This window comes from Pyxidicoccus sp. MSG2, assembly GCF_026626705.1.
GTDB lineage: Bacteria > Myxococcota > Myxococcia > Myxococcales > Myxococcaceae > Myxococcus.
In genome coordinates, this window is sequence record NZ_JAPNKC010000001.1 from 9,724,111 (window position 1) to 9,780,822 (window position 56,712).

General features: G+C 69.1%; 51 protein-coding genes (2 of these 51 cut by a window edge). 29 read left to right on the forward strand and 22 right to left on the reverse strand.

Going from position 1 to position 56,712, the window contains the following annotated elements; translation table 11 throughout:
• From OV427_RS38145 to groES, 5 genes are all read right to left on the reverse strand, one after another.
• Positions 1–278 carry the start of a hypothetical protein gene (locus OV427_RS38145; protein WP_267861146.1) on the reverse strand. Its footprint begins 736 nt before the window's first position, so the window shows 278 of its 1,014 coding nt (coding positions 1–278); its start codon is at positions 276–278; the stop codon falls past the left edge of the window.
• A 74-nt stretch (positions 279–352) separates the two neighbouring features.
• Positions 353–754, reverse strand: a complete 402-nt coding sequence (locus tag OV427_RS38150) for a hypothetical protein (protein WP_267861147.1) — start codon at positions 752–754, stop codon at positions 353–355.
• A 94-nt stretch (positions 755–848) separates the two neighbouring features.
• Entirely contained in the window at positions 849–1,106 is a 258-nt protein-coding gene (gene grxC / locus OV427_RS38155; RefSeq protein WP_267861148.1) for a glutaredoxin 3, read from the reverse strand.
• 151 nt (positions 1,107–1,257) lie between these two features.
• Entirely contained in the window at positions 1,258–2,898 is a 1,641-nt protein-coding gene (gene groL / locus OV427_RS38160) for a chaperonin GroEL (RefSeq protein ID WP_267861149.1), read from the reverse strand.
• 39 nt (positions 2,899–2,937) lie between these two features.
• Positions 2,938–3,228, reverse strand: coding sequence for a co-chaperone GroES (gene groES, locus OV427_RS38165; RefSeq protein ID WP_267861150.1), 291 nt, complete (start codon positions 3,226–3,228; stop codon positions 2,938–2,940).
• A gap of 411 nt (positions 3,229–3,639) precedes the next feature.
• On the opposite strand from groES, the gene OV427_RS38170 reads away from it, so the two are divergent.
• The 3 genes from OV427_RS38170 to OV427_RS38180 are packed head-to-tail and all read left to right on the forward strand — an operon-like array spanning position 3,640 to position 5,404.
• Complete coding sequence (locus OV427_RS38170) at positions 3,640–4,227, forward strand: hypothetical protein (protein WP_267861151.1); 588 nt, start codon at positions 3,640–3,642, stop codon at positions 4,225–4,227.
• A 16-nt stretch (positions 4,228–4,243) separates the two neighbouring features.
• On the forward strand, positions 4,244–4,885 hold the full coding sequence (locus OV427_RS38175) for a hypothetical protein (protein ID WP_267861152.1): 642 nt from the start codon (positions 4,244–4,246) through the stop codon (positions 4,883–4,885).
• 36 nt (positions 4,886–4,921) lie between these two features.
• The gene (locus OV427_RS38180) at positions 4,922–5,404 is read left to right on the forward strand and encodes an NUDIX hydrolase (RefSeq protein WP_267861153.1); all 483 of its coding nucleotides are present in this window, start codon (positions 4,922–4,924) and stop codon (positions 5,402–5,404) included.
• Between the two features lie 12 nt (positions 5,405–5,416).
• On the opposite strand, the gene rpoZ is transcribed toward OV427_RS38180, so the two are convergent.
• The gene (rpoZ, locus tag OV427_RS38185) at positions 5,417–5,653 is read right to left on the reverse strand and encodes a DNA-directed RNA polymerase subunit omega (RefSeq protein WP_163998517.1); all 237 of its coding nucleotides are present in this window, start codon (positions 5,651–5,653) and stop codon (positions 5,417–5,419) included.
• A 270-nt stretch (positions 5,654–5,923) separates the two neighbouring features.
• Between rpoZ and OV427_RS38190 the strand changes: the two genes are divergently transcribed.
• A complete protein-coding gene (locus OV427_RS38190) occupies positions 5,924–6,436 on the forward strand; it encodes a hypothetical protein (RefSeq protein ID WP_267861154.1) in 513 nt (170 codons plus the stop codon).
• Positions 6,437–6,452: 16 nt separating this feature from the next.
• On the opposite strand, the gene OV427_RS38195 is transcribed toward OV427_RS38190, so the two are convergent.
• The 8 genes from OV427_RS38195 to OV427_RS38230 form a co-directional block, all read right to left on the reverse strand.
• Positions 6,453–6,812 (reverse strand): DoxX family protein, encoded by a 360-nt coding sequence (locus OV427_RS38195; protein ID WP_267861155.1) that lies wholly within the window; start codon positions 6,810–6,812, stop codon positions 6,453–6,455.
• Positions 6,813–6,878: 66 nt separating this feature from the next.
• Positions 6,879–8,516 (reverse strand): phosphoglucomutase (alpha-D-glucose-1,6-bisphosphate-dependent), encoded by a 1,638-nt coding sequence (gene pgm / locus OV427_RS38200; protein ID WP_267861156.1) that lies wholly within the window; start codon positions 8,514–8,516, stop codon positions 6,879–6,881.
• Between the two features lie 170 nt (positions 8,517–8,686).
• On the reverse strand, positions 8,687–10,324 hold the full coding sequence (locus OV427_RS38205) for an AmpG family muropeptide MFS transporter (protein ID WP_267861157.1): 1,638 nt from the start codon (positions 10,322–10,324) through the stop codon (positions 8,687–8,689).
• A 125-nt stretch (positions 10,325–10,449) separates the two neighbouring features.
• Positions 10,450–11,409: a hypothetical protein gene (locus tag OV427_RS38210; RefSeq protein ID WP_267861158.1), complete on the reverse strand. Its 960-nt coding sequence runs from the start codon at positions 11,407–11,409 to the stop codon at positions 10,450–10,452.
• Between the two features lie 11 nt (positions 11,410–11,420).
• Positions 11,421–13,016, reverse strand: coding sequence for a caspase family protein (locus OV427_RS38215; protein WP_267861159.1), 1,596 nt, complete (start codon positions 13,014–13,016; stop codon positions 11,421–11,423).
• Positions 13,013–13,792, reverse strand: coding sequence for an ACP synthase (locus tag OV427_RS38220; RefSeq protein WP_267861160.1), 780 nt, complete (start codon positions 13,790–13,792; stop codon positions 13,013–13,015). The genes OV427_RS38215 and OV427_RS38220 overlap by 4 nt, the downstream gene beginning before the upstream one ends.
• On the reverse strand, positions 13,789–14,331 hold the full coding sequence (locus tag OV427_RS38225) for an RNA polymerase sigma factor (protein WP_267861161.1): 543 nt from the start codon (positions 14,329–14,331) through the stop codon (positions 13,789–13,791). Before OV427_RS38225 ends, OV427_RS38220 begins: the two co-directional genes overlap by 4 nt.
• Positions 14,332–14,356: 25 nt before the next feature.
• On the reverse strand, positions 14,357–15,331 hold the full coding sequence (locus OV427_RS38230) for a hypothetical protein (RefSeq protein WP_267861162.1): 975 nt from the start codon (positions 15,329–15,331) through the stop codon (positions 14,357–14,359).
• A 241-nt stretch (positions 15,332–15,572) separates the two neighbouring features.
• Between OV427_RS38230 and OV427_RS38235 the strand changes: the two genes are divergently transcribed.
• The 14 genes from OV427_RS38235 (at position 15,573) to OV427_RS38300 (ending at position 31,993) form a co-directional block, all read left to right on the forward strand.
• A complete protein-coding gene (locus OV427_RS38235) occupies positions 15,573–16,397 on the forward strand; it encodes a nucleotidyltransferase (RefSeq protein WP_267863538.1) in 825 nt (274 codons plus the stop codon).
• Positions 16,381–17,085, forward strand: coding sequence for a metallophosphoesterase family protein (locus OV427_RS38240; RefSeq protein ID WP_267861163.1), 705 nt, complete (start codon positions 16,381–16,383; stop codon positions 17,083–17,085). Before OV427_RS38235 ends, OV427_RS38240 begins: the two co-directional genes overlap by 17 nt.
• A 44-nt stretch (positions 17,086–17,129) precedes the next feature.
• A complete protein-coding gene (locus OV427_RS38245) occupies positions 17,130–18,008 on the forward strand; it encodes an ABC transporter ATP-binding protein (protein ID WP_267861164.1) in 879 nt (292 codons plus the stop codon).
• A gap of 9 nt (positions 18,009–18,017) precedes the next feature.
• Positions 18,018–21,611: a M1 family aminopeptidase gene (locus tag OV427_RS38250; protein ID WP_267861165.1), complete on the forward strand. Its 3,594-nt coding sequence runs from the start codon at positions 18,018–18,020 to the stop codon at positions 21,609–21,611.
• A gap of 141 nt (positions 21,612–21,752) precedes the next feature.
• Positions 21,753–22,733 carry an esterase/lipase family protein gene (locus OV427_RS38255; RefSeq protein ID WP_267861166.1) on the forward strand — a complete coding sequence of 327 codons (981 nt, stop codon included), beginning with the start codon at positions 21,753–21,755 and terminating at the stop codon, positions 22,731–22,733.
• On the forward strand, positions 22,730–23,050 hold the full coding sequence (locus OV427_RS38260; protein WP_267861167.1) for a hypothetical protein: 321 nt from the start codon (positions 22,730–22,732) through the stop codon (positions 23,048–23,050). Before OV427_RS38255 ends, OV427_RS38260 begins: the two co-directional genes overlap by 4 nt.
• Before the next feature lie 135 nt (positions 23,051–23,185).
• Complete coding sequence (locus tag OV427_RS38265) at positions 23,186–23,773, forward strand: TetR/AcrR family transcriptional regulator (RefSeq protein WP_267861168.1); 588 nt, start codon at positions 23,186–23,188, stop codon at positions 23,771–23,773.
• 181 nt (positions 23,774–23,954) lie between these two features.
• On the forward strand, positions 23,955–25,631 hold the full coding sequence (locus tag OV427_RS38270) for a bifunctional 3-(3-hydroxy-phenyl)propionate/3-hydroxycinnamic acid hydroxylase (protein ID WP_267861169.1): 1,677 nt from the start codon (positions 23,955–23,957) through the stop codon (positions 25,629–25,631).
• Positions 25,624–26,571 (forward strand): VOC family protein, encoded by a 948-nt coding sequence (locus OV427_RS38275; protein WP_267861170.1) that lies wholly within the window; start codon positions 25,624–25,626, stop codon positions 26,569–26,571. Before OV427_RS38270 ends, OV427_RS38275 begins: the two co-directional genes overlap by 8 nt.
• On the forward strand, positions 26,568–27,404 hold the full coding sequence (locus OV427_RS38280) for an alpha/beta fold hydrolase (RefSeq protein WP_267861171.1): 837 nt from the start codon (positions 26,568–26,570) through the stop codon (positions 27,402–27,404). Before OV427_RS38275 ends, OV427_RS38280 begins: the two co-directional genes overlap by 4 nt.
• Positions 27,401–28,480 (forward strand): amidohydrolase family protein, encoded by a 1,080-nt coding sequence (locus OV427_RS38285; RefSeq protein ID WP_267861172.1) that lies wholly within the window; start codon positions 27,401–27,403, stop codon positions 28,478–28,480. The genes OV427_RS38280 and OV427_RS38285 overlap by 4 nt, the downstream gene beginning before the upstream one ends.
• Positions 28,481–28,590: 110 nt before the next feature.
• Positions 28,591–30,051, forward strand: coding sequence for a DUF2252 domain-containing protein (locus tag OV427_RS38290; protein ID WP_267861173.1), 1,461 nt, complete (start codon positions 28,591–28,593; stop codon positions 30,049–30,051).
• Positions 30,052–30,164: 113 nt separating this feature from the next.
• Entirely contained in the window at positions 30,165–31,466 is a 1,302-nt protein-coding gene (locus OV427_RS38295; protein WP_267861174.1) for a phthiocerol/phthiodiolone dimycocerosyl transferase family protein, read from the forward strand.
• Between the two features lie 134 nt (positions 31,467–31,600).
• A complete protein-coding gene (locus tag OV427_RS38300) occupies positions 31,601–31,993 on the forward strand; it encodes an SET domain-containing protein (RefSeq protein WP_267861175.1) in 393 nt (130 codons plus the stop codon).
• Between the two features lie 42 nt (positions 31,994–32,035).
• On the opposite strand, the gene OV427_RS38305 is transcribed toward OV427_RS38300, so the two are convergent.
• The 4 genes from OV427_RS38305 to OV427_RS38320 are packed head-to-tail and all read right to left on the reverse strand — an operon-like array spanning position 32,036 to position 36,679.
• Positions 32,036–33,550 carry a DUF4340 domain-containing protein gene (locus OV427_RS38305; protein WP_267861176.1) on the reverse strand — a complete coding sequence of 505 codons (1,515 nt, stop codon included), beginning with the start codon at positions 33,548–33,550 and terminating at the stop codon, positions 32,036–32,038.
• Positions 33,547–35,118: a GldG family protein gene (locus OV427_RS38310; RefSeq protein ID WP_267861177.1), complete on the reverse strand. Its 1,572-nt coding sequence runs from the start codon at positions 35,116–35,118 to the stop codon at positions 33,547–33,549. Before OV427_RS38310 ends, OV427_RS38305 begins: the two co-directional genes overlap by 4 nt.
• 6 nt (positions 35,119–35,124) lie before the next feature.
• On the reverse strand, positions 35,125–35,928 hold the full coding sequence (locus OV427_RS38315) for an ABC transporter permease (RefSeq protein ID WP_267861178.1): 804 nt from the start codon (positions 35,926–35,928) through the stop codon (positions 35,125–35,127).
• Positions 35,929–35,956: 28 nt separating this feature from the next.
• The gene (locus OV427_RS38320) at positions 35,957–36,679 is read right to left on the reverse strand and encodes an ABC transporter ATP-binding protein (RefSeq protein ID WP_267863539.1); all 723 of its coding nucleotides are present in this window, start codon (positions 36,677–36,679) and stop codon (positions 35,957–35,959) included.
• Positions 36,680–36,906: 227 nt separating this feature from the next.
• Here OV427_RS38320 and OV427_RS38325 point away from each other — a divergent pair, with 227 nt between their 5' ends.
• The 3 genes from OV427_RS38325 to OV427_RS38335 all read left to right on the forward strand — a co-directional run bounded on the left by OV427_RS38325 (position 36,907) and on the right by OV427_RS38335 (position 42,777).
• Positions 36,907–38,100 carry an aspartate kinase gene (locus OV427_RS38325; protein ID WP_267861179.1) on the forward strand — a complete coding sequence of 398 codons (1,194 nt, stop codon included), beginning with the start codon at positions 36,907–36,909 and terminating at the stop codon, positions 38,098–38,100.
• A gap of 129 nt (positions 38,101–38,229) precedes the next feature.
• Positions 38,230–40,839: a N,N-dimethylformamidase beta subunit family domain-containing protein gene (locus OV427_RS38330; RefSeq protein ID WP_267861180.1), complete on the forward strand. Its 2,610-nt coding sequence runs from the start codon at positions 38,230–38,232 to the stop codon at positions 40,837–40,839.
• Between the two features lie 216 nt (positions 40,840–41,055).
• Positions 41,056–42,777, forward strand: a complete 1,722-nt coding sequence (locus OV427_RS38335) for a sensor histidine kinase (RefSeq protein ID WP_267861181.1) — start codon at positions 41,056–41,058, stop codon at positions 42,775–42,777.
• Positions 42,778–42,797: 20 nt separating this feature from the next.
• On the opposite strand, the gene OV427_RS38340 is transcribed toward OV427_RS38335, so the two are convergent.
• Positions 42,798–43,709 carry a phosphotransferase family protein gene (locus tag OV427_RS38340; protein WP_267861182.1) on the reverse strand — a complete coding sequence of 304 codons (912 nt, stop codon included), beginning with the start codon at positions 43,707–43,709 and terminating at the stop codon, positions 42,798–42,800.
• Positions 43,706–44,032, reverse strand: coding sequence for a divalent-cation tolerance protein CutA (gene cutA, locus OV427_RS38345; protein ID WP_267861183.1), 327 nt, complete (start codon positions 44,030–44,032; stop codon positions 43,706–43,708). Before cutA ends, OV427_RS38340 begins: the two co-directional genes overlap by 4 nt.
• A 153-nt stretch (positions 44,033–44,185) precedes the next feature.
• On the opposite strand from cutA, the gene OV427_RS38350 reads away from it, so the two are divergent.
• The 4 genes from OV427_RS38350 to OV427_RS38365 are packed head-to-tail and all read left to right on the forward strand — an operon-like array spanning position 44,186 to position 47,545.
• A complete protein-coding gene (locus tag OV427_RS38350) occupies positions 44,186–45,364 on the forward strand; it encodes a beta-ketoacyl synthase N-terminal-like domain-containing protein (RefSeq protein ID WP_267861184.1) in 1,179 nt (392 codons plus the stop codon).
• Positions 45,357–46,163 (forward strand): AHH domain-containing protein, encoded by an 807-nt coding sequence (locus OV427_RS38355; protein ID WP_267861185.1) that lies wholly within the window; start codon positions 45,357–45,359, stop codon positions 46,161–46,163. Before OV427_RS38350 ends, OV427_RS38355 begins: the two co-directional genes overlap by 8 nt.
• Positions 46,160–46,747 (forward strand): imm11 family protein, encoded by a 588-nt coding sequence (locus tag OV427_RS38360; protein WP_267861186.1) that lies wholly within the window; start codon positions 46,160–46,162, stop codon positions 46,745–46,747. Before OV427_RS38355 ends, OV427_RS38360 begins: the two co-directional genes overlap by 4 nt.
• Positions 46,748–46,753: 6 nt before the next feature.
• Complete coding sequence (locus OV427_RS38365) at positions 46,754–47,545, forward strand: hypothetical protein (RefSeq protein ID WP_267861187.1); 792 nt, start codon at positions 46,754–46,756, stop codon at positions 47,543–47,545.
• Between the two features lie 13 nt (positions 47,546–47,558).
• On the opposite strand, the gene OV427_RS38370 is transcribed toward OV427_RS38365, so the two are convergent.
• Together OV427_RS38370 and OV427_RS38375 are read right to left on the reverse strand one after the other, a co-directional pair.
• Entirely contained in the window at positions 47,559–48,539 is a 981-nt protein-coding gene (locus OV427_RS38370; RefSeq protein ID WP_267861188.1) for an ATP-binding protein, read from the reverse strand.
• A gap of 58 nt (positions 48,540–48,597) precedes the next feature.
• Positions 48,598–49,251, reverse strand: coding sequence for a hypothetical protein (locus OV427_RS38375; protein ID WP_267861189.1), 654 nt, complete (start codon positions 49,249–49,251; stop codon positions 48,598–48,600).
• 283 nt (positions 49,252–49,534) lie between these two features.
• Between OV427_RS38375 and OV427_RS38380 the strand changes: the two genes are divergently transcribed.
• From OV427_RS38380 to gltG, 4 genes are all read left to right on the forward strand, one after another.
• On the forward strand, positions 49,535–53,089 hold the full coding sequence (locus OV427_RS38380) for a tetratricopeptide repeat protein (RefSeq protein WP_267861190.1): 3,555 nt from the start codon (positions 49,535–49,537) through the stop codon (positions 53,087–53,089).
• Positions 53,089–54,555, forward strand: a complete 1,467-nt coding sequence (gene gltE / locus OV427_RS38385) for an adventurous gliding motility TPR repeat lipoprotein GltE (protein ID WP_267861191.1) — start codon at positions 53,089–53,091, stop codon at positions 54,553–54,555. The genes OV427_RS38380 and gltE overlap by 1 nt, the downstream gene beginning before the upstream one ends.
• Positions 54,556–54,683: 128 nt before the next feature.
• On the forward strand, positions 54,684–54,959 hold the full coding sequence (cglF, locus tag OV427_RS38390; RefSeq protein ID WP_163998542.1) for an adventurous gliding motility protein CglF: 276 nt from the start codon (positions 54,684–54,686) through the stop codon (positions 54,957–54,959).
• A gap of 78 nt (positions 54,960–55,037) precedes the next feature.
• Positions 55,038–56,712, forward strand: partial view of an adventurous gliding motility protein GltG gene (gene gltG / locus OV427_RS38395; RefSeq protein ID WP_267861192.1) — the 5' portion only. It continues 269 nt past the right edge of the window; only the first 1,675 of its 1,944 coding nucleotides appear in the window; the start codon lies at positions 55,038–55,040; its stop codon lies beyond the right edge, outside the window.

Sequence of the window (56,712 nt, forward strand, 5' to 3'; positions counted from 1 at the left end):
GGCCGGTACACCCGCACCTCCGTGGGGCCGAAGAAGAGGGCCTGCTCGCCGGCCTCGGCCAGTGCCACGTCCACCAGGCGCTGGGACAGCTCCACCGCGCGGTACGCGGGTGCCTCCCAGCGGAAGCCGAAGGGGTAGACCACCACCGCGGACGCCCGGAGGTCCTCGGGCACGGTGCGCTGCACCTGGACGGCGGGGCCCCGGCAGGCCAGGGCGCCTCCGAGGACCACCAGCAGCAGGACGCCGCGCGCGAGGAGTGACGGGCCGGTGTGCTTCACGACCCGTCATCCAAGACGAACGGCCCCGCGGAATCCAGAAACCTGTGCGGCCCCGGGGCTTCCGGGCTCGGGGCTCAGTAGCGCGCGGGCGCGTCGCTGGCGGGGAAGGACTCCTTGGACTCCTCGTCCACGATGTCGTCCTTCGCGTTGCCGCCGGAATTGACGCTCGCGTTGCTCTGCGTCTTCAGCGCTCGGGTGGGGACGCTCTTGGAGGCGCCTGCCCTGGACTTCCGGCCGGTGCCGGCCTTCTCACCGCCGAGCATCCGGCCTCCGAGGAGATTCTTCGCGCGCTCGGCGAGGTTGCGCTGCTCGTCCTGCAAGTCCCTGAAGAACTGGGCGAGCTCCTGGTCTCCGGACTCCTCGGCGTCGGCGATGTACTGCCCGGCCGTCGAGGCGCCCTTGAGGAGGTGGTACAGGGCGCTGACGAGGTTGTAGTGCTCGTCACGGGTGCCCGTCTGCGCTTCTTCGCCTGCCATTGTCGCCTCCCGCGAAAGGTGGGTGTGCCACGGGAGGGAAGGTATGCATGGCGCCCCGGGCAGCCGGAGCGGGGCGCCCGCCTGCCTGGTTGGCTCAGGCCTGGAGCATCGGGTCCAGCTTGCCCTCGGTGTCCAGCCGGGACAGGTCCGAGTAGCCCCCCACGTGCGTGTCGCCGATGAAGATCTGCGGCACGGTGCGCTGGCCGCCGCTCATCTCCACCAGCTGCGAGCGCATGGAGTCGTTTCCGGTGACGTCCACCTCTTCGTAGTCGACACCCTTGCGCTTGAGCAGGTCCTTCGCGCGGACGCAGTACCCACAGTAGGTCGTCGTGTAGATCTTCACGGGCTTCACGGGCAGCTCCTCCTTCTTCCCACCAAACTAAGGGCCGCGCGCCCCCGCCGCCACCTTGCCCGCCAAAACACAACGGCCCCCGACTCCCGCGAGGGAACCGGAGGCCGCTGTCAGGACGTCACCCCGGCATGGGAGCCGGGGTGGGGGGCGACTACATGCCCATGCCGCCCATACCGCCCATGCCGCCCATGCCACCGCCGGCCGGGGCCTCCTTCTCCTCCTTCGGGCGCTCCGCCACCATGGCCTCGGTGGTGAGCATGAGGGAGGCCACGGACGCCGCGTTCTGCAGCGCGCTGCGGCTCACCTTGGCCGGGTCGATGACGCCCGCGGCCAGCAGGTCCTCGTAGGCGCCGGTGGCGGCGTTGAAGCCGAACGCACCCGAGCCCTCCTTGACCTTGTTCACCACCACGCTGCCCTCGAGGCCGCCGTTGCCGACAATCTGGCGCAGGGGCTCCTCGACCGAGCGGCGGATGATGTCCACGCCGAACTTCTCGCCGACGGTGAACTCATGGCCGTCCAGCGCCTTGAGGCACCGGATGAAGGCCACGCCGCCGCCGGGCACCACGCCCTCCTCGACGGCCGCGCGAGTCGCATTGAGCGCGTCCTCCACGCGGGCCTTCTTCTCCTTCATCTCCGTCTCGGTGGCCGCACCGACGTTGATGACGGCCACGCCGCCCACCAGCTTCGCCAGCCGCTCCTGCAGCTTCTCGCGGTCGTAGTCGCTCGTGGTGTTCTCGATGGTGGCGCGGATCTGCTTCACGCGCGCCTCGATCTCCTGCTGGCTGCCGGCACCGTCGACGATGGTGGTGTTGTCCTTGTCCACCGTGATGCGCTTGGCGCGGCCCAGGTCCTGGAGCGTCAGCGTGTCCAGCTTGATGCCCAGGTCCTCGGCGATCATCTTGCCGCCCGTCAGGGTGGCGATGTCCTCGAGCATGGCCTTGCGGCGGTCACCGAAGCCCGGAGCCTTCACCGCGCACACGTTCAGCACGCCGCGGATCTTGTTCACCACCAGGGTGGCCAGGGCCTCGCCCTCGACCTCCTCGGCGATGATGAGCAGCGGCTTCCCGGCGCGAGCCACCTGCTCCAGGATGGGCAGCAGGTCCTTCATCGACGAGATCTTCTTCTCGTGGATGAGGATGAGGACGTCGTTCAGCACGGCCTCCATGCGCTCCGGGTCCGTCACGAAGTACGGGGAGAGGTAGCCGCGGTCGAACTGCATGCCCTCGACCACGTCCAGGGTGGTCTCCAGGCCCTTGGCCTCCTCCACCGTGATGACGCCCTCCTTGCCGACCTTCTCCATCGCGTCCGCGATGATCTGGCCGATGGTGGCATCGCCGTTGGCGGAGATGGTGCCGACCTGGGCCACTTCCTTCTGACCCTTGGTGGGCTTCGCCAGCTTCTTCAGCTCGCCGACGATGATGGCCACGGCCTTGTCGATGCCGCGCTTGATCTCCATCGGGTTGTGGCCCGCGGCGACCAGCTTCGCGCCCTCGCGGAAGATGGCCTGCGCCAGCACGGTGGCCGTGGTGGTGCCGTCACCGGCGACGTCAGACGTCTTGGAGGCGACCTCCTTGACCATCTGCGCGCCCATGTTCTCGAACTTGTTCTCCAGCTCGATTTCCTTGGCGACCGTCACACCGTCCTTGGTGATGGTGGGCGAGCCAAAGCTCTTCTCGATGACGACGTTGCGGCCCTTGGGGCCGAGGGTGACCTTGACCGCGTCGGCCAGGATGTTGACGCCACGGAGGATGGCCTCGCGGGCGCGCACGTCGAACAGAATGTCCTTCGCCATTTGGATGGTTCCTTGAAGGAAAGGGGTGGGAAGGGACGACTACTTCTCGAGGACGCCGAGCACATCCTCCTCGCGGAGGATCAGGTGCTCCTCGCCGTCGAGCTTGATCTCGGTCCCGGCGTACTTGCTGAACAGGATGGTGTCACCGGCCTTGATGTCCATGGGCCGGACCTTGCCGTCCTCGAGCACCTTGCCGTTGCCCACGGCGATGACCTTGCCCTCGAGGGGCTTCTCCTTCGCCGTGTCGGGGATGAAGAGCCCGCCCTTGGTCTTGGACTCCTCGGCGACGCGCTTCACGATGAGCCGATCCTGCAGGGGACGAATCTTCATGGCCTGCTCCTTTACGTAGCGCCCGGTCCTGGGATGACTGTGGCCGGGACGCCTCTTGGGGGTAATTGGGTCGTGACGACCCGCGGCATTTAGCACTCGCACCTCACGAGTGCTAACGCCTAGGCGCGGCGGATAATAACCAGGGAAGTCGACCCGTCAAGCGATGCCGGACCGGCGTCGCATGGGCTGCCAACTGCGCGGCATTCCTATGTTTTTCGTATTCCCGGCCGCCGTGCCGGGACGGTGCCCGGCCGCGCGACGGGCAGGCCCGGATTGGCACTCGGGAGGGGAGAGTGCCAATGCAAGTGCCCGGAATCACTGGGAGTCACCTTTGCCGTACCCGGGCGTCATTGGTACCTTTCCCGTGTCCCCCGGGAGCTGGAATCGCCCCTGGGACTGACGGAGGTGTCGATGAGTGAACTGGTGGCGTCCCTGTCGCTGAAGGAGTTCTTCAAGTCGCTCCTGGACGAGGTGATGGGCCGGCAGCGGGTACGGATTACCGAGGTGACGGAGTTCTACCTGGTCAATCTGCTCTCGGAGTTCGCGGTCACCGACAAGCTGTTCACCCGCGAGGAGGACGGCCGGAAGGACCACGAGCCGCTGGCGCTGCTCTACCACCAGGCGCTGCAACAGGAGCGCAACGAGCGCATCCGCACGCTGCGGCGGCTGGGGGACGTCTCGCTGTACACGGCGGGCTTCTTCTCCGGCGCGCTCCAGTCCGGCGTGGTGGGCCCGGACTACTACATCCAGATGGGCGGCACGGCGTACGGGCAGGTGGCGGAGCTGTCCCCGGCGGCGCAGGTGTACCGCGAGCTGTGCGACCAGTTCCGCACGCTGGTGGAGGTGCTGGAGGAGATTGCCGCGCGCGGCATGGTGAAGGCGGGCCCCAGCGGCGCGCTCAAGGTCTACGAGTCCTGGGCGCGCTCCGGCAGTGACAGGCTGGAGCGGGTGCTGGTGGACGCGGGCATGGTGCCTCCGCCCAAGGGGCTTCCCAACTAGCGGGCGGGTGGCGGCGATGATTGGACGGGTGCAGGACCACCTGGAGGCCATCTACGGCTTCACGTGCGAGGCGCGGGCGGAAGTCTTCGTCGTGGACACCGAGGCCGCGGTGCAGCTGGGCGGCACCGGGCGCTCCGAGGAGGAGCTGCTGGTCCACGAGGACGGGGACGACCTGGAGCTGGCGCTGTACCTGTCCCCCGCGCTGCTGGACAGGCTGAAGCCCTACGCGTCCGGCCCGCTGGGGTACCTGCTCGACGGAGACCTGGACGGCTACTGCCAGGTGGCCGAGGGCGTCAGCCACTTCCTCTACGTGGCGCACACCGCGGCGCACGGGCGGACGGTGTCGCTGCTGGAGCTGGAGGCCCAGGCCGAGGTGGACAAGTTCGCCGTGTGCCTCCTGCACCGCTGGGGCGAGGGCGTGGGCGCCTGGGCGCAGGAGCTGCTCGGGCGCCTGTTCCAGCGGGTCTCCTACCGCGAGCGCCTGTCACCCCAGGAGCGGTGGCGCTACGAGGAGGCGAACCGGCTGTCGCGCCGCTTCTGCTCCCGGCTGATGGGGCACGTCACCGGGCGGCGGTTGGATCGGCTCCTGGGGGACCTGCGCTACGCCTACCGGCTGGGGGCGGAGGCGAAGCTGCGTCATTTCGCGCACGGTGGATGAGCACCCGCCCGCCCGCTTCGGATAGGGTGGGTGGGTATGCCACGCGAGGCGTCCGCAGGAGGGGTCGTCATCCGGGAGAGTGCCGGCACCTGGGAGGTGGCCGTCATTCGTCCCCACGGGCGCCCGTTGTGGGCGCTGCCCAAGGGGCACGTGGACCCGGGGGAGAGCCCGGAGCAGACGGCGACCCGTGAGGTGCACGAGGAGACGGGGCTCACCGTGACGCTCATCGCGCCGCTGGGGGAGATCCGCTACGTCTACCAGTTCCGGGGGCAGCGCATCTTCAAGCGCGTCCACTTCTTCCTCTTCCGCTACCAGGCGGGCGCGCTGGGGCCGCTGCCGGGGCCGCGCGTGGAGGTGGACGAGGTGCGCTGGGTGCCGGTGACGCAGCTGGTGCCGCTGCTCGGCTACAAGGGAGAGAAGGCCGTGGCGTCGCGCGCGGTGCGGTGGCTGCGCTCACAGGGCCTGCTCCCGGAGGCCGCCCCCGCTCCGGTCAGGATACCGGAGCCCGAGGGCGGCTGAGCGTCGGGAGGCTCAGGGCTTCTCGGCGGGGGTGTACTTGCCGGACAGCGCCTCGCGCACGTCCCGGTCGAACTTCACGCGGCCGGTGGCCACCTCGCGCAGGGACAGCACGGGGGGCTTGTTCTTGGACGTCTCGATGATGGGACGCGCACCCGCCATCAGCTGACGCGCGCGCTTCGCCGCGAGCAGCACCAGCGCGAACCGGTTGTCGACGAGGGGGAGGCAGTCTTCGACTGTTACGCGAGCCATGGAACGTCCTTCGGATTTCGGTGGAGCTACAGGAAGCGTCGAAACCTAAAGAGCACCTCCCGTCGAGTCAAGGAAGGACGCACGGGCAGGGCCGCCGGGCGGACAGGCGCCCCCACCCCGGGTGGGCGCTTCCGGGGATAACCCGGGTTGGGGCGGACACGGGCTCCGACCCCTGCCCGCCCATCCACCTCCGCGCACACCGCGTAGTCCCTTTTGAAACACAGACACGCTCCGCATGTCGCGGGCGGTGACACGAAAAGGGACACGACGATGAGCAGCCATCACGACGAATACGCGGGCAGGGAGTCGGGCGGGGACATGGACATGCGCGACGAGTCACGGGCGGAGCAGCGGAGCTTCGCGCCGTTCGACGACGACCTGGAGGAGGCGAAGATCACCTGCCGCACGGGCAGCGCGCTGTCGGCCGAGCCCGACCTCGTCAGCAGCAAGATCCTCACGGTGCAGGGCACGCGGACCGCGCTGATCGACCTGCGGCTGGGCTCGAGGGTGACCTTCAACCCGGGCGCGGCCCCGCAGCTGTGCTCCATCAGCCCGGACGACGCCCAGCTCCTGCCGGGGCGCTACGTGAACCTGGCCAACGCCACCCGCGTGGCGCAGTTCCCCGGGCGGCTCCTGTTCCAACTGGACTTCCAGGACGGGCAGCGGCCCGGCACGCTGGCCTTCCGGCTCAAGTTCGAGGAGCAGCGCATCCAGCCCAAGCGCGCCGTCATCCTGGCGACGGTCGACCTGATTGCCCGCACGGTGATGCTGGCCCGCGGCTGAGCGCGGGCCCGTCGCCTCAGGTGTACCACCACGCCCAGAGGATGAGGACGCCCTGCAACGGCAGCCGCAGCCAGAGCAGCGCGCGGGAGATCTTCTTGAACCGCTCCGGGTTCATCGTCATGTAGAGGTTGGCGGGGAAGACGGCCACGAAGAGCGCGACGAGCCCCCACGCGGCGAGCTGGCGCGTCTGCGGCACCGCGAGCCCCACGCCCAGCAGCACCTCCGCCACGCCACTCAGGAACACGAGCGGCCCGTGCCACGGGAGGTACGGCGGCATCATGCGCAGGTAGAAGCGAGGGTTGCGGAAGTGGTTCACCCCCGCGGCCACCATGAACAGGGCGAGCAGGTACATCAGGACGAGCTTCACGGTTTCCATGCGGGGCGGGGACTCCTCCGGCGCCATGCAAGCGCGCGGAGGAGCCCGGGTCCAGCATTGCCTTCGCTACTTCCCGGCGAAGGCCGCGTCGACGATGGTCCTCGCCTCCTGGACGATGGACTGGAGGTGGGCGTCGCCGCGGAAGCTCTCCGCGTAGATCTTGTACACGTCCTCGGTGCCGGAGGGCCGGGCGGCGAACCAGCCGTTCTCCGTCACCACCTTCAGCCCGCCGATGTCCGCGTTGTTGCCGGGCGCGCGCGTGAGGCGCTGGAGGATGGGCTCGCCCGCGAGCGTGTCCGCCTTCACCGACTCCGGCGACAGCTTCTTGAGCGCCGCCTTCTGCGCGGGCGTGGCCGGCTGGTCGATGCGCGTGTAGTGCGGTGCGCCGAACCTGGCGGCCTGGGCCAGGTAGTGCTCGCCCGGGTCCTTGCCGGTGCACGCGAGAATCTCCACGGCCAGCAGGTCCATGATGATGCCGTCCTTGTCCGTGGTCCACACGCTGCCGTCGCGGCGGAGGAAGGACGCACCGGCGCTCTCCTCGCCGCCGAAGCCGAGCGAGCCGTCCAACAGCCCGTCCACGAACCACTTGAAGCCCACCGGCACCTCGACGACGCGGAGGCCCCGCTCCTTTGCCACGCGGTCGATGAGGGCGCTGCTCACCAGCGTCTTGCCCACCGCGATGCCGGGCTTCCATTCGGGCCGTCTCTGGAAGAGGTAGGCGATGGCCACCGCGAGGTAATGGTTGGGGTTCATCAACCCCATGCTGCGCGTGACGATGCCGTGCCGGTCCGAGTCCGCGTCGTTGCCGAAGGCGATGTCGTACTGGTCCTTCAGCCGCACCAGGTTCGCCATGGCGTACGGCGACGAGCAGTCCATGCGGATCTTCCCGTCATGGTCCAGCGGCATGAAGCGGAACGTCGGGTCCACCGTGGGGTTGACCACGTGCAGGTTCAGCCCGTACCGCGTGGCGATGGGCTCCCAGTAGGCCACGTTGGAGCCGCCAAGCGGGTCCGCGCCAATGTGCAGCTTCGCGCCGCGCAGGGCCTCCATGTCCACGACGCTGCCCAGGTCCTCCACGTACGGGGTGATGAAGTCGTGCGGCTTCACCGTGGGCGCGGTGCGCGCCCGCTCGTACGGGGTGCGCTGCACGCCCGCGTTGCCGGCGGCCAGCAATTCATTGGCGCGGCGCTCGACGCCGGCGGTGACATTCGTGTCCGCGGGGCCGCCGTTGGGCGGGTTGTATTTGATGCCGCCGTCCTCGGGCGGGTTGTGGGACGGGGTGATGACGATGCCGTCCGCGAGCCCGCTGGTGCGGCCCTTGTTGAACGTGAGGATGGCGTGGGAGATGACGGGCGTGGGCGTGGCGAGGTCACTGAAGCGCACCTGCACGCCGTTGGCGGCGAGCACCTCCAGTGCCGTGGCCTGTGCCGGGTCGGAGAGGGCGTGCGTGTCCTTGCCCAGGTACAGCGGCCCGTCGATGCCCTGCTGCTTGCGGTACTCGCAGACGGCCTGCGTCACCGCGATGATGTGGGCCTCGTTGAAGCTGCGGCGCGCGGAGGAGCCGCGGTGGCCGGAGGTGCCGAAGGCGACGCGCTGCTCCGGCACATTCACGTCCGGGCGCTCCGCGTAGTACGCGGCGCGCAGCTTCTCGGGGTCGATGAGGAGTTCTACCGGTGGGGGCTTGCCAGCGAGAGGGTGGGCCATAGCGGCGCCACCATAGGCAGGCCGCACGCCGGATGGATCCCCCATGTTGCGGTACCTGTACGCCGGTACACCGTGGCGGGGGCCTTCAGGGCCGTGTCACACGCCACCCACGCCGTCGGGGCGCGGGAGGTGTGGACTCGCGAGCAGAAGCCAGACTCCGGAACGGGCCGTCAGCGCGCCTCGGCCGCACCGCTGGCTGTCGGCGGGGCTTCCTGGTCGGGGATGTAGAAGGCGCCGGAGCGCGCGGCGAGCGTGGCCGCGGTGATCAGGCCCACCACCACCCCGAAGATGACGATGCCGGCCAGTGTCACCCAGTCGGAGACGGACGCGGGCTGGAGCATCGTGGACAGGGCCGCGCCGAAGTCGAAGCCCCCGGCGGGATTCGTGCGCACGGCCTGCATCGCGCCGAGCAGCGCTGTCGTCAGCCCACCCAGCACGATGCCCGCCACGCCCGACAGCACGGCCGTCGTCGTCAGGGCCCCACGGCTCATCGCCCGGGCGGCCGGACGGACCTGCGTCTCCACGTCGAAGTTGGGGTCCTTCACGCCGAGCGGCACGAAGCGCGAGAGCAGCAGCAGGCCGGGGATGCCCGCCACCATGGTGAGCCAGAAGAAGTTCTCCCAGCCCATGGCGTAGACGGCGAAGCCACTGATGGGCCCGGCCACCACGCGAGGGATGGAGAAGAGGCTGGAGAGCAGCGCGAACTGGGTGGCGGAGAAGCGCTTCTGCGTGAGCCGCAGCAGCAGCACGGAGAAGGCGCCGGTGCCCAGGCCCTGCGTCACCTGCTCGAAGCCGATGGCGGAGTACATGAGCACTTCATTGGGTGCCCCGGCGCGCGCCACGAGGACGTAGCCGATGTTGGAGACAATCTGCACCACGCCGAACAGCCACAGCGCCCGGCCCAGGCCCAGCACCGTGGTCCACGCGCCGCCAATCAGCGTGCCGGCGATGGTGCCGAACAGGCCGATGGTGCCCAGTGCCACGCCGCGGTCGGTGGCGCTGTAGCCCATGTCCACCAGGAAGGGGCGCAGCAGCGAGCCGCCCAGGTTGTCCGCCAGTTTGTACGCGAAGACGAACGCCAGGATTTCCAGCGCCCGGTGCCGCTGCAGGAAGCCCACGAAGGGGTACCAGACGGCATCCTTGAGCGAGCGCGGCGGGGGGACGTGCTCCTCGGGCTCCGGGGCGAAGCGGGTGACGAACAGCAGCGGCACGTAGAGCAGCGCCAGTCCGATGACGACGATGCTCCACGAAATCCGTCCCGCCAGGGTGATGGCCGCGGAGCCGGCGATGAACATGGCCGCGCGGTACAGCGCCACGCGCGCGCCCACCGCCACGCCCTGCTCCTCCTTGCGCAGCACCTCCACCGAGTACGCGTCGATGGCGATGTCCTGCGTGGCCGCGGAGAACGCCACCGCCATGGCCAGCGCACCCACCACCCACGCAGCCTCTGGGTGACCGCCCACGCCCGCCAGCGCCAGCGTGGTGATGAAGAGGGCCACCTGCGCCAGCGCCATCCAGCCCCGCCGCCGTCCCCAGAAGGGCGGCACGTAGCGGTCCATGAGGGGCGACCAGAGGAACTTGAAGGACCAGGGCGCCTGCGCGAGCGTGACGAGCCCCACCACGCGGATGTCCACGCCGGCGCTGCGCAGCCAGTCGGGAATCGCAATCCAGACGAGGCCCAGGGGCAGACCCGAGGAGAACGAGAGCAGCGTCACCGCGGCCGTCCGCCAGGACGCCATCGCCAGGGCCAGGCTCTTCAGTGTCCCCGGACGCTGTGCGCGCTGCTCTGTCTTCTGCCCATCACTCATGGCGCGCACTATACCGAGTCGCCTCTGGCGCGAAGGGTTTCGTGTTCACCCTCGGCTGACGGGCTGCCAGCCTTCCAACATGCCCGGTCGCCGGAGCGGGGGAGCGGTCGGCCGGGCGCGCTCGGCTACTCGTCCAGCGCGGTGAAGTCCGGGCACGTCGTGCGCTCACCATCCGTCGGATTGAAGAAGTCCCAGCTGCGCGCGATGAAGGTGACGCGGCCCAGGGCGTTCCAGCACTCGGTGTACTTCGCGCCCTGGATGTCCCCGGCGAGCACCAGCAGCACGCCCATGCCCCGGCCGTCCGGCGCCCAGCGCGTGGTCAGCTCCACGTCCTCCAGCTTGCCCCCGACGACGAGGTCCGTGGAGGGGAGCCGGAACTTCATCTCCCCCAGGCCCCCCTCCGCCTCGCGGTAGGTGTAGCGCACGGCCTCCGTCAGGCCGCCCCGAGGGGTGAACTTCATCTCCACCCGGGTGGGCAGGGCCTTCGTCTGATAGTCGATGTCCAGCCGGTCCAGCGTGACGAGCCCTCCCGCCGCGAAGTCCTCCTGCGCGGCCCGCTTCACGTCCAGGGACAGCGTGCCCACGCCCTTGCGGATGCCCGCGTCCGCCTGGAAGGCGCCCGTCAGGAAGGCCCACCACGCGGTGTCACCGGCGCCGGTGCGGCGGTACTCCAGCCGATAGTCGAAGCGCAGCTCCGCACGCTCCATCACGAAGCGCACGTCGAAGCCCGGGTGGTCCCTGTCCTTGAACGGGCCCCACACCCGGCGGTCCGGCTCGCGCGTGGTGGGTGACGTGGCGCGGATGTTCTCCAGCAGCGTCAGGAGTCCGTCCACCGCGGTGTTGAAGTCGCGCCCCGTGTCGTCCGTGTCCGAGGCGAGCTGGGACACCTCGCCCAGGTTCGCCACCAGTCCGTCCTTGTGCGTCGTCAGGCCGCCGCCCGAGCGCCCCTGGCTGCTCGCGGGCAGCTTCGCGGCCAGGTCCTCACGCTTGGGCAGCGCGTTGAGGAACTCGAGGTCGTCGTTGGAGAAGTCGCCGCCGCACGCGGCCGCCGCCAGGCACAGACAGGCCATCGCCAGGTGTCGCATCGCGTGCTCCTTCATGGCTGGTAGGTGAGGAGCGCGCCCAGCTCCCAGTAGCCCAGCGAGCGCTGCTCATCGACGGTGTATTGCAGGTAGTGGAGTCGGGCCTGGCCGGTGACGTACAGGCGCGGCAGCGGCTTCCAGCGCACCCCACCCACCACGCCCGGGGAGAACATGGCGAACTTCTGGTCCGGGAAGGCCTCGTCCTCGAAGTCGCGCCGCAGCATGAGGTACGCCAGCCGCCCGCCCACGAAGGGCGTCACGCTCGCGTGGGGCCACTCGGCGGTGAGCGTGGTGCCCAGGCTCGTCACCGAGTAGCGGTAGGCCGGCCCCGCCAGCGTGGGCAGCGCCAGCACCGCCTGCTTGCCGCCCACCGCCACGTCCACACCCCACACCCAGTCGCGCCGGAAGTAGTCGTGCAGTTGCGCCTCCGCGCCCAGCAGGCCCACGGAGAGGAACAGCGTGTCGCGCGTGGGCGCGTCCAGGAAGGACTGCACCCCGCCGGAGAATCCCACCGTCCACCACGCGCCGCCGTCCCGCGCCGCGCCCTTCACCGGGTCGTCGGAGAAGGGCGCGTCGCGCAGCCGCGTCTCCTCCAGCACCGCCGCCCGCCCGCGCGGCACCTCCACCTCGCCGATGCGCAGGCGGTCCGGAAGGCGGCGCTTCACGCGGTACGTGCCCGGCGCCAGCGCCACGCGGCGCTCCACGTCCGCTGTCTTGTCCAGCTCCGCCACCACCATGCCGCCCGGGTCCACGAAGTAGTACGTGCCCGCGGGCGCGCCGCCCGGCACCAGCAGCCCCTCGCCGCTGGCGCGCAGGTCCGTCAGCACCAGGTCCCCGTTGCCGGCCAGGTCGTAGCTGAAGGTGGGGTGCTGCGGGCCCGCGGTGCTGGCCGCCGTGTCCGCCACCGTGCGCGCGTACGCATGCGAGTACGCCTCGAACAGCGTCACCCGTCCGTCGCCGCTGCGGTCCGCGTCGCCCAGGAGGCCACTGGCCAGGTGGTGCGAGAAGTAGCTGCCGCGCAGCGCGTCCGACTCCTGCGAGTCCTCGTCCGCCGAGCTGGAGGTGAGGATGACCAGGCCGCGCGCATCCCTCGCCGCGCCGGACTCGATTTCGAAGGCGGGCGCCCGCCGCGCGCCCTTGGTGCGCGTCAGCGCGCCGGAGCGGCACGAGTCCAGGATGGCGATGCGGATGTCCACCGGGGCGTCCGCCAGCCGTCGCTTCAAATCCTCATAGGCCAGCCGCGAGTCGCCCAGCCGCAGCGAGCCGTCCTTCGCATGGCCCGAGTAGTAGACCATCAGCGCCGTACGCTCGCCCCGGGCCCGCGCCTCGCGCGCGCGTCCCTCCAGCTCCGTCAGCGCGGCGAGGAAGTCCCGCGAGTCCTCGTTGAGCAGCAGCTTCGCGTCCCCGGGCGCCACGCCGCCCAGCCGCTGCAGGAGCGCGTGCATCTTCCGCGCGTCGTCTCGGGCGAACTGCAGGGGGCGCGTTTCGCCGCCGCCCTCGTCGTTGCCGGCCACCAGCGCGAAGCGGTGCAGCACGTCCGCATGCGCGGCCGTGGCCACCAGGGCCAGCGACAGGGCCAGGGCACGAAGAGAGGAGGGCAGGGCGCTCATGGCTTGAGCAGCACCCAGTGCGTCTGTTCACCCGGCACGTCGAGCAGCGCCATGTGCTCCACGTTGCCGTCCGCCGCCAGGAAGGCCCGCCGCGCCGCGTCCACCAGCGCGTCCACCGACACGGGCGCGTCCGTCAGCACCAGCACCACGCGCTCGGCGCCGGAGCCCGTCAGCTCCCAGCTGTCCGGCAGCCAGTGCATGTCCGCGCCGGGCTCCACCGGAAGGCTCTCGCCCGACTCCGGGTGGAGCGGCGTCACCTCGCCGATGGCGTCCACCGACACCGCCGCCACGTACCGGTGCTCGTGGGCCTGGTAGCCCAGCCTCACCCGCTCGCCGTAGTCCAACGCCTCGGGCGCGTCCGTACGGGCCTCTCGCTGCGGGCCCGAGCCACCGCCGATGCGCAACTCCGCCACCGCGCCGCCCTTGATGCCATTGAGTCCCGGGGTGTGTCCCGCGTTGTTGCTCAGCAGGGGCCGGGCCAGCAGCACCACCAGCACCGAGGCGGCCATCGCCACCGTCGTCGCCACCCAGCGGCGGGGCGGCGTGCGGAAGGACTCGCTGCGCCGCTGCCGCTGCACCGCGCGCTCCACGCCGGCCTCGAAGTGCTCGAAGGGAACCGCCGCCTCGAAGCGGGCCTGGTCGTGCTCGAGCCCCCGCAGGGTGGCGCCACAGGCCGCGCAGGCGGCCGCGTGGGCGCGGGCACGGGCGGCCTCGGCGGCGGCCAGTTCCCCGGCGCTCAGGCGGCGCAATGTCCACTCCGACTCGTGCGCGCTCATCGGACCCTCAGCTCCTCTCCACCCAGCTCGGCGAAACGCTCCAGCCTCTTGCGGATGGTGGGGACCGAGCGCCCCAGCACCGCCGCCACCTCTTCCAGCGTCATCCCGTCCACGTGGTAGTGCACCACCGCCGCCTGCGTCTCCACGTCCACCTTCGCCAGCAGCCGGCGCACCAGGTCTCGCGTCTCCAGCTCACCCGCGCCGCCGTGCGCTTCCGTGCGCGCCGCCGCGTCCCGCTCGAACCACTGCCGCCAGCCCGCCCGCTCCGAGCGGAGCTGGTTGAGGCAGTGGTTGGTGGCAATCTTCATCAACCACGTCAGCGGCGACGCCTCCGAACGGAAGTCGTCGCCGTGGGTGAGGGCGCGAGCGAACACGTCGTGCATCGCGTCCTCTGCCTTCGTCGCGTCCTTCAGGAGGTAGCGGCAGCGGCCCATCACGCTGCCGCCGTACTTCGTGTACAGCTCGCGCATGAGGGCCCGCCGGTCCTGGTGGTGGCCACCTTGAATCACCTTGAGGACCGGCTGGCTCGTTCCCGTCACGCGCGGCAGCCTACCGCGAGCTGCGTCACGGCGTGACAGGCGTGGTGAAGTTGCCGCAGGCGCTGACCGTTCCGTATCCAACGGCCGGGTTGAAGCTGACCGCGAAGTAGGCGCTGAGGAAGTTGCTGTCCCAGCACTCGCTCACCGTCGCCTTGCCGAACAGGTCCCCGCCCGACAGCTCGATGTCCGAGCGGCCAGCCCCGGTGGCCTCCCAGCGGCTCTTGATGGAGAGGTCCTCCCGCTTCGTGCGCGCGGGGTCCGTGTCGATGTTCTTCTTCAGGACGAAGTCCAGCTCGCCGCCCGCGCCGGGGGCCTGCTTGAAGCTGTAGTTCGCGTCCACGCGGCCGCCCTGCACCTCCTCGTCACGGACCTGGTGGAACTGCGCCACCACCGACGCCACTGCCTTCGCGTCCGTGCGCGAGTACTGGATCTCCGCGGTGCCCATGTCGTTCTGGTTCTGGTTGGGCAGGGTGCGCATCTTCTCCCAGTCGATGAGGAACTCGCCGGAGCCGTAGCCCTTCACGCGCTCGCCATCCGCGTCCACCGCGGCCGTGTGCGAGCCGGACAGGAATGCCACGAAGGCCGAGTCCTCCGCGTTCTTCGCCTTGCCCTCCAGCACCCACGAGTAGGTGTCGTCGTCCGTGCGCGTGACGGTCAGCTTCCAGGTGCTGGGGCTGAGCGCGTCCGTGTGCGGACCCCACACCGCCACGTCACCCTCGATGGAGGTCGGCGTGTGCTTGACGATTTCCTCGATGAGGTTGAGCACCGCCAGCGTGCCGCCATTCACCGTCACCGCGGCGCCCACGGTGAGCTGGTAGTACTCCGCCGTCTGCCCCTGTCCGTAGAACGCCGAGGTCAGCCCCTGGCCGTTCTTCTTCGGCGCCTTCATCTCCACCATGTCCTTGGAGGGAAGGCCCTCGCGGAACGACTCCTCGTCGTTCTTCGCGGAGTCACAGCCAGCGACCAGCAGGGCGGCACACAGCAGGCTCTTGCGCAGCATGGTTCTTCTTCCTTTCGGCCGGCCCCCGGCGGGCCGTGCGGCAACGTGTTCGCCCCAATGGACACAGCCCCGCCGGAAAACAGAAAAGGCGCCTGTCTGGCCGGGAAAAGTTTCGAAAAATCAACGGTTTGGCGGTTGGTTGTCCGCTCCCCAGGCATTTTCACCCGGCCTTCGCACGGCGGAATTCCTCCATCCCTACCTTTCGCGCATGGAAATGAGACACCCCAACCATCCCGGGGAGATGGGCACGGACGCCACGCTGGCCGAGCGCGACCGCGCTCCGGACGAGATCAACGCCCGCGCCCGGGCGATTGGGCTCCTGGTCGATGCGGGAGTGCCCTTCGTGGTGGGCGGTGCGTACGCGTACGCGACCTACACCGGCATCTACCGGGACACGAAGGATTTGGACCTCTTCCCGCGCAAGCGTGACGCGCTGCGGGCGCTCGAGGTGCTGGAGGCGGACGGCTGGCGCACCGAGCGCGCGGACGAGGTGTGGATCTACAAGGCCTACAAGGGCGACTACTTCGTCGACTTCATCTTCTCGTCGGGCAACGGCGTGGCGGTGGTGGATGACGAGTGGTTCAGCAACGCCAAGACGTGCACCATCTTCGGGCACGAGTGTCTGGTGGCGCCCGCCGAGGAGATGATCTGGTCCAAGGCCTTCGTGAACGAGCGCGAGCGGTATGACGGCTCGGACGTGAACCACCTCATCCTGAAGGCGGGGCGGAGCATGGACTGGGGGCGGCTGATGCGCCGCTTCGACCGGTACTGGGAGGTGCTGCTCAGCCACCTGATGATGTACCGGTTCGCCTATCCGTCCGAGCGGGACATGGTCCCCGACTGGGTGATGGCGGAACTGATGAGCCGCACGCTCCACACCATCCGCGAGGGGTGCTGGGAGGACAAGCTGTGCCGCGGGAACCTCATCTCGCGGGTGAACTATCACGTCGACATCCACCACTGGGGCTTCCGCGACGGGAGGGCCTGGGACGAGAACGAACGACAGCAGGGAGACGAGCGTGGCGCGCGATCCGAGCTCGAAAATTCGGTTGGCGGCAGTCGGTGACCTTCACTGCCGCGAGGACCAACACGGACGCTTCCGACAGCTCGTCAAACAGGTGAACGCCACGGCGGACCTGCTCGTGCTGTGCGGGGACCTCACCGACAGGGGGATGCTTGAGGAGGGCAAGGTGCTCGCGGAGGAGCTGTCCGCGCTGCGCGTGCCGTGTGCGGCGGTGCTGGGCAACCACGACTACGAGCACAACCAGGTCAAGGAGATCTGCAGCGAGCTGTCGAAGGTGGGCGTCCACCTGCTCGACGGGGACCACTTCATCTTCGAGAAGGTGCTGGGCGTGGCGGGCGTGAAGGGCTTCGGCGGCGGCTTCGGCAACGCCACCCTGCAGGCCTTCGGCGAGGGGCAGACGAAGGCCTTCGTGCAGGAGGCGGTGCACGAGTCGCTCAAGCTGGAGGCCGCGCTGAGCCACCTCGACACTGCGAAGAAGGTGGTCATCATGCACTACTCCCCGGTGCCGGAGACGCTGGACGGGGAGAACAGCGAAATCCGCCCGTTCCTCGGGACGAGCCGGCTGTCGATGCCGATTGACCACTACGGCGCCGAGGCCGTCTTCCACGGACACGCACACCATGGCACGCGCAACGGGAAGACCAAGAGCGGCATCCCCGTCTACAACGTGGCCATGCCCCTGCTGGCGAAGCACACGCCGGACCAACGGTACGTGCTGCTGGAAGTGTAGGGGCGCGTGCAATGGGGAGCGGGGTGGCCCGTACACGCGAGGCCATGCTGCACATACGCGCCGTGTCGAAGACCTATCCGAATGGGGTGCGCGCGCTCCAAGGCATCGACCTGACGATTCAGCGGGGCCTGTTCGGGCTCCTCGGGCCGAATGGAGCCGGGAAGTCCACCCTGATGCGCATCCTGGCCACGCTCCAGCCGCCGGACGCGGGGCAGCTCACCTTCGACGGCGCTGATGTGCTCGCGGACCCGCGCGCTCACCGACGACACCTCGGCTATCTGCCGCAGGACTTCGGTGTGTACCCCGGCGTGTCCGCCAGCGAATTGCTGGACCACCTGGGCGTGCTCAAGGGCCTGACGGACCGGCGCGCGCGCCGCGAGCAGGTGGACGCGTTGCTGCAGCAGACGAACCTGTATGAGCACCGCAAGAAGGCCGTCAGCGGCTTCTCGGGAGGCATGCGGCAGCGCTTCGGGATTGCGCAGGCCCTGCTGGGCGACCCGCGGATGCTCATCGTCGACGAGCCCACCGCGGGGTTGGACCCCGAAGAGCGGAACCGATTCCACAACCTCCTGAGCGAAGTGGGCGAGAACGTCGTGGTGCTGCTGTCGACGCACATCGTCGAGGACGTGCGCCAGCTCTGTCCCCGGATGGCCATCCTGTCCGGAGGCCGGGTGCTGCGGGAGGGGGCGCCCGAGACGCTCGTCGCGGAGCTGGCCGGTCGCGTGTGGCGCAAGACGGTGGAGAAGCACGAGGTCGCCGGCCACCGCGCGTCCCGCTCCGTGCTGTCCACGCAGCTCTCCGGAGGGAAGACGGTGCTGCGCGTGCTGGCGGACGCGTCGCCGGGGCCAGGGTTCGAGTCCGTGCCCGCGGACCTGGAAGACGTCTACTTCTCCGCCCTGTCGTCCGGGCCGCGCGCGGTCTGAGAGGACGACATGCTCGGCGAGGTGCTTCGCTTCGAGTGGCGCTACCAGACGCGCCAGCTTGCCTTCTTCGTGGCCGTCGCGGCCTTCGTGGGAATGGCCTTCGTGTTCGTCGGCACGGGCTACGGCCCGGACAACGTCCACGTGAACTCGCCACACTCCGTCATGCAGTCGATGGGGCTCTTGTCGCTGTTCTCCATCTTCGTGCTCAGCTTCTTCTGCGCGAATGCGGCGCTGCGTGACAGCGAGCACAAGATGGAGGAGCTCGTCTATGCGACGTCCATCCACAAGCTCACGTACCTGTCCGCGCGGTTCGCCGGAGCGCTGCTGGCGGCGCTCGCGGTGTTCACGGTGGCCGCGCTGGGGCTGATGCTGGCGCCTCGGGTGCTGGCCGTGGACGCGGAGCGGCTCGGGGACACGGAGGTGCTTCGCTACGTGTGGGCGCTCGCGGTGATGGTGCTGCCCAATCTGGTCTTCGCGGCGTCACTGCTGTTCGCCATCTCCGCGCTGACGCGCAGCGCGCTGGCCAGCTACATCGGGGCCGTCTTCCTCTACGCGCTCTACTTCGTGGGCTCCATGCTGGGGGACTCACCGCTGATGGCGGGGGCCGCGCCGCAGACGCCCGAGGCCATGGCGCGCGCAGCGCTGCTGGACCCATTCGGCCTGTCCGCCTTCTTCACGCAGACGCGGTACTGGACCGAGCATGAGCGGAACACCCGCCTGCTCTCACTGGAGGGCCCCTTCCTGCTGAACCGCCTGCTGTGGCTGGGCGTCTCGGCGTGCGTGTTGGGGTTCGTCTACCAGCGCTTTGCCTTCCGCGTGTCGGCCGGGTCGAAGACGGGCAGGGGAGCGACGACTGAAGAGGCGCCTCCAGGGGCCGCGTACCGGCCGGTGGCGAGCCGGGGTGGTAACGGTGCCCTTGCCTGGGCCGCGCTGAGGTCCGCGGTTCGGCTGGAGTCGCGGTACGTGTTGAAGAGCGGGGCCTTCCTGTCACTGCTCGCGCTGTGGGTCGTCGTGGTGGGCATGGAGGTCGTCGCGGGCTCCACCCGCACGGAGTACGGCACGCACCTGCTGCCCACGACGGCGGTGCTGCTCCCGAACCTCCAGCAGACGTTGTCCCTCATCGGCACCCTCACGCTGGTCTACTTCGGCGCGGAGTTGGTCTGGCGCGAGCGCGTCGTCCGCATGAGCGAGTTGCTCGATTCGACGCCGGTGTCCAGCGCCGTGCTCTACCTGTCCAAGCTGGCGGTGCTGGCGGTGCTGGTTGTCGTGCTGGCCGCCTCGGCGGTGGGCATCGCGGTGCTGTTCCAGCTCTCGCGCGGCTATGTCCACCTGGAGCCGGGGCTTTACCTGTCGCTCCTGTACTTCACGGGGCTGCCGCTGCTGTTGTTCGCGGTGGCGGTGCTGTGGCTCCAGACGCTGAGCCCGAACCGGTACGTGGGCATGTTCCTGGCCCTGCTCCTGGCACTGGTCCTCCGCCAGGGTGGAGTGGTGGGACTGGAGCACGGCCTGCTGCGCTACGCGGGTGGGCCTCCGGTGCGGTACTCGGACATGAACGGCTTCGGCGCGGCCGCCGCGTCCTTCTCCGCGTTCATGGTGTATTGGGGCGCGTTCGCGGGCCTGCTGGGGCTCGTCACGTGTGGCCTGTGGCGGCGTGGAGTCAGTCCTCCGCTGTGGGCGCGTTGCGCGGCGCTGCCTCGCGTGTGGGGGCGGAGCGGCAGGGTGGGCGCGGCGGCCTGCCTGGGCGTGTTCATCGTGGCGGGGGGCTTCATCTTCCACGGCACGAATGTGCTGAACCGCTACGAGACGCGCTCGCAGCGCGCCGACTGGAAGGCGGACTACGAGAAGGCCTACCAGCGCTACGAGATGCTGGCACAGCCGAGCATCGTCGCGGTGAAGTCGCACGTCGACCTCTTCCCAAAGGACGCGCGCTACCAGGCGGCCGGCACGTACCAGTTGGAGAACCGGACCTCGGAGTCCATCCAGACAATCTGGGTCTCCGTGCAGCGCGACGTGAGCCTGTCCGCGCTGAAGCTGGCGGGCGCGCGGCTGCACTCCCACGACGCCCGCTTCGGGATGTATGAGTTCCGGCTGGAGCGCCCCATGCCGCCCGGTGCGCGCGTCGAACTGGTCTTCGACGTCGATGTGGTGCGACAGGGCCTCGATGTCTCGGACCCCGAGGCCTCCATCGTCGAGAACGGCTCGTTCATCGCCAACGTGGAGGCGTTTCCCACCATCGGCTACCGGAAGGGCTACGAGCTCAAGGACGCGCGCGAGCGACGCAAGCGCGGCCTTCCCGAGACACCGGCGGTCGAAGCCATCGACGAGGGAGACCTGGGGCTCTCGGAGGAGGGAGGCCGCCAACGCGCGTGGACCACCGTGGAGACGACGCTGTCGACGTCGGAGGACCAGCTCGCGGTGGCTCCGGGTGTGCTGCATAGGGAGTGGCGGGACGGTGGCCGGCACTACTTCCACTACGTCATGGACCGCCCCACGGTGAACTGGTTCGCCTTCGTTTCCGCTCGCTACGCGGTGGCGAAGGTGAAGCACCAGGGCGTCGACGTGGAGGTGTATTACCACCCCGAGCATGCGTCCAACGTGGCCCGGATGATGACCGCGGCGACGCGCTCGCTGGACGTCTTTGGCGAGCAGTTCGGCCCCTATCCGCACGCGCAGCTTCGCATCGTGGAGGTGCCCTCGTACTGGGGCTTCGGCGCGCTCGCGCTGTCGAACACCATCTACTATCCGGAGCATCGGGGCTTCCTGGCGGACCTACGCGGCGCGGAGGGCGTGGACCTCATCACCCGCCGCATCGCGCACGAGGTGGCCCACCAGTGGTGGGGGCACCAGGTGGACCCGGCGAATGGCCCGGGGGCGTCCACCATCACCGAGTCGCTGGCGAAGTACTCCGAGCAACTCGTGCTGAAGGCCACGTACGGCGAGCCGCACGTGCGCGGGGTGCTGGCCTTCGACCTGGACCGCTACTTGAGGGGCCGGGCCGCCGAGGACGCCGAGGAGCCGCCGCTCACCGGGGTGAAGGACCAGTCGTATCTCTATTACGGAAAGGGCGCGGTGGTGATGAACGCGCTGAGCGACCTGTTGGGCGAGGCAGCGGTGAACCGGGCACTGCGAAGGCTCGTGAGTGAGCGCGCCTGGCCGAACGCGCAGCCGACGGCAACGGACCTGGTGGCCGTGCTGCGCGCCGAGGCGTCCGAGGCCCAACGTCCGCTCATCGACCAGTGGATGACGGAGGTCGTGCTCTATGACCTCAAGGTGGAGTCCGCGACGTACGAGCCGCTGGCGGATGGCCGCTACCGAGTCACCGCGCGGATTGCCGCGGCGAAGACGGCCCACCGTGGAGGCGAGGACGTCCCGCTGGAGCTGGATGAAGCGCTGGACGTCGGCGTGTTCGCCCAGCACCCGGACGGCGATGCGCCCGCGCTCTACTCCGCGAAGCATCGCTTCACCGGTGCCTCGACGGAGGTGTCCGTCATCGTGAAGGAACGCCCCGTCTACGTCGGCGTGGACCCGTTCCTGCGGCGCGTGGAGCTGGAGCGCTCGGACAACCTCCTGAAGCCCGTCATTGCTACAGGCCCGGCCCGGTGAAGGCGAACGCGGTCGAGCACGGCACGGACGAGCGGGACCAGGGCTTCATCGCCATCTGGTAGCAGGGGCAGGCGGACGACGCTCGGGAAGCTGAGTGGTGATTCATGTTGCAGTGTGTCAAGGTCGAGCCACGAGGCTGCCATGACCCCACTCGACGCGATGGATGTCCCGGCCTCCATGCCGGAAACCCCGGTGGTTCCTCCAGCGCGTGCGGGCGGTGGCGGGGTGGAGTTCGCCATTGGCGTCCTCAACGGTGTGGTGGGGGACTACCTGCACCGGAGCGACAACGGGCTGGCCACGCCGATGGAGCTCTTTCACGACGGGCACCCGCTGGCGCTCGACCGCGAATCGCTTCGTCGCGCATATCCCCACTCGCGGGGGCGGCTGGCGCTCTGGGTCCACGGGCTCGCCGTCACCGAGGCCGTGTGGTCCTACCCTGAGGATCCGGCGACGACGTACGGCGCGCAGCTGGAGTGCGACCACGGCTTCACGCCGCTCTACCTCCGCTACAACACGGGTCTGCACATCTCCGACAACGGTGAGTCCCTGGCGCGGCTGCTGGAGGAACTCGTCGCCGCGTTCCCGGTGCCCGTCGAGGAGCTCGTCCTGGTGGGCTACAGCATGGGCGGGCTCGTGGTGCGCAGTGCGTGCCACGTGGCCGCCGAGGCGGGCCAGGCGTGGCTGTCCCGGGTCCGTCGCGCCGTCTATATCGGCGTGCCGCATCTGGGCAGTCCGGTGGAGCGAGTGGGCCGCGCCGTCTCGTGGGTGCTGCGCAACATTCCGAATGCGTACACGCAGCTCATCGCGGATGTGGCGGACCTGCGCAGCGGCGGCGTAAAGGACCTGGGCGCGCCCCTGTCCGTCCCGCTGCTCCCGGGCATCTCACACCACCTGCTCGTAGGCGCGCTGGCCGCGAGAGAGCGGCACTTCGTCTGCCTGCTGTTCGGAGACGGCGTCGTCCCGCTGACGAGCGCCGCGGGCAGGGCAGGGGACGCGGAGCACGACCTCCTCGTCACGCCGGAGAACGTGCGCGTCATCCCGGGCGTGCACCATGTCGCGCTGGCGCACGACGCACGCGTCTACGCGCAGCTCCAGTCCTGGTTCGAGGAGGCGTCCCCATGAAGCGCTGGCGCGGGCTGAAGTCCCTGGTGCAGGACGTGGTGGACAAGGGCGCGACGGCCATCGAGGGCGTCCACCGGCGCACCGCTGCGGTGCCCTTCCGGTTGCTGCGCCGGATTCGGCCGCTGGATGCGCCCGTCCGCCGCATCCACGAGCTGCATGACCTGGCCGTGTCCACCTCGTACGCGATGGTGCGCCTGGTGAACCGCGTGGCCGGCAAGACGGTGGATGTCGCGCTCGACGTGGTGGAGAAGCGCTCGGCTCGCGTTCGCATTCGCGAGGTGCCGCCTCCGCCGTCGTTGCCTCCGTCCTCGCACTGAGGGGCGCGACGGTAGGCCGATGGCATGGATCAGGAGGGCGGGGCTTCCGTGATATGAGCCGCGCCCATGCCGCGAAAGCCCGCAGCCCCTTCGCCGCGCCCACGCGGTCGTCCCGGAACGAGTCGGCCGGCCCTGTTGGAGGGCGCCATCCGTGAGTTCGCGGAGAAGGGATACGAAGGGGCGACGACGGCGGGTATCGCGAGGCGGGCCCGGTCGAACCAGCCGCTGGTCCACCATCACTTCGGCAGCAAGGAAAAGCTCTTCCGGCTCGTGCTGGATTCCCTGTTCGAGCAGCTTCAGGAGCGCGTCCTCGCCCCGGAGAAGGACTCTCTCGACGTCCGAGCGCTGCTCCGGCGCTTCGTCCTGTTCACGGCCGAGCGCCCGGAGCTCGCTCGCATCTGGGTCATCGAGAGCGCCCGTGGAGGGCGGCACGTCAACTACATGCTCGAGAAGCACATCGGCCCGCTGTCCGAGCATGTGAGGCCGCTTCTGGCCCAGGCCATGCGCGAGGGCCTGATTCCAGAGGGCGACCCGCGGCTGCTGCTCTATGCAATCCAGGGACTTGCGAGCTATCCGTTCCTGGTCCCCGAGCAGGTCCGACAGTTGTCGGGTGGCGACCCATGCAGTGCGGAGTTCGCCAATGCCTATGCCGACATGGTGCTCGCATTGATGCTGAGTCCGAAGGCAGGCGCCAGGCGGTCGAAGAAGCCGGCGGCGGACTGACGGCCTCGTAACACCGGCCGGGCACGCGGCGGCGCTCCCCAGGGTTGGAGCGGGCACTCGTCCGGAGTGTCTGCCTGGCCGTGCGGCAGCGCACCGGGAGCCCCACTGCATGACGTGTCGGGCCACGGCACGGGAGCCGCGTCTCTTTACATAATTTATTGATCAATCTATAAATAACTCCATGCGAGAGGCCCCTCACTCCGAGCTCGTGCGCGTCTCCGGAGACGGTGGGGGCGGCGGAGTCGACGCACCGTACGAAGTCGCCATCATCGGGTATGGCCCGACGGGGGAGACCGCGGCGAACCTCCTGGGACAGCTGGGCGTGCGCACCCTTGTCCTGGAGCGGGACTCCGCCGCCTACCCGCTCCAGCGTGCGATTGCCACGGACGACGAGGTCCTGCGCATCTGGCAGTCCATTGGACTCGTCGACGCGCTCCTCGAAGACATGCTCACGGACATGGCGGGGGAGGGCGTCGACGCGGCGGGCAGGGTGTTCGCCCGGTTGGAGCCGGAGAAGACCGCCAACGGCTTCACGCGGCTCGCGTTCCTCCACCAGCCCTCGGTCGACCGGGTGCTGCGCGCCGGCGCCGGGCGCTTCCCCGAGGACGTCACCGTCCGGCTCGCCGAAGAAGTCACCTCGTTGGAGGTGACGCCTTCGTATGTGGAGCTCGAGACCTGCTCGCCGTCCCGAGGGGCGCGGCGGGTGCGCGCCCGCTACGTCCTGGCCTGCGACGGCGGCAGGAGCCCCACCCGCGAGCGCCTGGGCATCCCCTTCAGTGGACGCACCTGGGAGGACCCCTGGCTCGTCGTGGACGCCAGGGTCAAGAAGCCCTGGGCCGCGCACAGGAACTTCCGCTACGTCTGCGACCCCCGGTGTCTCGCGGTGGATACGCCCCTGCCGCTGGGGCATCACCGGTGGGAATTCCCCCTCGCGTCGGCGCACGGTCTGCGCTCGGGAGATTCGGCGCTCGAGCGGGCGTGGGAGTTGCTGCGCGCCCGCGGGGTGTCCGAAGAGCACATCGAGCTACAGCGCGCGGTGGTCTACGTGCACCACGTACGAACCGCGGCGCGGTGGCGTCAGGGCAACGTCTTCCTGTGCGGTGACGCGGCCCACGTGATGCCGCCATGGGCGGGGCAGGGGATGTCCTCGGGCGTGCGCGACGTGGGCAACCTCGCGTGGAAGCTCGCCGCCGTCCTGCGGGGACAGGCGCCTGACGCGCTCCTGGATACCTACCAGGAGGAGCGCATGCCGCACGTGCAGGCGATGCAGCGGCTCGCCGTCGGCATTGGCCAGGTCTTCACCCTGCGGCCCTGGTGGGCGCGCACGCTCCGGGATGCGGCCTTTCGGGCCGTGATGGCCACTCCAGGGCTGAATGCCCTGCTGAAGCGCGGCGACTTCAAGCCCCAGCCGCCATGCCACGGCGCGGCCGTGTTGCGGAGCCGTCGCGGCGGCCCGGAGGGAACCCTGTTTCCCCAGTCCCTGGTTGCCGACCGCGACGGACGTCCTCGCAGGCTGGACGACGTGCTGCCGCCGGGCTTCGTCATCCTGGGCGACGAGTGCGACCCCCGGGCGGTGCTGCCCGCGGGCGCCACCGCGGGGTGGGCGGCCCTCGGCACGCGCTTCCTCACGGTGCGCCGCGCGGTGTCCACGGGGGCGGGCGACGAGCTCGCCGACCTGCAGGGCGGGCTCGCCCGGTTCTTCGACAACCATGGCGCTCGCGTCGTCGTCCTGCGTCCTGACCGTGTCGTGCTCGGACTGGACGGACGCGGGTACGAGCTCCACTGCCCTGAAGTCCTCCGGGCCCCCCGGCGGACGACCGGAGGCCTGACACCGGAACTGGAGGCCTCGCATGCGTAGCAACTGCGCGCTCGCCTATCTCGGCATCGAGGCCCGCTCGCCCGATGACTGGCACGTCTTCCTGGAGGATGGGCTGGGCCTCGACGTGTCGTGGCGGGAGTCGTACCTCGTCGGGCGGCTGGACGAGCGCGCTTGCCGACTCCTCATCCACCAGGGCCCCCGCGATGACCTGACGCTCGTGGGTTGGGAGTGTGGGTCGGAGCGCGATGCCGAGGCGAGGGTTGCCGGCTTCCGCGACCGGGGCGCCGCCGTCACGCGCGGTACCTCGCTGGAAGCGAAGCTGCGGGGCATGGAGGGCTTCTTCAGCCTCCGCGAGCGCAACGGCCTCGTCTTCGAGCTGGCGTGGGGCGCGCACGCGGAGGCTCCCGTGCGGCTGCCGCTCGTGCCTCACGGCTTCGTGGCCCAGGACGGCGGGCTCGGCCACGTCGCGCTGTTGACGGACGACCTGGAGGCGAGCACCCGGGACTACGCCGAGCTGCTGTCGGCGCGCTTGAGCGACCACATCGTCGACCGGGAGCTGGGCCTCGTGCCAATGCGGGTGCGCTTCCTGCGTACCAACCCGCGGCACCACTCCCTTGCGCTCGTGCGGGCCTCGCTCCCGTTCAATCCGCTCCCCCGCGGCATCCACCACATGATGTTGCAGATGGCCTCGCCCGACGACGTCCAGGACGCCTTCGCGCGCTTGCGGCGTCACGGGTTCATCATCTCGCGCACGATGGGGAAGCATCCCAACGACCGTGTCACCTCGTTCTACGTGCGCTCCCCCTCGATGTTCGACGTGGAGGTGGGCTCGGGCGCCATCACCGTCGACGACGAGGACACGTGGGCGCCGCGCGAATACCAGGGCATCAGCCTCTGGGGGCATTCGCTCCGGAGCATGCCCGTCGGTGAGATGGTCCGCGTCGGCCTCGGCCGGCTCTTCAAGAAGGGACACAGATGAACGCCGTTGCGCCCCAGGGGTCCTTCGTCGAATGCGCGGATGGGCTGCGCGTCCACTACCACGAGCGCGGCACGGGCTCTCCGGTCGTCTTCATCCATGGAGGCGGCCCGGGCGCGACCGGGTACAGCAACTTCGACGCGAACATGCGCGCGCTCGAGAAGCACGGCTACCGCGCCATCGCGGTCGACCTCCTGGGCTTCGGCGACTCGAGCCAGCCGGACATCCGCTACTCGTACAAGGTGTACGCCAACACCCTCGAGCGGCTCGCTGACGGATTGGGACTCGAGAAGATGGTCCTCGTCGGCAACTCGCTCGGCGGAGGGACGGCCCTGCAGTACACGCTCGACCACCCGGAGCGGGTGGAGAAGCTGGTGCTCATGGCCCCGGGCGGGCTCGCGTCCAGGGTCCGGTACGCGATGATGCCCGGCATCCGCGCGATGTTCTGGGCCATGCTCGCCCCCGGGGGGCCCAACGAGGAGCGCATCCGCGACGTCATCCAGAAGCAGGTCTGGGATTCATCGCTCGTCACGGACGCGCTCGTGCGCCAGCGTCTGGGGTCCGCGCTCAAGCAGAGCAAGGCGGCGTTCCGGGGGCCGAGGCTCGCCGACTTCAGCTCGCGCCTCTCGGAGATTCGCGTCCCGACGCTCGTCCTCTGGGGGACCGTGGACCGCTTCTGCCCGTTCGAGCATGCCTCGAAGCTTGTCTCGAACATCCCGGTGTGCCGCCTCGTCGCGCTCAGCCAGTGCGGGCACTGGGTGCAGGTCGAGCGGTCCGACGTGTTCGACCGGGAGCTGGCCTCGTTCCTCCTGGAAGGCCGGGCGGCTTCCGCATGAGCACCGCGCAGGTACCGGCGGGGCGCATCGACGTCCACCACCACCTGTTGCCACCGTTCTACGTCGAGGCGCTCGCCCGTCACGGGCAGCGGAGGGTCGCCGGGGCGGCTGTGCCAGCCTGGACGCCGGAGCGCTCGTTGTCCCTCATGGACCTGCACGGCATCCGCACGGCGCTCGTGTCCATCTCGGCGCCGGGAGTGCACTTCGGCGACGACGCCGAAGCGGCTCGGCTCGCCCGCGCATGCAACGAGTACGCGGCGGAGCTCGGCGCGGACCACCCCGGCCGGTTCGGCTCGTTCGCGGTGCTTCCGATGCCCTGCGCCGGCCTGGCGGCGGCCGAGGCCGTCCATGCGCTCGACACGCTCGGGGCGGATGGGGTGGTGCTCCTCGGAAGCAGCCGGGGCGTGTTCCTCGGGCACCCGGACCTCGACGAGCTGATGGCGGAGTTGGACAGGCGCTCGGCCACGGTCTTCGTGCACCCGAACCTGCACGCGACGAGCGAGACGCTGGGGTTGGAGTTGCCCGGCTTCCTCCTCGAGTTCCTCTGCGACACGACCCGCGCGGCGACGAACCTCATCATCTCTGGGACACTCGAGAGGTACCCGCGCATCCGCTGGATTCTGGCGCACGCTGGCGGCTTCCTGCCCTACATCGCGTGGCGGCTGTCGCTCGCAAACTTCATGCCCGAGCTGAGTGAGCGCGCGCCCGCGGGCATCCTCGACTCCATCCGTCGGTTCTACTTCGACACGGCGCTCTCCCCGTCGCCCTATGCGATGGCCGCGCTGGAGCGGCTCGTCGACCCGACCCACATCCTGTTCGGCAGTGACTTCCCCTTCGCGCCCGAGCCCGTCACCGCGGCCCAGATGCATGAGCTGGGCAGGATGCCCGGATGGGACGACACGATGCGCGACGGGGTCGCCCGCCGGCATGCGCTGGCACTGTTCCCCCGGCTCGCGGCGGTGGGTGAAAACGTCCCCGCTGCGCCCGAGGCGCCTCGTGTCACACTCGGCATCCGCGCGAAGCGCGCCATGCTCAAACCCGTGGTCCGGGTGCTCAGCCGGCTGCGGGAGCGTTAGTCCACCACCCGACGACGCGGTGGGAGCGGGCAGGCAGGCAGCGCTCCCCAGGTTGGGTGCTTCCAGTCCCGCTGCGCCAGCCCCACCTTCCTCGAAGGGGAGCGAGCGCCATGGATTCGGAGGACCCATCCACCGAGCTGGGGGCTGCAAAGGTTCCGCTGGTATCCGCCGAGAGGCAGCAGAAGGTTCGCCGTACACCGCGAGGCAAGAAGCCCTCGGTGCTGGCGCGGGGTGACTTCCGGAGTGTCGATGAGCGCATGGCCGCGGGCCGGGCCCTGCGCAAGCGCTGTCCCCGGAGTGTCCATGCCCTGTGGAAGCCCTTCCGGGGGCGGGAGCCGCTGGAGCAGCTCCGCCTCTCCGATGCGACGCGGCTGCCGTGGCTCGTCCCCGTGCGCCACGAGCGCATGGCGGAGTCGAGCTTCGCCTTCCTCCGGGGCACGCCCTTCGTCATGGCGAGAGACCTGGCGCGCACACCGGTGAGCGGCCTGCGCAGTCAGCTCTGCGGAGACGCGCACCTGGCCAACTTCGGCCTCTTCGGCACGCCGGAGCGCCGCCTCATCTTCGACCTCAATGACTTCGACGAGACGCTGCCCGGCCCCTTCGAGTGGGACGTGAAGCGACTGGCGGCGAGCTGCGTGGTGGCGGCGAGGCAGAACGGGCTCGGCGGTGGGAAGAAGGCGGCCCGGCACGCGGTGAGGGCCTACCGGCGGATGATGCGCGAGCTCGCCCCGCAGGGGCTGCTGGAGGTCTGGTCCCGGGGCGTGGATGCGGAGCAGCTCATGCGCGACTGCTCCAGTCCGGATGGACTCGCGCAGCAGGCCGTGGAGAAGGCCCTGCGCCGCACCAGCGCCCACGCGGTGGAGAAGCTCACCGAGGAACGCGACGGTCAGCGGCACCTCGCGTACCAGCCTCCGCTGCTCTTCCCGCTCGCCTCGGTGAAGATGGGCATCTCCGCGGCGGAGCTGCGCCGACGGATGAAGCGACTGGCGCTGGGCTACCTGGCCTCGCTGGACGGCGCCATGAGGGACCTCTGCCTGCGGTACCAGCAGCGCGAGTGGGGCTTCAAGGTGGTGGGCGTGGGCAGCGTGGGGCTCCAGGCCTACGTGGTGCTGTGCGAGGGCAACGGCGGCAATGACCCGCTGGTGCTCCAGGTGAAGGAGGCACAGGCCTCCGTGCTGGAGCCCCACCTGGGCCCGAGCGGCTTCCGGAGCCACGGCGAGCGCGTGGTGGTGGGGCAGAAGCGGATGCAGGCCTTCTCGGACCTGTTCCTCGGGTGGACGGAGATAGAGGGGATGGGGACCTTCTACGTCCGGCAGCTGCGCGACATGAAGGGCTCGCTGGACGTGGAGAAGATGGAGCCGGACGTATTCCTCGAGTACGCGGAGTCCTGCGGCGCCACGCTGGCCCGTGCCCACGCGCGCACGGGAGATGCCGCCGCCATCGCCGGCTACCTGGGCAGCAGCACCTGTTTCGATGAAGCCGTGGCCGACTTCGCCTGCGCCTACGCGGACCAGGTGGATGAGGACTACGGGCGCTTCATCGACACGCCGGAGACGGGGAAGTTGCACTGACTCACCACTCCCGGGAGGTTGTCGCGACCTCCGCGCCCCACCTGGTGGTTGTTCTTTCGCTCCGCCTGTGACGGGATTCCGGCGCACGTCGTAGCGCCCCTGGAGACCCGAACATGGCCGTGGCCCGCGCGCTGAGCCCCAACGAAGCGGAGTTCGAGTTCTACAACCGTCGGCTGAGCGGCGCGCTGCAGATGCAGCTCTGCCTGCGGATGAGCGGGCCCCTCTCGTTCGACATCGTCCAGCGCGCGCTGCGGTTGCTCCAGCAGGAGCACACGCTGCTCCAGGCCCGCATCGCCGGCCCCGAGGGTGGCCTGCACTACGAGGTGGACCCGGCCCTGCGCCTTCCCGCCCGACAGGTGCCCCGCACCGGGGCCGACCAGTGGCGCGAGGTGATTCGCGAGGAACTCAACGCGTCCCTGGACTCCTCCGAGGGGCTGATGCGGGTCAGCTACGTTCCCGCCGGAGCGGGGACGGACCTGCACGACCTCGTCATCAAGTCGCACCACGGCATCATGGACGCGGCGGCGATGATGCGCGTCTACGGTCGGCTGATGGAGCTGTGCGGCGAGCTGGCCACGGGGAAGGAGCCCACGCCGATGGCGCCGCGTCCCGTCTCGCCGCCGACGACGGAGTTGCTGCCGCTCAAGGGGCTGTCGCTGGGCCTGAAGAAGGCCCGCTTCATGGCGTACATGCTGCGGACGATGATGACGAAGAAGCCTCGGCCGATGCCGATTGTCGACTTCGCGCCCGTCGGCCAGCAGCAGTCCAGCTTCGAGCACCTGCGGGTGCCGGCGGACGTCCTCGCGCCCCTGGTGGAGCGGGCGCGCGAGGAGCGCAGCTCCATCACCGCTGCGCTCGCGGCGGCGATGCTGCTCACCATCCGCAAGGGCCTGCCGGGCGAGGGGCCCCTGAATCTCGCGTGGCTCTCACCGCTCAGCTACCGGAACGCCATCAAGTCTGAGTTCGCCGACCCGTCGAACCTGGCCTTCGCCTTTGGCACGGGCATGTTCGTCAACAGCGTGGACGCGCGCAGCGGCACGTTCTGGGACCTGGCCCGCGCGACGAAGGCCAACATCGAGGACGCGGTGAAGAGCCAGCTGCACTACACCACTCCGCACATGGCGAAGATGCGGCTGAGCTTCTTCGAGAAGGAGCAGCCGCCCGCCATGGTGCTGTCCTTCTCCAACATGGGCACCTTCCAGGTGGCGGACACCTTCGGTCCGCTGACGCTCCGGGAGGTGCAGTTCACCCCCGCCATCCGCGGCTACGGGCCGCTGTGGGTCGTGCACGCGTACACGTATCGCGAGGAGCTATACATCCACCTGGGCTTTGCCCAGCCCCTGCTGCGTCCCGAGGCAGCGCGCGCCTGGTTGGACTCCGTTGTCGGCTACCTGAAGGACTCGCTGGCAAGGTAGTCGACCACCCACCGGGGCGGGGCGCGGCGGGATTGGCCTTCATCCCTGGGCCTGCGTGAATACCTTGTGGATCGAGACGCGGACCGGACGATGCGGGGGCATCGGAGCACCGCGGCTCGAGGACACACAGCCCCATGCTCCGTGTGAAGACGTACATCGCACAGTCAGGCATCCATGGGGTCGGTCTGTTCGCGGGTGCTCCCATCGCCGGGGGCACTGTCATCTGGGGGTTCGACCCGCCGGTGGACCAGCGCTTCACGCCGGACGACGTGAAGCAGATGCCGCCGATGATGAAGACCTTCCTGTCCCGCTACGCGTACAGCGACCGGGGCACGCTGGTGCTGTGCGGTGACCACGCGCGCTTCATGAACCACTCGCCCCAGCCGAACTGTGGCAATGACCCGACCCGCCAGTACACGCTGGCGCTCCGGGACATCGCCCAGGGCGAGGAACTGACCGACAACTACGTCACCATGGAGGACAGCTGGGAGCCGTTCGCCGGCATCATCGAGCCCGAGCGGATGTGAGCTTCGGGCGCGTGCGGCCTCACGCGCCCCTTCGCGTGACGCTCAAGGCGTAGGCGAGACCGTCGCGTCGGGCCCGCCGTCAGCGGGGGAGGGCGGGGCCTCCAGCAAGTCCTCCGGCTTCGTGGGCAACTCCACCCACGTCGCGGACACCTCCAGCACGTCCGGCCCGGAGCCTCGCGCATACACCGTGCCGGGCTTGTCCTTCACCTCGTTGCCCAGCCACAGCCGCGCCAGTTCCTTCCCGTCCGCGCCCTGGAGCACCGCGCCCCTCGACGCGTCGGAGATGCCGAACTTGGCCCAGCTCTTCGGCTTCGCCTCGCTGAAGGCCGACGCCTTGAAGGTGTCCAGCGAGCCCAGCACCGACGCCACCTTGAAGTGCTGCGCCTTGCCCTTCTTCGGAGACTCCACCTCCCACACCCCGGCGCCACCGTCCGCGCCCGTCACGCGCGCCACTGCAATCGGCTCCGCGCCACCGCCCGGGTGGAAGACCAGGCGCTTCACGTCCTCGCGGCGGAAGGCGAGCACCCGCTTGTCCTTCAACTCCGGCACGCCCATGTCCAGCACGGCCAGCGCGCTCTCCGGCACCTCGCCCAGCAGCGCCTGCGGGCCCTGCTCGCGCAGCGCGTACACCTTCGTCTCCCCACCCTCCGTCACCTGGGACAGGCGCAGGCGCACCGGCTCACCCGTGGCCGGCGTGAAGCGCGCGTCCACCACCGGCGCCTCCAGGCCCAGCTTCTGGCGCGCCTCCGCCGAGTCCACCGGGAAGGACAGCGCCCGCTGCTCCTTCAGCGCCGTCAGCAGGTCCGCCACCTTCACCTCGTCCGCGCGCTCCGCCACCGGCTTCACCAGCCGCCACCCCGTCCCGCCCGTGTCGCGCGCCAGCAGGTACGCGTTCGCCTTCGCCTTCACCTCGATGCTCTGGAGCGAGGGCTCCTCCAGCGGCCCGAGGAACTCCTTCGAGCGCAGCGCGAAGCTGTCCCTGTCCAGCGACCAGCGCACCGCACCCGGCGCGGCATACACCTTCGGGTCTCCCTCGCGGCGCACGTAGACGGAGCCGTCGAAGGTGTTCTCGATGCCACCGTGCAGCGTCACGGTGCGCTCCTGCGCCGGGCTGCCCATGGACGCCGTCGCCGTCACGGAGAAGACGGGCGTCTTCAGCCCGTACTTCTCCAGGTCCGCGTCGGTGGGCGCCTCGTCCACGGTGGCGGTGAACTTCGACGAGGCCAGCGTGCTCGTCATCGCCTCCACCGCCGCCATCTCCGCGCGGGCGGACACGGGGGACGTGACTCGCCACGTGCCGTCCTTCTCGCGCACCAACTCAGTGGTGCCGCTGCTCGCCTTCACCGTGAGCTTCGTGAAGACGGGCGCGGGGGAAGCCCCGCCGGCCTCTCCCTTCGCGCCGGCCTCTTGGGCGGCGAAGAGCTGCTCTGACACTTCCTTGCGCTCGGCCTCGCGCGCGTCGGGCTCCTTCACGCCGTACCACGCGTAGAGGCCCAGGCCCGCCGCGGCGGCGGTGAGGGCGAGCAGCGTCACCAGGTTCTTCTGTGTCTGCCTCACTTGTTGCGCCTCGAGAGCCAGATGGCCAGCCCCATGCCCAGGAGCGACAGGGGCAGCAGGTCCGTGGAGACGAATCGGATGCCGTCCATCGACGCCTCGTCCAGCTCCAGCGTGGACACTTCGCGGTCCGGCGGGCGGATGGTGATGCGCTGAATCTGGTTGGACGCCCAGCCCAGTGCGTTCATCACCAGGTTGCGGTTGGGCTCGTGCCCCCAGTTCGGGTCCAGGAGGAGCTCCGAGTCACCCACCACCACCAGCCGCGCCTGGTCGAAGCGCTTGTCCTGCGCGTCCTTCGTGTCGCGCGTGGCGGCCACCGCCAGCGTGAGCTGGCCCGTCTTCTCGCCGTCGGAGGGCATGGCGTTCTCCTCCGGCTTCGTCTCCACCCAGCCGTACTGAGAGGTGAGCACCAGCGGATCCACCTTCACGCCCGGGACCAGTCCGAAGCGCAGCGCGGACAGGCTGCGCGGGGTGGGGAACTCGATGTTCAGCCCGCGCGCCTTCAGCGGCTTGACGATGTCGTGCTCGCTGTAGAAGGCCGACAGCACCACGTACGGGTTGCCGCTGTTGTACTGCGCGTCCGCGGCGACGCCGTCATCCACCTGCACGCCGTACTCGGCCAGCAGCGCGTCCAGGCCGTCCTGCAGCCCCGCGTCCGCGAAGTAGAGCAGCCGCCCGCCGGTGGCGAGGTACTTCTGGAGCGCTTCCATCTCCGGCTTCGCGTACGGCGTGCGCGCCCCCGCGATGATGAGCACCGCGGCGTCCCTCGGCACCTCCGTCTTCCCCAAGAGGTTGAGCGCCTCCGGGGTGTAGCCCTCCTGCCGGAGTTGCCGCGTCAGCTCGGACAGGCTGGCGCCCGGGTCCGTGGACGGCGCCTGCTCCTTCACCAGCGGCCACTCGCCGTGGCCGGTGACGAGGTAGACCTTCTGCGTCCCCACTGCGGCCAGCTTGATGAGGGCGTTGGTCAGCTCCTGCTCGGACAGGGTGTTGAGCGTGGTGTGCGACTCGTTGGCACCCTCGCCGCGCACCAGCACCACCGTCGTCTGGCCCTCCTTGAGCTGGTACTTCGCGGCCAGGTCCGGGCTGCGGCGCGGGTCCTTGAAGGCGTACTCGAACTTCTCCGGCGCCTGCGCGTGGTAGCGCTGGAACAGCTCGTCGAGCAGGCCGTAGTTCGGGTGCGAGGGCGGGATGAAGCCGAGCGCCCGCACCTTGTCCGGCAGTCCGGCCAGGGTGGCCGTCGTCTGCGGCGCCAGCGTGTAGATCTTCTCCTTCGTCAAATCCCAGGTCTGGTTCTTCTTGTGGGCGATGTAGTTCACCGCGACCAGGCCGGCCAACGCCACCAGCGCGGTGAGCACCGTGGTGGCGAAGAAGAAGCTCGACTTGCGCGAGGCGAACTGGCCGAACTGCTGGAAGTTGGTGGCGGTGTACGCGCCAAGCAGCAACAGCCCGAGGCCCGCCTTCACGCCGGCGGCCAGGAGGCTGCCCGAGGTGACGAACAGCGTGAAGGGGCTCGACAGCAGGAGCAGGAGTCCGAAGGCCCCCATCACCTTTCCGACGTGGGTCGCTTTCATGGCGGTTCAGGCCCAGCGCTGCGCTTCCACCGTGCGGTGGGTGAGCAGCAGAGAGAAGACGATGACCGAGGCGAAGAACACGAGCGACTGCACGTCCATCACCCCCTTGAGCATGTTCTGGAGCTGCGCGTCGAAGGACAGGTACGTCAGCACCGAGCGCAGCGGCTCGTCCACCGACTGGGCCACGCCGGACAGCAGCATCCACGGCAGCAGCACCGTGAAGGTGAGGAAGGCCGCCAGCATCTGGCTCTCCGTCAGCGCGGAGATGAACAGCCCCACCGCCATGCAGGTGGCGCCCCACACCAGCAGCCCGCCGTAGCCCAGCAGCACCGTGGACCACTCCAGCGCGGTGCCGGACTCCGCCTTGCCGAACGCGGACAGCAGCAGCGGGAAGACGATGGTGAGCCCCAGCGTGGCGGAGATGACGCCCAGGCCGCCGAGGTACTTGCCCACCACGATTTCGATGGGCCGCACCGGCGCCGTCATCAGCAATTCGAAGGTTTTATTGCGCTTCTCCTCGGCGAACAGCCGCATGGAGAGGAAGGGCGCCACGAAGAGGGTGATGATGAGGACGGTGCCCCACAACTGCACCACCACGCCGTCGGTGAGGTTGCGGTAGACGCCGAAGTCCGGGGGCATCTGCTCCCAGCTCATCAGCCGCGCCATGTCCTGCACCTGCTTGAACTTCTGCAGCAGGTCCACGAAGAAGAACGAAGAGAGCGCCACCATCGCCGTGAAGACCGCGTAGGCCCACGGCGTCGTGAAGTAGATGGACAGCTCCTTGCGGGCAATCGCCAGGGCGGTGCGCATGGGTGATTTCCTTGAAGGCGGGCGCCGCTCAGGCGGCGGTCAGCTTGATGAAGACTTCTTCCAGCGACGCGCTGTCCGCCTGGCCGTGGAGGCTGGCCAGCTTGCGAATCTCGTCGTAGGCGACAATCTTCCCCTGGTTGATGATGAGGGCCTTCTCGCACGTCATCGTCACCTCCGGGAGGATGTGCGTGGAGAGGATGACGGTGTGCTTGCCGGCCAGCCCCTTGATGAGGGCACGGACCTCGGCGCGCTGCGCGGGGTCCAGTCCCTCGGTGGGCTCGTCGAGGATGAGCACCGGCGGCGAGCCGAGCAGCGCCTGGGCGATTCCGACGCGCTGCTTGTATCCCTTGGAGAGGTTCTGGATGACGCGGTCCAGGACGTGCATCACGCCGGTGAGGCCGGCCACCCGCTCCACCTCCACCTTGAGGCCGCGCCCGGGCAGCCCCTTCAGGGACGCCACGAACTTGAGGTACCCGCGCACCGTCATCTCCGGGTAGAGCGGCGGCGTCTCCGGCAGGTAGCCGATGCGCCGCTTCACCTCCAGGGGCTGCTCGAAGACGTCGAAGCCTCCCACCCGGGCGGTGCCCGCCGACGGCGGCAGGAAGCCGGTGAGAATCTTCATGGTGGTGGACTTGCCGGCGCCGTTGGGGCCGAGGAAGCCGAGAATCTCACCCTCTTCGACACTGAAGGTGAGGTCCTCCACCGCCACCCGGTCGCGGTAGCGCTTGGTGAGGTGCTGCACCTCGATCATCGGCATGGGAAGGCTCACGTGAAGAGGCGATCCACCCAGGGCCGCGGGCCGTTGAGCGGATTCGCCTGACGGTCTCGCAAAAGGCGCGCGAATATAAAAGCCGACTTTCGCCCGTCAAGGCGAGTTCCCGTACTCTGGGAGCGGGCTTGCCCTGCTGGCCGGACTCCTGCATCAGGGGTCTCCGGTGCGGTTTTCCGGACACGCCGAACAGGGGTAGTGAGGCGTCTATGCCAATCGTGGTGCAGAAGTACGGCGGCTCCTCGGTCGCCGACGTGGAGAAGATTCGCAAGGTGGCCGGGCGCGTGAGGGACAAGCGCGACTCGGGCTACCAGGTGGTGGTGGTGGTGAGCGCCATGGGCGACACCACGGACGAATTGCTGGCCCTGGCCAAGGGCGTGTCCGAGGACCCGCCCCGGCGCGAGCTGGACATGCTGCTGACGTGCGGAGAGCGCATCTCCATGGCGCTGTTGTCCATGGCCCTCCAGGAGATGGGGGTGCCGGCCATCAGCTTCACGGGCAGTCAGAGCGGCATCATCACCAACGACGCGCACGCGCAGGCCCGCATCATGGAGGTGCGGCCCTACCGCATCCACGACGAGCTGGCGCGGGGCAAGGTGGTCATCGTCGCGGGCTACCAGGGCGTGTCCTACAAGAAGGAAGTGACGACGCTGGGGCGTGGCGGCTCGGACACGACGGCGGTGGCGCTGGCGGCCGCGCTGGACGCGGAGGCGTGTGAAATCTTCTCCGACGTGGATGGCGTCTTCAGCGCGGACCCGCGCGTGGTGCCGGACGCACGCAAGCTGGAGTCGCTGAGCTACGACGAGATGCAGGAGCTGGCGAGCGCGGGCGCCAAGGTGCTCAACGCGCAGGCGGTGGAGTGGGCCAAGGCGCGCGGCATCGCCATCCTCGCGCGCACGGCGCACGGGCAGGGGACGGGCACGGTGGTGCAGGAGCTGTCCGTCCCCGCCGACAACCGGGTGAAGGGCGTCACGGCCGAGCCGGAGATGGCGGTGCTGTCCGCCAGCGAACAGGTGCGGCTGGAGGAGCTGCTGGAGTTCCTGGATGCGCGCGGCGTGCGAGGCCGGACGCTCGGCTTCGACGGGCCCACGGGCGGCGCGAAGCACACCGCCATCGCAGTGCCGCTGGCGGACATCCACGGGACGGACGCGCTGCGCAAGGACCTGGCCACGCGCTTCGGCGAGTCCGTGTCCTGGCGGGAGGACCTGGGCACCGTCACCTGCGTCGGGGTGGGGCTGAACGCGGACTGGGTGCCGCTGCGGCGGGCGCTGGCGGCGGCGGAAGAATTGGGAGCGCGGGTGTACGCCGTCCACACCTCGCCGCTGCAGCTGACGTTGCTGGTGGACAAGGCGCACCTGAAGGGGCTGACGGCCCGGGTGCACCGGGAGCTCCTCGGCGGGTAGGCGGCTTCCCACACAGGGGCACGCCGGAGGTGGATTGTTGATCCACGCGCCTCCGGCGTGGCACCCCGCTTCCCTCCGGGGGGTTCGTGCCTACCCTCGCGTCCTGAACACCGTGAGGTGGAGGACGGGATGGCACGGGGAAGCCGGTGGTGGATGGTGGCGGGCGGACTGGCCCTCCTGTGCGCCTGGGGCGGCTGCCAGGAGCAGCCCGCGCCCGAGCGGCCGGATGTGGGCGACCGCCATGACGAGCCTCCCCTGGAGGACGGACACGACGGTGGCGACGGCGGCTTCCACCCCGGCATCATCGACGCCGGCAGTGACGGCGGAGAGGGCGAGCCCGACGGAGGCGTGGAGGAGCCGGACGCCGGCCCGCTCCCGGAGCCGCCGCCGCGAGACGCGGACGCGGTGCGCAAGGAGAACCAGCGCCCCGGGACGACGGCGTGGCGCATCAACCGCGACTCGGGCGACCGGGTGGCCAACTCCCGCGAAATCGAGGGCTACGCGCTCGAGACCACGGTGAAGCCGGGCGACACGTTGCGCGTGGCGGTGTCCCTCTCCACGGCGAAGAACTACCGCTGGGTCGTGTACCGGTTGGGCCACTACGGTGGGGCAGGGGGCCGCGAGGTGGCGCGCGGTGGCCCGCTGCAGGGCGTGAAGCAGGCCGAGTGCCCGACGGACCCGGACACCGGGATGACTGCATGCACCTGGGCGCCCTCGCTGGAGATTCCCATCGGTGGTGACTGGGTGCGCGGCGTGTACGTGGTGAAGCTGATTCGCGACGACCGCTACCAGCGCTACGTGCCCTTCTTCGTGCGGGACGCGAATCCGCGCGCGGAGGTGGCGGTGCTGATTCCCACCGCGACGTGGGCCGCCTACAACACGTGGGGCGGCACCAGCCTCTATGACGACAAGTTCCAGGTGATGAAGCCGCACGGCGTCAGCCGCGCCTTCCGCTCGTCGTACGACAGGCCCTACCACCGGGGGCAGGGCACCGGACACCTGCTGACGGACGACATCAGCCTCGTGCAGTGGCTGGAGGCGCAGGGGCTGGACGTGGGCTACTTCACCGACGAGGACCTGGACGCCAGCTACGACTTCGTGGCGGGTGCGAAGGCCTTCCTCCTCTCCGGGCACGACGAGTACTGGTCCTCGCGGGACAGGGACCATGCGGACCGGGCGCTGGCGGAAGGACGCTCGCTGCTCAACCTGGGCGCGAACAACGCGTACTGGCAGGTGCGGCTGGAGCCGGCGGCGGACGGGCGGCCGCGCCGCATCGTCACCTGCTACAAGGGCCACGAGGACGACCCGTTCAAGGACTCGCGCCGCACGGCGAAGTTCAGGGATTTGCCGCAGAAGCGTCCGGAGAACGCGCTGCTCGGCGTGCAGTTCGCCGCCCGCTGGCACCAGTTCGGCTTCCCCGCCGTCATCACCGCGCCCAATCACTGGGCGCTGGCGGGCACGGGATTGAAGGCCGGTGACACGCTGTGGATGGCCAACGGCTACGAGCTGGACCAGCTCGTGGACAACGGCGTCACGCCGCAGGGCGTGGACGTGCTGGCGGAGTCCCCGGCGCTGTCGCTCCAGGGGGCCTTCGGGTTCAGTCACATGGTGGTGCGCCAGCAGGGGAGTGCGTACGTCTTCTCCGCGGGCGGCATCGACTTCGTGCGCACGCTGGCCGCGGAGGACATGGCGGACCCGCGCGCCGCGCGCATCGTCGCCAACGTCCTCTACAAGGCGCTGGGCCGGCCGGTGCCGGAGGGGCTGGTGGAGTTCCAGCGGAAGAACGCCGGCCATTCCGAGGGCCCCTTCTCTCCGTCCGTCCAGACGGTGGCGGGGCAGCCCGGGAAGCGTCCGCGCGCGGGGGCGCCGGTGGCTTCGGACGCGCTCGGCGCGCCGGTGGCGGTGACGGTGCTGCCGGACGGTGGGTGGGCGGTGGCCGACGCGCAGGCCAACGCGGTGAAGCGCGTGTCGCCGGATGGCACCATCCGCACGGTGCTCACGGGGCTGAACGGGCCCATGGGCATCGCCGCGGACGCAGTGGGCAACATCTACGTCGCGGACTCGGATGCGCATGTCATCCGCCGCATCCCGGCGGACGGAGGGAAGGCGGAGGTGTTCGCCGGGACGACGCCGGGCATGCAGGACGGGCCCGCGATGGGGGCGGCCTTCAACCAGCCCTCGGGGCTGGCGCTCACGCCGGATGGCACCGCGCTGCTGGTGGCGGACCTGAACAACGGCGTGATTCGCCGCATCGACCTGGTGGCGTTGGGCAATCCGGTGACGACGCTGCAGGGCGAGTGGATGTACCGGCCGTCCGCGGTGGCGGTGTCGGCGGATGGCAACACCCTGTACGTGGTGGAGACGGGCATGGCGCGCGTGCTGCGCATTCGCGGGGGAGTCACCTCGGTGGTGGCCGGCACCACGCCGGGCTTCAAGGACGGGAAGCCGGAGACGGCGCAGTTCCTGCCGTACCTGGGTGTCGCGGTGCTGCCGGACGGCTCGCTGGCGGTGTCGGACCCGGGCAACTACCGCGTGCGGCGCATCCTCTTCGAGGGGGACGGCTCGCCGCGCGAGGTGACGACGATGGCGGGCAGCGGACGCTACGGGAATGCCGATGGGCCGGGGGAGCGCGCGAGCTTCGTGCTCCCGGCGGGCCTGGCGGTGGGGGCGGATGGGCGCCTCTACGTGGCGGACTCCGGCAACGGGCTGGTGCGCGCGATTGCGCCGTGTGCGCGGTAGCCCACGGACGCGGTGAAGGCCCGGGGGCTCCAGCCTCCGGGTCCGCTTTGACTGCGGGCGGTATGGCGTCCAGGCCTCTCCGGGCCCTTCAGGGTACCTTCCGGGCCCTTCAGGGTACCTGTATTGTTATAAAGTCATCATTGGTGGTCTGCTGGGAGGGCGAACGGCGGCCCTCGGCGTGGCGCTGACCCCGTGAGGGGTTGGCGGAGACAGCCCATGATGATGCGAGCAAAGTTCCTGCTGTTTGCTACAGCCGCGGTCGGGCTCGTGGTGTTGATGGGAGGCGCGCTCGTCCTGGGCTCCTTCCAGGGGCGGCGCTCGCAGGACCGGGCCCTCGCCGCCGATGAGCAGGGGATGATGCTCGGCGACCTGCGCCTGGAGTCCATCCGCTACGTGCAAGCGGTGCGGGACGCCATCGAGACCCGGCAGGCCATGGACGGCGCCCGGGACGAGGCCTTGCGGCGAGTGGACGCCTCCTTCGAACGGATGCGGCGGCTGGCGGACCGGGAGGAGGAAGCGGGAGGCGTGTCTTCCGACGCCGAGAACGCGCGGCTGGAGCGCCTGCATGAGGCCCTGCGCCGCTGGCTGGTGGATACGACGGAGCGCGCGCGCGAGGTGCAGCCCGAGGCGGAGGTGCGATTCCTCAACGAGGCCCGCGGTGCGTACCTGCGCGACGTGGAGCCGCTGCTGTCGCAGGCGCTGCAGGGCGAAGCGGCGGAGAGGGCCGACCTCCTGCTCGAGACGGGACAGACGTTCCGGGCCGCGGAGGTGCTGGGCGTGGGACTTCCCCTTGTCGCGCTGCTGGTCATGGGCGGGTTGGCGTGGACGATGCTCGTGCCGCTCCAGCGCACCCTGCGGGACTTCCTCGCGAGCGCGGAGCGCGTGGGCCAGGGCGACTTCGAGCAGCTGCTGCCCGAGGAACGCGAGGATGAGTATGGCCTGCTCGCGCGGGCCTTCAACCGCATGGCGCGCCAGCTGCGCGAGCTCATCGAGGAGCGGCAGCGCCGGGCGCGCGAGGACGCGGAGGCCTCCGAGCGGGAGACGCGCCGCAACAACATGCTGCTGGAGGCGACGGTCCGTGAGCGGACGGCGGAGCTGGAGCATGCGAACACGCGGCTGACGGAGAGCCTGCGGGAGCTCCAGGCCACGCAGGCGCAGTTGTTGTTCGCGGACCGGTTGGCCTCGGTGGGGCAGCTCGCGGCCGGCATCGGGCACGAAATCAACAACCCCCTGGCCTTCATCATCAGCAACCTGGAGTACGTGCAGGAGGAGCTGCGCCTGCAGGACGGGGGCGTGGAGCGCTCGCGCACGGAGGTGCGGCTGGCATTGTCGGAGGCGAGGGAAGGGGCGGAGCGGGTGCGCCTCATCGTCCGCGAGCTGCGGAACCTGGCGCGTCCGGACAGCCTGGAGTCCGGGCCGGTGGACCTGAAGGCGGTGGTGCGCAGCGCGGAGAAGATGGCCATCCACCTCATCCGCACGCGCGCGAGGCTCGTGCTGGACGTGGACGACGCGCCGCCCGTGCATGGCAACGGGGCTCGGCTGTGCCAGGTGGTGCTCAACCTGTTGCTCAATGCGGCGCATGCCATCGAGCCGGGCGGAGGGCAGCGCCACACCATTCGCGTGAGCGCGCGGGCGCAGGAAGCGCAGACGGTGCTGGTGGAGGTGGAGGACACCGGCTGCGGGATTCCGCCGGAGAACCTCGGCCGCATCTTCGACCCGTTCTTCTCCACGCGGCCGGTGGGGACGGGGACGGGGCTCGGGTTGGCGGTGTGCCACGGCATCGTCGCGTCCCATGGCGGGGAAATCTCCGTGGAGAGCGAGGTGGGGAAGGGCACCACGGTTCGCGTGAAGCTGCCGGTGTTCGTCGAGGGCGAGCGCGCGGCTCCTCTGGAACGGGAGTCACAGGCCCCCGCGCTGCTCGAGCGGCAGGCGTCCTAGGGCGTCGCGAGGCGCCCCCGTCAGTCGCCGTCCGGTCCGCCGAGCGTCGTCAGGATGCGTCGCCGCACGTCCACGGCCCGCTTCGAGCCCGGTGCCGCGCGCGCCAGCAGGCCGACGAGGTTGAAGAGGTCGAGCACCTCCGCCTGACGCCGCCAGTCCTCGGGCAGGTGTCCCCCGTGTTCCTGGTAGCTGGCGGCGAAGGCCTCCACGAAGGGCTCGGGTGGCGCCCAGCGCAGCAGTTGGCCCACGTCCAGGAGCGCGGGCCCGGCGTAGGCGAACTCCCAGTCGAGGACCAGGGGAAGGCCCGTCTTCGTGTCATGGAGGTTGGAGGCCTTGAAGTCGCCATGCAGCAACACGGCGCCACCGGCCCACGCACGCAGCGACTCCGCATGCCGCTCGATGAAGCCGGAGAGCGGCGTGTACAGCTCCGAGCGGAGCGTGGGCTCCAGCGCGTCGAGCTGCGAGCGCAGGTGGTCATGGAACGCGGCGAACACGTCATGGAACGGCGTCACCACGTCCAGCGTGGGCCCCAGGAGTCCGGCCTCGGAGAACCCACGTGCATGCACTTCCGCGAGCGCGAGTCCCAGTGCCTCACCATGCGCGGCAGAGCCCTGCAATGGAGCGTGGGGGACATACTCCAGCAGGAGGAAGTCCTCGCCTGACGCGAGCACCGCGGGCACCCGGAACGACTTCCACCCGAGGCCGAGCAGTGCCTGCTCCTTGCGGAGCGTCCCCGTGTCCCGCCGGTAGACGCGCAGTACGCGCCCGGTGCCGATGCGCATGTTGACGTTGGCGTGGCCGCCGCTCAGCAACTCGCACGGCTCGTCGGTGGGACCGATGCGCTGGAGAATCTCTTCGCGGTCGAGCGCGCGAAGCTCCGCCTTCCGCTCCCAGTCACGCTCGGGATTGGGTAACGGCTCCGGCGCACTCACGGAGAGAAGCGGGCGTTGTCACGCACCCACGCCAGGTAGGGGCCGTGGCCGTCGGTGATGTCGAGGCGGAGCACCTCGGGTACTTCATAGGGATGCAGTGCGACGACGCGGGCGCGGAGCGCCTCGAAGAGGACGTCCTTCGTCTTGAGGATGATCAGCACTTCCTGCTCGTCGTGGACCTTGTCCTCCCAACGGTAGATGGAGCGCAGGCCGGGGACGATGTTGCCGCACGCGGCGAGCTGCTCCTCCACCAGCGTGCGCGCCAGCTCGGCGGCCTTGTCGGTGGAGGGCGCGGTGACGAGGACGAGGATGACGTCGGTCATGTCAGAAGTGGAATGGAGGCGGTGGGCCCCATGCCCAAGCGCTCACGCATGTCCCTGGAATGTCCAGCGGGTCCATTGTCAGCGTACCTGTCCGCTGTCATCGTGGCGAACCGTACAGGTCCGCGGCACCGATTGCTTCAGGGAGCTGCCTGAATGGACTCGTCGCAGGGAGCCATCGCAATCACCGGTCTCGGCATGGTGTCAGCGCTGGGCCATGGGGCCATCCCATCTTGCGCTGCTGCGCGGGCGGGAATCGTGAGGGCGGCCCCACTTCCCGACTCCCATGTTCATGACGGGGCTTCTCACGAGCCTGCGGCTCTCGTCGGGCATCCCGTTCCCGGCGCAGAGGGCTTCGAGGGCATTGGAAAACTGGCGGTACTGGGATGGGAAGCACTCACGGACCTGCTGACGTCGGCAGGGCCCGGCGTTCCATCTGGCGCGGGAACCGGCCTGCTGCTTGCCCTCAACGATGGTTATTTCATCGAGAGCCTGCTGGCGCGACGGGCGCGGGCCGCTGCGAAGAGCGAGGTCCGCTCCGAGCAGCGGATGGAACATGAAGCGAAGCGCCAACGGGTAGAGGCAATGCTCCTCCCCCGGCTCCGTGAGCTGTCTGGCGTGGCCTTCCACCCAGGCGTTCAGCGGCTTTATTTCGAGGGACACGGTGGTTTCATCCTCGCGGTCGCGGATGCCGTCAAGATGCTGCGCCAGAGAGAGGTGGGGGCCTGTATTGTTGGTGGGGTGGACTCGCTGCTCGAACCCGAGGTGTTGAAGGTCCTGCTCGAACTCCGGGTGTTGAAGACGCCAGAGCGGCCTGTCGGTTTCATGCCAGGAGAAGGCGCTGCATTCATTCGCCTGGAGCGGGCAGAAGAGGCGGCAAGGAGAGAAGGAAGCACCCTGGCACTCCTGGAGGCCCCGCATTTCGTCCGTGAGCCTCAGCATCGTTTTTCTTCCGAGCCTTCATCTGGAGTCGCGCTGGCGGAAGCCATCGCCCGCACGTTGCGGAGTGCGGCCGCTGATTCCCGTGAGGTGGGGAAGATCATGGGAAACCTCAACGGCGATGAGTGGCGGGCACGAGAGTGGGGAATGGTGATGATTCGCGAACGAGCGCACGTGGCGCAGGCCGCGATGTGGAGCCCCGCGGAGTCATTTGGCGAGTTGGGCGCGGCCACGGCGGCCTTCTCTCTCTGCGCAGCGGTCAGGGCATTTCAGCGAGGCTACTCCCGGGGGCGGAGAATCCTCGTCTGGGCGTCCAGCGAGAGCGGCCTCAAGGGCGCAGTACTCGTTCGTACCAGCGCGAAGCGGTCCAGTCAGGAGGACGAACCACGTGGATGACAAACACGTCGAACGGCTCACCACGAACTCGGAATACCACAAGTCCAAGAAGGCCTGCATCGTCCGCCACAAGAGCGCGGAGGAGGCCCAGTGCAAGTACGCGCGCAATGGCTACGATGTGACGCAAGGGCGTAAGAAGTATTACAACGCGCCTCGCTATGACCCGGCCAAGGTCGCGAACCTCGAGCAGCAGCGGTTGGTGTTGAAGAGTCAGGGCAACAGGGTGGTCTTCACGCCGAGACAGCAGGTGGCGGGGGCCCCTGTCGTCCAGGACATCTGGGATGTAGACAAGCACGGGAACTTCGTCCCTGCCTACGACGGGGGAGACGGGGGCCATCATCCGTACAAGCACAATTGGCATCACATGATTGCCAATGAAATGCTCTTCCAGGAACTCTACGACGACAGCCTTCCAGACCCCTATCAGTTGCTGGAGTTGCTGATGGCAGGAGGGTACAACCTGAACAGCGGGCGGAACATCGTCCTGCTGCCAAAGAAGACGCTGGTCGGAATCCTGGTTCGCTGGCCCATCCACCCGAACAACCATCCCGGCTTCGATACCTATGCCCAGGGCAAGCTTTCGTGGCTCAAGCGAAAGTTGATGAAGGCGCTGGGAAACAAGTCGGTCCACGAAGTTGACCCGGAGAAAGCCGTTGCCATCAAGGAGGACCTGGAGAAGATCTCAGACAACCTCTTTCTCATCCTGGAGCAGATGCCTGGAGGCATGCACATCAACAAGATCCAGGAGGTCGGGGCTGAAATCGAGGGACGGCTGCGCCGCAGTGGAGCCCTCTCATGAGCGGAATCTTCAAGTATCACATTTTCGTAGTGCCCCCCCGCGAGCAGTATGCCTTCCTCGAGCAGGAGACGAAGGGGCTGGCCGAGCCCTGGTTGCTGGGAGAGGGCGCGCGTCTTGGAGATGGCTTCCCATCGAATGCGCGCTACCCCATCTCCAAGACGAAGCCGGGGATGAAGCTGGCTGATTTCATTGCGAACAAGTTCGGCCAGTTGTTCGTCTCGGGGCGCGCGCGCCAGGTGCTCGAAAGAGAGCCCGTCGATATCGAATGGCTTCCGGTGGTGCTGCTCGACAAGAAGGACGGCGTGGTCGACGCACCCTGTTTCATCGCCAACGTCGTGGGCCGGGTCGACTGCGTGGACCTGGCACAGTCGGAGTACGACCGCAGTTCATTCGAGCCCGACGAGTTCCTGGCCGTCCGGCGGCTGGTATTGGATGTGTCAAGGATTCCGGAAACCGCCTCCCTGTTCCGCATCAAGGAGCAGCCCGGAACCTTCATCATCCGCTCCGACCTGGTGGACAGGTTGGCCGATGCGGGTGTGAAGGGCTTCTCGCTGCTCGAACTCGGCGCTCCCGTATTCCTGTGAGACGACATGGAGTCCTCTCTCGAAAACCATCGGGACAACCTCCGGTTCTCCCTTGAGCAGTTGCTCGAAACGCTGGAGGAGGTCCAGCACATCGAACTGGAAGCGGTGACCCTCCACGAGGTCTCCCTGCACTACCGGCGGCTTGCCATCTGCGCGCTGCTCCTGGAGGCGGACACGGCGGGCTTCTTCATGCAGCTCTCCTGCAGCGCCCAGGCCTACTTGTCACTCCTTCGGAAGGTGGAGTGGAGCTCCGTCGAGTCTCCCTACTACCTGTGCGCCAGCCGGGCCTTCCCGTTCCTCGACGCGCTCGCGGCGGGAGAGCCCGACACCGCCGCCGACATCGCGAGGCTCAGCGCGGCCACCTGGATGAGGGACGACGAATACGAGGACGACTTCCTCTACATGCGCTTCCTGATGGAGCTCACCGTGGACCGCCACTCGGCGCGGCTCACGGACGGACTCCGGCGTCTACAGGAGGTCGCGGCCGACCGGGAACCGAAGCGGCTGGGCATCTGTGAGGCTCTCCTCGAGGCGGACCGCACCGCTTTCGATTCCGCCATGGAGCGGCTCGAGCTCAAGCGGAGGGAGGAACTCGCGATTCAACGCAAGAACCCTGGGGCCGCTCCTCAGTTCCTGGAGACAGAGCCCTTCGTATTCATCGAGGGGCTGGCCCTGGCGCGACTGGCGGTCTCGCTGGGCATCGGGCTCCTGCACCAGTATCCGGGCATACCCGCCCTCGCACTCACGAAGCCGAACGGCCCGAGGCCTGACGCGCGTCAGTGGCGCACGCTCGGCTGAGCCCGGCCGGGCCTCACCGCCCCGCGCTGCGCATCCCGCCCGGCGCGTGGTGCAGCGGTGAGTCCATCTCCTGGCGCGTGCGGCGCCGGTCCGGCGTGTCGCGGGGCAGCTCCACGAAGGTGCACATCTCGCAGAGGCGGCTGTAGATGCGCTCACCCACGCGCTCGCGCAACAGCTCCGCCTCGCGCGCGGCGTTGCGCGAGTCCTCCGTCGTCCGGTAGCCCGTGGGCGCCGGGGCGCGCACGGCCTTCTTCTCCGGCTCCAGCGAGTAGTTCGTCGCGAACAGCGTGGTGCGGCCCGCGTTGTAGCGGCGGGCAATCAGCTCATCGAGCGTCTCCATCTCGAACGGGCTGCCGCGTCCCTTGCCCAGCTCGTCGATGGCCAGCACCTCCACGTCCGACAGCGGGCCGATGATTTCACCGCCGCTCTTGCCGTCCTGGAAGCCCCGCCGGATGGTGGCGTACAGCAGGGAAATCTCCACGTAGCGGGCCCGGACGCCGACTTCCAGCACCAGGTGCGCGAGCGTGGCCGCCATCAGGTGCGTCTTCCCGGTGCCCACCGGGCCGCTGAGGATGAAGCCCTTCGCGGGGCCTCCCTTCGCGTCCGTGCCGCCCTTCACGTACTGGTGACCGAAGTGCATGGCCACGCCGCGGCCCCGGTCCTGCGCCTCGTTGAAGGCCCGGTAGTTGTCGAAGCTCGCGTGCGACACGACGCCGGGCAGCCCCACGTCGTTGAAGAGGGACACGCGCCGCCGCCGCCGCGTGCACACGCACGGCTCCATCACCTCGTAGAGCCGGGGGCCCATCTTCTGGCTGAACACGCCTTCGCGCTCCACCAGCACGTGCCCGCGCCCGCCGCACACGGAGCAGCTCTCCGAGCACGCGCACACCCGCGCCATGGCCACATCCCCACGCCGCTCGAGCACGTAGGTCCGCCCACCGCACACCCCACACGCCTCGCCCGTCGCCTTCGCACCCATGTCGCGCATTGCCATAACAGAGCCTCCCCGCGCCCGTCAGCCAACTGAACAGGTGTCCAGTCAGGCGTTCCCCTCACACTTCCTTCATGCCCAACCGCCGCCGCACCGCCACCAACACCCGGAAGCGCCGTGACACCCGCCGCGCCCGCGCCGACATCACCTGCTGCTCCGCTCCCGCCTCCGTGACTTCGCGCCACAGCGCGCGCCGCTCGAAGAAGGGCAGGGCCCGCAGCAGCATGAGGAAGGCCAGCGTCTCCTGCGCATCCATGGCCGCGGGCTCGGTGGGCACGTGCGAGAGCACCGTCACCATCACCCGCCGCACGCGAGGCGCCAGCGCCTCTTCCCGCCCCGACAGGTCGTCCAGCGCCGCGCACAGGCGCGCGTGTCGGGTCTCCTCCCACGTGCGGGCCTTCTTCCGGCGCGCCTGGGGCTCCTCCGCGCCCGCGCCCGCCGCCAGCGCGCGGTACTTCTTGATCTCCGCGTCCACCTGCCGCCGGCATGAGCGCAGCGAGCGCAGCACCGGCTCTCCGGGCCGCGCGTCCCACAGCGCCTTCTCCGCCGAGCGGGCAATGCCTCGCGCCACCACTTCGAAGGGAACGCCTTCCCGGGCCCAGGTCGTCAAAAGCTCCGTGTCCAGCGCGGACAGCATCAACCCCGCGCCGCGCACCGCGAGGAAGTAGTCCTGCACCAGCTCCTCGAAGCTGGCGCTCTCGGGGAGCAGACTCATGATCCGACACGTACTCCAGGACAGGGCAGCCGAGCAGCCGGCCGACTGCTCCCCCATACCCGCTGGGTCCGACAAGGCAACTCCCGCGTCGCCTTTTTCACAGCGCTTCTGGAAGATTTCCGGCGTGCTTTCCACACGGCCAGCAGCCGGCCAGTCATGGTTGACCCGCTGCGGCCAAACCGCGCATAGTGAGCCTCCCCGAATGGAAATTCCCGAAGATTCCCGGATACTTGCCGAGCAGGCAAGCTACCGGGGACGCCGGTCCCCCTCCCCTAGGAAGACCATGCGCCGTTCGCTACTCGTCTGCCTCGTGCTCCTGGCCACGGCGTCCGCCGCCCAGGAAAAGAAAGCCACGCGCGATGCCGATCTCGGCCGGAAGTCCGCCACCGCGGTGGACAAGTCCCTGGCCGGTGACATCACCCGTGAAAAGAAGAAGGAGGAGGTCGCACCCGCGCTCCAGTACGACCAGTTCCGGCTGGGCGTGGAGCTGCAGGTGGCCTCCAAGCGCCGCGAGCAGATCCAGTCGCTGAAGAAGATCATCTCCCTGTCGCCGGATCAGAAGGAGGTCCCCAGCCTCCTGTTCCGCCTGGGCGAGTTCTACTGGGAGGAGTCGAAGTTCTACTTCTTCGAGGCCAACCGGAAGGACGACGAGCTCATCAAGGCGATGAACCGCAACGACGCCATGGGCCAGCAGCGCGCCAAGGCGGAGAAGGCGGAGCTCACCGCGAAGCAGAAGGAGTACGGCAAGCTCGCCGTCGAGCAGTACACGAAGATCGTCCAGGAGCACCCGAAGTTCGAGCGCACCGACGAGGTGCTCTTCTTCCTCGGCCAGTACCTCATGGAGGAGGGCCAGGAGCGCAAGGCGCTCGTGGCCTTCAAGCGGCTGGTGGAGAAGTATCCCCAGTCCAAGTACATCCCCGACGCCTACCTGGCGTTCGGCGAGTACTACTTCAACAACTCCAAGGGAAAGCGCCCGGAGCTGGAGAAGGCGCTCGTGGCCTACAAGAAGGCCGCCGAGTTCCCCGAGAGCCAGGTGTACGCCTTCGCCCTCTACAAGCAGGGCTGGTGTCACTACAACATGGGCGACTACGAGGGCGCCAAGGACAAGTTCAAGACGGTGGTGCTCTACGGCGAGCTGGCCGGCGCCAGCGCGGTGGAGAAGGACGGCGGCAAGAGCGGCAAGAGCTCGCTGGTGCGCGAGGCGCGCACCGACTACGTGCGCGCGTACGCGAACCAGGGTGACGTGGCCCAGGCCCGCGCGGAATTCGGCAAGGTGGCCACCAACCCCGACGACCGCTTCACGATGCTGAAGCAGCTCGCGAACCTCTATTACGGGGACGGCAAGGACCGCGAGGCGGCGATCACCTTCAACGGCCTCATCAAGGAGAAGCCGCTGTCGCCCGAGGCGCCCGGCTTCCAGGGGAAGATCGTCGACTGCGTCCTCCGCATGGGCAACAAGGAGCGCACCGTGGCCCAGGTGCGCCGGCTCGTGAAGATCATGAAGGAGGTCGAGTCCTCCGGCGTCATCAAGGACGACAAGGACAAGAAGCTCCTGGCGGAGGCGAAGGAGCTCTCCGAGCGCACGCTGTCCAACCTCGCCGTCACCTGGCACAACGAGGGCAAGAAGACGCGCAACGAGGAGACGTTCAAGTACGCGGACGCCGTGTACAGCGACTACCTCACGCTCTTCCCGGAGAACCCCAAGGCGTACGACCTGCGCTTCTTCTGGGCGGAGCTCCTCAACGACAACCTGCAGAACTACGACAAGGCCGCCGCCAACTACACGCTCGTCGTCCTCCAGGACGCGAAGGTGCTGGAGGCCAAGGACGACAAGGGCAAGGCGAAGCCGGGCAAGCCGGGCAAGTGGCTGCAGAACGCCGCCTACAACGCGGTGCTCGCCTACGACGAAGTGGTGAAGGCCGGCGAGGCGCGCGGCGAGGACAAGAGCGTGGCGGGCTCGGACATCACCAAGAAGGCCACCATCCCCCCGCTGAAGAAGGCGCTGCTCGACGCGTGCGAGCGCTACCTCAAGTACGTGCCCAAGGGCGACAAGCGGGTGGAGATCGCCTTCAAGGCGGCCAACATCTACTACCGCCACAACCACTTCGACGAGGCGGTGCTGCGCTTCAGCGAAATCGCGCTGGGCTACCCCGAGTACAAGTTCGAGAACGGCGAGCGCGCTTCGGAAATCGCCGCCAACCTCATCCTCGACTCGTACAACCTGCTGCAGGACTTCTCGAAGGTGAACGAGTGGGCGCGGCGCTTCTACGCCAACGACAAGCTGGCGGTGGGCAAGTTCCGCGAGGACCTGGCCAAGATCATCGAGCAGTCGTCCTTCAAGCTCGTCAGCCAGCTGGAGGAGAAGAAGGAGTTCCAGAAGGCGGCCGAGGCGTACCTCGCCTTCGTGAAGGACTTCCCGCAGACGGAGATCGCCGACCTGGCGCTCTACAACGCGTCCGTCGACTACTACAAGGCGAAGCAGCTGGATAAGACCATCGAGGTCCGCAAGAGCCTGTTCGCGAAGTACCCGCGGTCCAAGTACGTGCCGGACTCCATCTACGCCAACGCGGAGGCGCTGGAGGCCATCGGCGACTTCGAGGACGCGGCGGCCACCTACGAGGCCTACGTGCGCGGCTACGAGCGCAGCGTGTCGGAGAAGGGCGCCGGCAAGGCGCGCGGCAAGAAGGGCGGCGACGAGAAGCCCGCCGTCCCGCAGAAGTGGGAGGAGTCGAAGGCGCAGGTGGCGCTGTTCAACGCCTCCACGTACCGCGCGGGGCTGGGCCAGACGAAGGCGGCGCTGAAGAACCGCGAGCACTACCTGGAGCTGTGGCCCAAGGCGAAGGACGCGGATGAGATCCGCCTGTCCATCATCGACCTGACGGGCAAGGCCGGCGGTGGCATGCGCGCCATCAAGATGCTGGAAGAGTACGAGCGCGACAACATGCGCTCGGCCAGCAAGTTCCTCACGGCCGAGGGGCGCATCATCGACCTCTACAAGAAGATGGGGAAGTCGCGGGACGTGTCGCGCATGTACAAGCGCGTCTACGAGCACTTCGACCAGCTGCCCCGCCGCGTGCAGACGACGCTGGAGAAGCCGGCGCTGGCCACCTCCGCGCAGGCGCAGTTCCTCTCCGTGGACCTGGACTGGCAGGAGTACAAGCGGCTGAAGCTGTACTGGGGCGCGCCGCCGTCGCCGGACCGCTTCCGCGCCAGCATCCAGGACAAGAGCAAGGCGCTGCAGGTGGTGGAGAAGAAGTACGTGCAGACGGTGGCCCTGGGCGCGCCCGAGTCCGCCATCTGCGCGCTCAATCGCATCGGCCTCGCGTATGACCACTTCGCCGACCGCGTCATCAACGCGCCCATGCCGCGCGGGCTGGACGAGGAGGCGCAGCAGGCCCTGCGCGACGAGTTCGCCAACCAGGCCCAGCCGCTGAAGGACAAGGCCACCGAGGCCTTCGCCGCCACGGTGAGCAAGAGCCGCGAGCTGGACGTGTACAACGACTGCGCCGCGGAGAGTCTGAAGATGCTGCGCACCACCTACGCGCCGGACCGCTTCCCGGACATGCCGGAGGAGAAGGTGGCGCTCAAGGGCCGCGAGCACCTCATCGGGGGTGACTTGCTGGCCGCCATCCAGGACGTGCCCCCGCCGGCCCCCAAGGCCGCCGCGGAGTCGCAGAAGGCCAAGGCGGCGGAGCTGAACGAGGACCTCACGGACCTCACCGCGCAGCTGCGCTCGCAGACAGAGACCCAGGTGGACTCCAAGCCCGCCGCCTCCAAGGACGGGGCCGCGCCCACGAAGCAGGGCACGGCTGACGAGGAGCCGGAGGACTTCCTCTAATGAACCGGACGATGACTCACACCATGCGCCTGTTCCCCCTTCTGGTCGCCACGTCGCTCGTGGCCGCCGGCTGCACGGCCTCCAAGGCCACCGGCCCCACCCCGCCGGTGAAGTCCCCCACGGCGCAGACGCCCGGCAAGGAGCCGGCGCCCCCGCCCATCTCCAACACGGCCAAGGCCCGCTTCGAGGACGCCGTGAAGGCGTTCGACGCGCAGAAGAAGGCGAAGGCGTTCGACTACCCGACGCTGGAGCGCAAGTTCAAGCTGGCGCTGGAGTCCGACACGAACTTCGCCGAGGCCCACTACAACCTCGGTGTCATCGCCGAGCGCCAGGGCAAGAATGACGAGGCCCGCGCGCAGTACAAGCAGGCCCTCGCCAAGAAGCCCTCGCTGCGCCAGGCCGCGGAGAACCTGGCCGTCATGGAGCAGAACGGCGGCAACGTGGCCGGCGCGGTGGCCCTCTACCAGGAGGTGCTGCAGCGCTACCCGGACGACGCCCAGTCCCGCGCCCGCCTGGCGGAGATCTACCGGCAGCAGGGAGACCACGACAAGGCGATGGAGCTGTCCCGCGGCGCGCTGATGCGCGATCCGCAGTCCACCACCGCGCTGAAGGTGATGATTCGCAGCTACCTGGACCGCAAGCAGCTGGCCATGGCGAAGCTGGTGGCGCTGCGTGGCGTGAAGCTGGACGCAACGGACCCGGAGCTGCACCACGCCGTGGGCCTCATCCTCCTCAAGGAAGGGGACAAGGACGAGGCGCGGCTGTCCTTCAAGAAGGCGCTGGAGGTGCGTGACGACTACGTGCCCTCGCACGTGGCCATGGCGCAGCTGTCCCTGGAGTCGGAGGACTACACCGGCGCCGAGGAGCACCTGCGCCGCGTCCTCCAGGCGGACGGGAAGAACGCCACCGCGCACCTCAACCTGGGCGTCGCGTACAAGGGCCAGGGCCAGTTCGACAAGGCCATGCAGGAGTACGACGAGGCGGAGAAGCTGGACCCCGAGCTCGCGGCGGTGAGCCTCAACCGCGCCATCATCCTCCACAAGGTGAAGGACGCCCCCGAGCGCGCCGTGGAGCTGTACAAGAAGTACATCGCCATGGCCGGCGGCGACGTGGCCCTGTCCGCCGAGTCGCCCGTGTTCGGGCTGCTGCGCGAGGCGGAGGCCATCGTCAACGCCAAGCGCGAGGCGAAGCACGCCGAGGACCAGGCGAAGCAGATGGAGGAGCTGCAGAAGAAGCAGCAGGCCCAGATGCAGGCCGCGGACAAGCAGGCCGCCCCGGCCCCGCAGCCCGCGGGCACCGTGACGCCCGCCTCCGCCACCGGTACCTCCCCGCAGGCCACGCCCGCCGGCGGTACCGTCACCCCGGCCCCCGCGCCCGCCCCCGAGGCGGCCCCGGCGGGTGGGGCGACTGAAAAGAAGAATGCAGGCACGGCGGATCCTTCGGAGCCCGAAGACGACCTGCTGTGAAACGTGCGACGTCCCCGGGTGCCTTCGCTGTGGCGGGGCCTCGGGGGAAGATGCGAACCTTGGGCGTCCCCTCCAAAGGGGGACGCGCGGTAGGACGGGCCCGGTAGAGGCCCTCGTGGGAGGCAGTGATGCGGAAGGCTCTGATGCTGTGCGCGGTCCTTGCTGTGGCTCCGGCCTTCGCCCAGGACGAGGGCAACAAGTCCCAGGGCGGTGGGAGTGGAGAGGGCAATGTGCGCTACTCCAAGACCACGAACATCGACTTCGAGGACGACACCATCGAAGGCGACCTCACGAAGCCCGATGGCGAGTACATCGAGGCGCGCGACAAGGTGAAGCACTCGAACCTCATCCGCATCCGCGAGGACTTCGAGGACAAGGTGATGCAGTCCGTGGGGGAGCTGTAGGCGGCGTCAGCGCTCCATCGGGAACCCGGCGGAGCGAGCGTTGTCTGTAGCCAATACCCACCCTACGCAGGAGCCCTCATGGCCGTTCCTCTGACACTCAAGGTCTTCAAGGGCGACTCGCTGGTCGCCTCCAAGGACTACGAGCGCGACATCATCAAGATTGGCCGTCTCTCTTCCGCGCACCTGTGCCTGGAGGACGAGAAGGTCAGCCGAATCCACTCCGTCATCGAGGTCGCCACCGACGGCGCCATGTCCATCATCGACATGGGCAGCGTCGAGGGCACGTACGTCAACGGCAAGCGCGTCAACAAGGGGCAGCTGACCTTCGGTGACGAGATCCGCGTGGGTGGCACCACCATCCGCCTGGAGAACCCGGCCGCGGTGGCGGCCGCCAACCTGGCCGTGGCCGTGGCCGGCACGGACGAGACGACCGAGAAGAACCCCGTGCTGGGCGCCCAGACGCCGGCCGTGGGCCTGGCGCAGGCCGCGGCGGCCGTGCCTCCCGCAGCGGCGGCCACGGGCGCGCTGGACGCGTCGTTCGCCGCCACGCAGCAGAACGCGGTGGCGCCCGCCGCCGAGCCCGTGCCCGTCGCTGTCGCCGCGCCCGCTGCTCCGGCGGTCGAGGCCGCGCCGCGCGTGCGCACCGTGCGCAAGTCGAAGTCCAATGGCCCCATGGGCGTGGGACTGCGCTTCGCGTGGGGTGACCAGCGCGTGGGCGAGTTCTTCATCCCGCCGGGGGCGAAGCGCGCGTTCACCGTGGGCAGCGCCTCGGACGTGGACTTCATCATGGGCGACGCGAAGCTGGGCGCCCCCAAGTTCGAGGTGCTGCGCGCCGACGGGCAGTCCTTCTCCGTGCGCTTCACGGGCAAGATGAAGGGCGAGCTGACCCGCAAGGGCGACACGAAGGACCTCAAGGAGGTCATCGAGTCCGGCAAGGCCTCGCACGAGGGTGACGCGTACACGGTGACGCTGGACGCGGAGGACTTCCTCTGGGTGGACCTGGGCGGCGTCACGCTCGAGGCCGCCTTCCAGCCGGTGCCCAAGCGCGTGGTGGCGCCGATTGGCGAGTCGCTGGACTACACGGCGCTCAACATCTTCCTGGTGATGTTCTTCGCGGCGACCGCGTTCGTCATCACCGCCATGAACCGCCCCGGCGACGACGACATGTACGCGGACGAGCTGTCCGCGGACAACGCCCGCATCGCCAAGCTCATCATCAAGCCCCCCGAGGCCCAGAAGAACAAGTTCCTCGAGCGCCTCAACCAGCAGAAGGAGGCGAAGAAGAGCGGCGAGATGGCCGCCAAGAGCCGCGGCGAAGAAGGGCAGATGGGCAAGAAGGACGCGGCCAAGACGAACAACCGCACCGCACCCAAGGGCGACCCGAGCAAGAAGGACGAGGCCCGCGCGCTGACGGCCAAGATTTTCGGCTCCGGCAAGGGCGGCATCTCCACCGTCTTCGGCAAGAATGGCCTGGGCGGCGACCTGAAGAGCGCCATGGGCAACATGTTCGGCGCCAAGGCGGGTGACTCGGGCGGCTTCGGCGGCCTGGGCCTGCGCGGTGGCGGCGGTGGCGGCGGCGGCACGGGTGACTCCGTCGGCATCGGCGCCGTCGGCACCAAGGGCCGTGGCGGCGGTACCGGCACCTACGGCAACGGCGTGGGCGTGCTGGGAGGCAAGCAGAGCGTGGACGTGGGCATCACCTCGTCCGAGCCGGAGGTCATGGGCTCGCTGGACAAGGAGCTCATCCGCAAGG

Bases quoted from the DNA above. Each gene is read 5' to 3' on its own strand.
- OV427_RS38315 (WP_267861178.1), bottom strand. From the start codon at position 35,928: ATGCGCACCGCCCTGGCGATTGCCCGCAAGGAGCTGTCCATCTACTTC.
- OV427_RS38335 (WP_267861181.1), top strand. From the start codon at position 41,056: ATGATGATGCGAGCAAAGTTCCTGCTGTTTGCTACAGCCGCGGTCGGG.
- OV427_RS38285 (WP_267861172.1), top strand. From the start codon at position 27,401: ATGAGCACCGCGCAGGTACCGGCGGGGCGCATCGACGTCCACCACCAC.
- rpoZ (WP_163998517.1), bottom strand. From the start codon at position 5,653: ATGGCTCGCGTAACAGTCGAAGACTGCCTCCCCCTCGTCGACAACCGG.
- OV427_RS38350 (WP_267861184.1), top strand. From the start codon at position 44,186: ATGGACTCGTCGCAGGGAGCCATCGCAATCACCGGTCTCGGCATGGTG.
- OV427_RS38360 (WP_267861186.1), top strand. From the start codon at position 46,160: ATGAGCGGAATCTTCAAGTATCACATTTTCGTAGTGCCCCCCCGCGAG.
- OV427_RS38270 (WP_267861169.1), top strand. From the start codon at position 23,955: ATGCGAGAGGCCCCTCACTCCGAGCTCGTGCGCGTCTCCGGAGACGGT.
- OV427_RS38215 (WP_267861159.1), bottom strand. From the start codon at position 13,016: ATGAGCGCCCTGCCCTCCTCTCTTCGTGCCCTGGCCCTGTCGCTGGCC.
- OV427_RS38245 (WP_267861164.1), top strand. From the start codon at position 17,130: ATGCTGCACATACGCGCCGTGTCGAAGACCTATCCGAATGGGGTGCGC.
- groES (WP_267861150.1), bottom strand. From the start codon at position 3,228: ATGAAGATTCGTCCCCTGCAGGATCGGCTCATCGTGAAGCGCGTCGCC.
- OV427_RS38180 (WP_267861153.1), top strand. From the start codon at position 4,922: ATGCCACGCGAGGCGTCCGCAGGAGGGGTCGTCATCCGGGAGAGTGCC.
- OV427_RS38275 (WP_267861170.1), top strand. From the start codon at position 25,624: ATGCGTAGCAACTGCGCGCTCGCCTATCTCGGCATCGAGGCCCGCTCG.
- OV427_RS38325 (WP_267861179.1), top strand. From the start codon at position 36,907: ATGCCAATCGTGGTGCAGAAGTACGGCGGCTCCTCGGTCGCCGACGTG.
- OV427_RS38295 (WP_267861174.1), top strand. From the start codon at position 30,165: ATGGCCGTGGCCCGCGCGCTGAGCCCCAACGAAGCGGAGTTCGAGTTC.
- OV427_RS38330 (WP_267861180.1), top strand. From the start codon at position 38,230: ATGGCACGGGGAAGCCGGTGGTGGATGGTGGCGGGCGGACTGGCCCTC.
- OV427_RS38290 (WP_267861173.1), top strand. From the start codon at position 28,591: ATGGATTCGGAGGACCCATCCACCGAGCTGGGGGCTGCAAAGGTTCCG.
- OV427_RS38365 (WP_267861187.1), top strand. From the start codon at position 46,754: ATGGAGTCCTCTCTCGAAAACCATCGGGACAACCTCCGGTTCTCCCTT.
- OV427_RS38210 (WP_267861158.1), bottom strand. From the start codon at position 11,409: ATGCGACACCTGGCGATGGCCTGTCTGTGCCTGGCGGCGGCCGCGTGC.
- OV427_RS38220 (WP_267861160.1), bottom strand. From the start codon at position 13,792: ATGAGCGCGCACGAGTCGGAGTGGACATTGCGCCGCCTGAGCGCCGGG.
- OV427_RS38235 (WP_267863538.1), top strand. From the start codon at position 15,573: ATGGGCACGGACGCCACGCTGGCCGAGCGCGACCGCGCTCCGGACGAG.
- OV427_RS38230 (WP_267861162.1), bottom strand. From the start codon at position 15,331: ATGCTGCGCAAGAGCCTGCTGTGTGCCGCCCTGCTGGTCGCTGGCTGT.
- OV427_RS38255 (WP_267861166.1), top strand. From the start codon at position 21,753: ATGACCCCACTCGACGCGATGGATGTCCCGGCCTCCATGCCGGAAACC.
- OV427_RS38370 (WP_267861188.1), bottom strand. From the start codon at position 48,539: ATGGCAATGCGCGACATGGGTGCGAAGGCGACGGGCGAGGCGTGTGGG.
- OV427_RS38375 (WP_267861189.1), bottom strand. From the start codon at position 49,251: ATGAGTCTGCTCCCCGAGAGCGCCAGCTTCGAGGAGCTGGTGCAGGAC.
- OV427_RS38380 (WP_267861190.1), top strand. From the start codon at position 49,535: ATGCGCCGTTCGCTACTCGTCTGCCTCGTGCTCCTGGCCACGGCGTCC.
- OV427_RS38150 (WP_267861147.1), bottom strand. From the start codon at position 754: ATGGCAGGCGAAGAAGCGCAGACGGGCACCCGTGACGAGCACTACAAC.
- OV427_RS38175 (WP_267861152.1), top strand. From the start codon at position 4,244: ATGATTGGACGGGTGCAGGACCACCTGGAGGCCATCTACGGCTTCACG.
- pgm (WP_267861156.1), bottom strand. From the start codon at position 8,516: ATGGCCCACCCTCTCGCTGGCAAGCCCCCACCGGTAGAACTCCTCATC.
- gltE (WP_267861191.1), top strand. From the start codon at position 53,089: ATGAACCGGACGATGACTCACACCATGCGCCTGTTCCCCCTTCTGGTC.
- groL (WP_267861149.1), bottom strand. From the start codon at position 2,898: ATGGCGAAGGACATTCTGTTCGACGTGCGCGCCCGCGAGGCCATCCTC.
- OV427_RS38310 (WP_267861177.1), bottom strand. From the start codon at position 35,118: ATGAAAGCGACCCACGTCGGAAAGGTGATGGGGGCCTTCGGACTCCTG.
- cglF (WP_163998542.1), top strand. From the start codon at position 54,684: ATGCGGAAGGCTCTGATGCTGTGCGCGGTCCTTGCTGTGGCTCCGGCC.
- OV427_RS38260 (WP_267861167.1), top strand. From the start codon at position 22,730: ATGAAGCGCTGGCGCGGGCTGAAGTCCCTGGTGCAGGACGTGGTGGAC.
- OV427_RS38205 (WP_267861157.1), bottom strand. From the start codon at position 10,324: ATGAGTGATGGGCAGAAGACAGAGCAGCGCGCACAGCGTCCGGGGACA.
- cutA (WP_267861183.1), bottom strand. From the start codon at position 44,032: ATGACCGACGTCATCCTCGTCCTCGTCACCGCGCCCTCCACCGACAAG.
- OV427_RS38300 (WP_267861175.1), top strand. From the start codon at position 31,601: ATGCTCCGTGTGAAGACGTACATCGCACAGTCAGGCATCCATGGGGTC.
- OV427_RS38170 (WP_267861151.1), top strand. From the start codon at position 3,640: ATGAGTGAACTGGTGGCGTCCCTGTCGCTGAAGGAGTTCTTCAAGTCG.
- OV427_RS38250 (WP_267861165.1), top strand. From the start codon at position 18,018: ATGCTCGGCGAGGTGCTTCGCTTCGAGTGGCGCTACCAGACGCGCCAG.
- OV427_RS38280 (WP_267861171.1), top strand. From the start codon at position 26,568: ATGAACGCCGTTGCGCCCCAGGGGTCCTTCGTCGAATGCGCGGATGGG.
- OV427_RS38320 (WP_267863539.1), bottom strand. From the start codon at position 36,679: ATGATCGAGGTGCAGCACCTCACCAAGCGCTACCGCGACCGGGTGGCG.
- OV427_RS38190 (WP_267861154.1), top strand. From the start codon at position 5,924: ATGAGCAGCCATCACGACGAATACGCGGGCAGGGAGTCGGGCGGGGAC.
- OV427_RS38195 (WP_267861155.1), bottom strand. From the start codon at position 6,812: ATGGAAACCGTGAAGCTCGTCCTGATGTACCTGCTCGCCCTGTTCATG.